The following is a 57,070-nucleotide window of genomic DNA, read 5'->3' on the forward strand; positions in this document are numbered from 1 at the left end:
ATCCATGCGGCTCACGCCCCCTCAACCGGACCCACCCCGCCTTCGACAGATTTCCTCGATCTGTCGGGAATACTCTTGGGATCTGACCCCGGAATTTCTTTCGATATCTGACAGATGTGTCGACCAAGGTCGACACCTACCAACAGCCGCGCGAAATTTGTCTGAAGCGGGGTGGTGTGGGTTGGCAGGACCGTTGGCGCCATGGATGGCGCCATCGAGCCCCCATGGATGGGTTCACGGCGTGTCCTGCCAGCCCACATCGCCCCGCCATCCCAAGGATGCTCGCTGTTGCTGTTGCTGTTGCTGTTGCCTTGGCTTGAAGCCTCTGCGGGTGCAGGGCGCAGCCCTGCCGACCAACCTACCTTCGCGGCAGGTAAGTAACCAGGGAAAGATCGTGCCGGCTCTCCGGCACCAGCGCCACGTACTGCAGGTCCAGCAGCCCGCGCGTGGGGTGGTTGAGCTTCTTCGCCCCTTCGTCGAACCGCCGCACATCGTGCTCCGGCCACCATTGGCGGAACTCTTCGCTGTGCGCGGCGATGTCCTCCACCAGCGCCAGGAACGGCGCCTTGTCCGGCGCCTGCGCCATCGCCGCACGGAAACCCGCCAGCAGGCCGCGGGTCATTTCTTCCCAGTTGAGAATCAGCGTGCGGTACGGCGGGTACAGGAACATCAGCCGCAGCGTATTGCGCTCATGCGGCGCCAGCCGGCTGTAGTCCACGAACAGCTCGGCGATGGCCGGGTTCCAGGCCAGGATGTCGAAGCGGGTGTTGCGCACGTAGGCCGGGATCGGCTGCATCGCCTCCACCAGCTGGCGCAGGCCGTCGGTCACGCTCTCGTCCGGCGATTCCAGAGGCACGCCGTAGCCGGACAGCGCGAATGCATAGGCGCGTTCGTCGTCGCTCATGCGCAACACCTGCGCCAGGCGCTCCAGCACCTCGGGCGAGGCGCGCACTTCGCGGCCCTGCTCGATCCAGGTGTACCAGCTGACGCTGACTCCGATCGCCAACGCCACTTCCTCGCGCTTCAGGCCCGGGGTGCGCCGGCGCCCGCCCGGCAGGCCGAGCGTGGCGGGGTCGACACGGGCGCGGCAGGCCTTGAGGAAGCCGCCGAGTTCCTTGCGTTCACTTTCGCTGCGCATCATCGCTACCGCCGTACCCGTTCTAGCGTCGAGCCATGCTCGACGCATCTGCTACTGCGCCAACAGCAGCCGAGCATGGGCTCGGCTCTACCGGAAGCGTGACCAGCCGCCCTCGGCGTTGCGCACGAGGGTGACGATATCCGCGCAGGCGCCTCGATCAGGCATCGACGCGCTTGGAGCCCACGGCCAGGCCGGCCTTCAGGCTGGCCTCGACGAATTCGTCGAGGTCGCCGTCGAGCACCTTCTGCGTATCCGAACGTTCGATGCCGGTGCGCAGGTCCTTGATACGGCTCTGGTCGAGCACGTAGTTGCGGATCTGGCTGCCCCAGCCGATATCGGACTTGGTGGCTTCCACCGCGTCCTTCTCGGCGTTGCGCTTCTGGATCTCCAGCTCGTACAGCTTGGCGGCCAGCATCTTCATCGCGTTGTCGCGGTTCTGGTGCTGGCTGCGGCCGGTCTGGCAGGCCACGACGATGTTGGTCGGGATGTGGGTGATTCGCACCGCCGACTCGGTCTTGTTCACGTGCTGGCCACCGGCGCCGGACGAACGGTACACGTCGGTGCGCAGGTCGGCCGGGTTGATGGTGATGTCGATGTTGTCATCGATCTCCGGCGACACGAACACCGAGGTGAAGCTGGTGTGGCGGCGGTTGTCCGAGTCGAACGGCGACTTGCGCACCAGGCGGTGCACGCCGGTCTCGGTCTTCAGCCAGCCGTAGGCATAGTCGCCTTCCACGCGCAGCGTGGCCGACTTGATACCGGCGACGTCGCCACCGGAGACTTCCATCAGCTCGGTCTTCCAGCCGCGCGATTCACACCAGCGCAGGTACATGCGCAGCAGGATCTCGGCCCAGTCCTGGGCTTCGGTGCCACCAGCACCGGCCTGGATGTCGACGAACGCGGCGGCATTGTCCATCTCGCCGGAGAACATGCGCTGGAATTCCAGCTTCTCGACGTGCGACTGGTGCTTGTCCAGGTCGGCGACCACGGCCAGCGCGGTGTCCTCGTCCTGCTCGGACTCGGCCAGCTCGAGCAGTTCGGTGGCGTCGTTCAGGCCATCCAGCACCGATGCGATGCCGCCCACGGTCTTTTCCAGGCTGGAACGCTCGCGGCCCAGGTTCTGGGCATACTCGGCGTTGTTCCAGACGTCGGGGCTTTCCAGCTCCCGCGTTACTTCTTCAAGACGCTCTTTCTTGGCGTCGTAGTCAAAGATACCCCCGAAGCGACAGCACGCGATCGGTCAGATCGGTGATGCGCTGGCGGACAGGATTCAGTTCGATCATGTCGGCGGTTATGCATTCAAAAGATGACTGGTAATGATACCGCAGGCGGGCGACTCCCGGCATGAGCCCCCCCGCCCGCCCGCGCCTCGGTAGAGTCGACTGTCAGTCGACTATCGCGCGCAGCGCGGGCTTCACCAGAACCTGAACGAACAGCAGTCGACTGACAGTCGGCGCTACCCTCCGCCCAGCGCCTGCCGCAGCAGCGGCAGCTGCCGCCGGCTGCAGGGCACCTTCGCCCCGTCGGCCATGTGCAGCAGGGCCTCGCCCCCGTCCAGCGGCTCGATCGAGCGCAGCTGGTCACGGTGGATCAGCCAGCTGCGGTGCGGGCGCAGGAACACTGCCGGATCGAGCCGCTGCTCCAGCACCGCCATGGTGATCCGCAACGGGTAATCGTGGCCGCGCACCCGCAGGTTCACGTAATTGCCCGCCGCCTGCGCGTATTCCACGTCGGCCGTGGCAACCAGGAACTCCTTGCCCAGCTTGCGCACCAGGAAGTGCTGGGGGCGCTCGACCGGCTCCACTGGCGGGCCAACGTCGGGCTCGGCCAGCAGGCTCGCCTCACCCTGCCTGCGCCGGCCGAACCAGCTGGCAAAGTGCTCCAGTGCCACGAACATCGCAAACGTGCGCACATCCTTCAGGTATTCGTAGGCAAAACGCTCCAGCCAGCCGGCATCGTCCTGGTAGCGGTGGCCCAGCGACGCATAGGCCAGGTGCCGCAGCAGCATCATCCCCACCACATGCAACAGCGACCAGCCAACGCTTGCCAGCAGGTACAGCGGCAACCGCCGCTTCCAGGTATCGGCATGCAGCGGCCAGCGCTCGCAGCCCCACCACAGCAGCGGCAAGGTCAACAGGATCAGACCGAGGCTGCTGAACTCCCAGATCATCGGCTCCCACAAGCCGAGATCGGCGCCGCGGCGACTGGCATCCATCACTTCCACCAGCGCATTGGTCACTGCCGAGGCCGACAGGATCGCCGCCCATACCAGCAGGCGGGTTGAAGTACGCCAGCGCGATGGTCGGCCCTGGGTCATTGCTGCATCCATGTCGTTGCGGTGCTCCAGCCTGCCTCAAGGGACCAAGGGTAGCGGCTCCATTGGTCCCGCCACCCCCGCCATTGGTCACTGCGCGGGTTCCGGCGGCCCCTCGGCAGTGGCTGCACGGGCCGGGCGGCGTCACGTTGGCTCGACCTTCCGGCACACCACCACCATGACCCGACGCCACGACATCGACGCCCTGCGCGTGTTCGCCTTCGCCCTGCTGATCCTCTACCACACCGGCATGGCCTATGTGGACGACTGGGGTTTCCACCTCAAGAGCGTGCATACCGCCGAATGGCTGCAGTGGCCGATGCTGTTCGTCAACCGCTGGCGGATGTCGCTGCTGTTCCTGATCTCGGGTATCGCCGTCGCGCTGATGCGGCCGGAAGGCAGGCTGCTGCGCTTTGCCGGCCTGCGCACGTGGCGGCTGCTGCTGCCGCTGCTGTTCGGCATGTTCGTGATCGTGCCGATCCAGCCCTACTGCGAAGGGGTGGCCAACGGCCACGTGGCACCCGGCTTCGGCCACTTCCTGCTGCGCTATTGGCAGGTGCGGCCGTGGCCGGAAGGGAGTTTCGCCGGCTGGCAGTACGGCATCACCTGGAACCACTTGTGGTACCTGGCCTATCTGTGGAATTACACGCTGGCCCTGGCCCTGTTGATGCCATTGCTGGGAAGGCCGGTGGTGCGCCGCGCGGTGGCGTTCTGCGCTGCATCGCCGATGCTGCTGATCGGCCTGCCGTCCGCCCTGCTGCTGGCCTGGGTAATCTGGCTGGAGCCGATCTATCCGTCCACCAATGCCCTGCTTGGCGACTGGTACCAGCACGCCAAATACGCAACGGTGTTCCTGGCAGGCTACCTGCTCGGTCGCGAGCCGGTGTTCTGGCAGCGTGTGGTCGCCCTGCGCCGCACCACGCTATGGCTGGCGCTGGCCGCGATCGCCTGGTATCTGGGGTTGCGCATCCTCGGCCAGGTACTGCCGGCTGACTCCTCGCTGCGGCAATGGCCCGAACCGTTCTGGGATTTGCAGGGCCGCACCAGCCAGTCGCTGTACGTCTGGACCGCGCTGCTGACCATCCTGGGCTGGGGCAAGGTCGTCCTCGATCGCCCGTTCCGCTGGCTGCCGTACTGCACCGAGGCGATCTATCCGTGGTACATGCTGCACCAGAGCCTGATCATCGCCCTGCTGTTCTGGCTCAAGCCGCTTCAGTTGGGACCGTGGATGGAACCGGCCCTGCTGCTCGGCGGTACCGTCGGCGGCTGCCTGCTGATCCATGAACTGCTGATCCGTCGCGTGCGTTGGCTGCAGCCCCTGTTCGGCCTGAAAGCCGATCCGCTATCGTCACCGACGGTACACGCCGCGACGGCGCAATGAGATCGCACGCGCCGCGGTAGTGTAGAGCCGAGCCCACGCTCGGCTGCCTCTGCCATGAGCCGAGCATGGGCCCGGCTCTACATCAAGGCAGTCGAGCCAGCTCGACTCTACACGGGTGTCCGAGCGTTCAACGCACCTCGAACTCGCCCACCAGCACAGTCTCGGCACGGTCCTTCAGCCGCATCGTCACCATCTGGTCCTTCTGCTTGGCCGTGCCCCAGTGGGTGGTCAGGCGCAGCATCAGGGTCGTGGCGCCGGTCACCAACTGCTGGCGGCTGCCGAAGTAATTCGCTTCCACCTTGTATTTGCCCGGCTTGGCGTTACGCAGCGAGAACTGCTCTGGACCATAACCGCCGGTGAAGTCCTGCGACATCTGCCCGCCCTGGTAGGTCAGGCGGTTGCCGTAATACGCGCGCTCGCCGTTCGGGTCGGTCACCCACAGGTCCATGTCACTGTTGTCGGCATCCCACGACAGCACCACGCGCAGGTCCAGCGGCATCGCCTGCAGCAGGCGCGGGTCGATGCCGGTGGTATCCAGCCGGGGCGTGCTGCGGGCCACCAGGTTGGTCAGCTCATCCAGTGCGATCAGGGCGATGCCATCGAAGCGGCTGTCCCACGGCCGCACCACCACCTGGTACAGCGGCGCAAGCGCCTGCTGCGGCTTGCCGGCCGCCGCCAGCGCCAGGCCAAGATCGCGGAAGCTCTGCGGCTCTTCCTGGCCCATCATCAGCACCTGCTCGAACACCGGCACCGCCAATGCGGGGGCATCAGCCTGCATCAGGCGGTAGCCGAGCACGCGCAGCAGGTGGCGATTGTCCAGGTCCATCTCTGCCAGATTCGACAACACGCGCAGCGCCAGGTCGCGTTGGCCCTGCTCCAGCAGCAAGTCGGCCACATCGAGGAAGAATGCGCTGCTGTCGGCGTGGGCATCGCGCTCGGCCAGATAGCGGTCATACAACTGCGACGGCGGCCCCTCGCGCAGGCGCTTGGCGATGGCCGAGTCCGGCTGCCAGGCCGCCAACTGGATGCCGAGCTCGCCCTCGTTGGCGGCAGCGGGCGCAGCGACACGGCCACCAGTGACCGTGATTGAATCGAGGGCCATGTTCGATGCAGGTGCTGAGCGACGCGCACGCGCGCTGCTGGCTTCCATGCGCTGCCCGGCGGCGGCCATCGGTGCCGGGGCGGGTGGTGCCGCCGGGGCCGGCGCGGCGAGCATCGCCACCGGCGCTGATTCCATCGCGTGGTCCGCGGACGCCACTTCCAGTGCCCCGCCCTTTGCCTGCGGCGGCATTCCCTTCGGCCAGCTGCGGTTCCACCACTGCTGGCGCTCCTTCCAGCGTGCCGCCACCTCATCCAGGCGCTGGCGATCAGCAGCGGCGCGATCTCTTACCTGCACTGCGAACCTGGCGTCGTACTCGGCGCGCAGCGTGCCCGAAGGGCGGATCGCATAGCGCAGGTAGTCCTCCAGTGTCTCCAGCACGATCAGCGAGGTATCCGGCCCCACCAGGCCAAACTGTTGAGACAGGCGCTGCATCGCCTCGCGGTTGCCACGGCGATCGGCGGCCAGCTGCTGCAGGCGCGCCTGCGCCCACAAGCCCGCCAGCAGTTCTCCGTCGGTGCTCTTCTGCGTGGCGGGCAGCGCCTGCCATTCGCCGCCACCCACGCGCACCCGCATCGGCACACCGTCGGCCGCCAGTCGTGCATGCAGCCACAACCAGCCCTGGGCTTCACTGCGACGATCGATCACCACGTCCTGCACGCCGCGCCCTGCATCGACCTGCACATCCAGCGGCAACGACAGCATCTCACGGGCGGCCAATTCGACATCCTTCCCCAGCGCGACGAAGCGACCACCATGCGCTTCGCTCCAGCCACGCAGTCGCACGGCATCGGTGCGCGCACCGGCGCTGCTGACCGCAAACAGGCGTTGGTCCGGCGCCATCGCCGGCAGCTGTTCCGGCCCATAGGTCAGCAGGCCATCGCTGACCAGCAGGTATTCCTTCACGCCCGGCTGCGGCTGCCACTGCGCCAGCGCGCTGGCACCGTCCGGGCGTACGGCCTGCAATGCCGCACGCAGCTCACTCCAGTTACCGGCACGGATGCGGAAGCGCCTTACCGGCTCGGCGCGATCGCGCAGCACGGTCAAGGCCACGGTGCCGTCGCCCATCGCGGCGAAGTAGTGATCCAGCAGTGCGAACTCACGCGTGCGATCGCGCTGCCCCGCCGAACCGGAGCCGTCCCACAGCAGGCCGATCTCGCTGGGCAGCGTGCGGGGCCTGCTGCTGGCCGCCACCGGCAGTTGCGCCAGCAGGTAATGGCCATCCTCCCAGGGCGCCACCTGCACCTGCGCCTGGCGGGCTGCCGGCAGGCTCCACTGCAGCTGCTTCGGCAACTGCGCGCCCTTGCCCTGCCACTGCATCTGGCCCGCGCTGATGCGGAATGGCGCGGTACCTGCAGTGGTCGCGCCGGGCGCCTGCAGCTTCAGTTCAACCGAGGCTGCACCGGCGGCGAACTGCAGCGGCAGCGTCCACTGCCAGCCTTGGCCGGTGAAGGCCAACGGCTCGCGAATCACCAGCTGCACGCGTCGGCTGCCACCAGCCGGCAGCGGGTAGATGCGCAGCCGGAACTGGTTGCCGGCGGTCTGTTCCAGCAGGCCCGGGTCGACGCCGCGGCGGGCGATTTCCTCGAACACCTGGCGGCCGCGGTCCTTCGGCACCGGCACCGCGTCACGCATCTCGCCGTTGATATCCAGCGCGAAGCCGCTGATCTGCTGGCCATCGGCCAGCGGGAACTGCAGCTCGCCCTCCAGCACGCGCCGGTTCGGGTTGTGGAATTCCAGGGTGATCCGGGTCTGGGCGATGCCGGCCTGGACCTCGCCCTCGATGCGGGCACGCTCCAGCTGCACCGGTCGTTCGGCAGCGGGCGCGATCAGCAGAGGCGTGCCGGCCTGCGGCCGGGAGATCGGCGGCGACTGCGCGCCAGCGGGCCAGGCCGCAAGGGCCAGCAACAACACAGTGCAGCAACGGGCGAAGACCATGACCGGACTCCAGTGGGATCGTGAACCGTTGAACGCACGAGCTACCGGAACGGGGTTGGCGGGACCCCAAAAAGGGGACGGAGGGGATTAAGTCGCAATTGGCAAACAAGGCAGAAACGGCTTAATCCCCTCCGTCCCCTTTTTCTAGGCGGGCAGGCAGTGCTCCACGATCAGCTGGATGGCGCTGCCGCCGCGATAGTCGTCGCAGGCGAGACGGTAGGCGAGATGCACGTGGCGACCCGGCGCGTTGCCGTGCCAGCCGCCGAAGTGGATCGCGTTGATCGTGCCGGGCACGCCCGGCTGACGCAGTTCCAGCTTCAGGTGGCGCTCCTTCAGCACGCGCCAGTTGGCCACTTCGAAGTGGCCGTCGAACAGCGGCTCGGGGAAACCCTGGCCCCATGGGCCTGCCAGACGCAGCGCATCAGCGTGGCGATGGTCCAGTTCGTCCGCGGCCAGTTCGCCGTCGCTGAGGACCTGCTGCTGCAGTGCCGCCGGGTCGAGCATTTCCAGTACCACGGCGACGAAGGCGGCCTTGAAGTCATCGACGTGATCCAGCCGCAGGCTCAGTCCAGCCGCCATGGCATGGCCACCGAAACGTTCGATCAAGCCCGGATGACGCGCGTCGACCAGCGCCAGTGCGTCACGGATGTGCAGGCCGGGAATCGAGCGGGCTGAGCCACGCAGGGTGTCGGCGCCGGGTTCGGCCGGGGCGAAGGCGATCACCGGGCGATGCAGGCGATCCTTCATCTTCGACGCGACCAGGCCGACCACGCCCGGATGCCAGTCCGCATCGAACAGGCAGGCCGCCACCGGGCGCTGGCCGGCCATGTCCAGCACCACGCGGGTCAATGCCTGCTCGGCGTCGTCGGTCATCGACTGCTGCACGGCGCGCCGTTCCGAATTGATCTGCTCCAGCGTCTGCGCGATCTCGCGCGCCTGGCGCGGGTCTTCGGTCAGCAGCAGCGCAATGCCCAGCGCCATGTCTTCCAGCCGGCCCGCCGCGTTCAGGCGTGGGCCGAGTGCGAAGCCGATATCGGTGGCGGTCAGTCGCGTGGCGTCACGGCCGCTGGCTTCGATCAGCGCACGCAGGCCGACACAGCCCTGCCCTGCGCGCAGACGGCGCAGGCCCGCACTGACCAGTGCCCGATTGTTCGGATCCAGCGCCACCAGGTCGGCGACGGTGCCGACCGCCACCAGGTCCAGCAGCGTAGTCAGGTCCGGCCCCTTGCCATCGGCAAAAACGCCGGCCTCGCGCATCTGCCGGCGCAGCGCCATCAGCACATAGAAGATCACGCCGACACCGGCCAACGACTTGCTGGGGAAAGCGTCGCCGTCGAGATTGGGATCGACGATGACATCGGCCGGCGGCAGCTGCGGACCGGGAAGATGATGGTCAGTGACCAGCACCTGCCAGCCACGCGCCTTGGCCGCGATGACACCGGCGTGGCAGGCAATGCCGTGGTCGACCGTGACCAGCAGGTCCGGCTGCAGCTCGGCCAGCTCCTCAACCAATGACGGCGACAGGCCGTAGCCGTGCACCATGCGGTTCGGCACTGCGTGGAAGACATGCTGCGCGCCCAGCATGCGCAGGCCGCGCACGCCGACCGCACAGGCAGTGGCGCCATCGCAATCGAAATCGCCAACCACCAGGATGCGCCTGTCGTTGGCGATGGCCTCAACCAACAGGCCCACCGCATCGTCGATGCCGGTCAGCAGCTCAGGCGCGTGCAGATTGCCCAGCTTCGGCTGCGCCAACTCCGGTGTACCTGCGCCACGGCTGGCATAGAGCCGCGCCAACAGCGGCAGCGTGCCGTCCGGCCAATTGCCGGGTATTACCGCATCGCGGCGGCGGATCGTCGGCGTATCAGAGGCGGGCTGCACAGCATCGGCGGCAAGGGACATCGGCATCGCCGGGTTACGGAAGACCCGGGCATGATACCCCGCCCGCCTGGTCCGGCTCTTCCCCGGCTTGGCGCAGAGGTGGCGATCGCCCATGCTTGTCCGCTTCTGAAACAGAATTCGCCATGCATCGCCCGCTGTCCGCACTGATTCTCGGCCTGTTGCTGCCACTCGCCTCCCACGCTGGAAACACGCCGGTCACACCCGGTATCGAGTTCGCGCACCACGACTGGTTCCTGGCCTGCGACAACACCGGCACCTGCCGTGCCGCGGGTTATGGCCCGGAAAACGCAGGCAGCCTGCTGGGCCTGATGCTGGAACGTGCAGGCGGCCCCGGTACGGCAGTGAAGGCGCGGCTGCGGGTGGGCGAGGATGGCGAAAGCGCAATGCCTGAAGGCGCGCTGCGCCTGCAGGTGAACGGCCGTGATCTGGGCCCGGTGCAGGACACCGGTGCCGACGAGGCCGTGACGCTGCGGCAGGCGCAGGTTGAAGCACTGCTTGCCGCCCTGCCCGGCCAGGCCCGCATCGAGGTCATCGACAGCAACGGCACGCGCTGGCCGATTTCCGACCGTGGGGCTGCCGCCGTACTGCTGAAGATGGACGAGGCGCAGGGGCGGATCGGAACACCCGGCGCCCTGGTGCGGCGTGGCACGCGTGCCGAAACGACTGTGCCGGCTGCGCGTGCCAAGCCGGTGATCGTGAGCGCGGCGCTGGCGGCGCCACGTTCCGGTGACCGCGAACTGGGAAGCAGCGAAGCGCTGCGCGACGCCCTGATCGCCACGCTCGGCGACAGTGACGACTGTCCGCGCCTGATCGAGTACACGGGCACCCCGGAAATGGTGATCGAGCGGCTGGACGAGCACCACGTACTGGTGCAGGCGCTGTGCCAGATGGGCGCGTACAACTACAGCAATGGCTTCTGGATCGCGCGCGACCGGCCCCCGTTTGCCCCGCAGACGGTCACGATGGAAGCAGAGGGCTTCTCGCGCGTCGAACGCACGCTCTACGCGCGCTACAAGGGCCGCGGCATCGGCGACTGCGTTTCCGGCTCGGACTGGGTATGGGATGGCCAGAGATTCCGGCCCAGCAGTGCGTTCAGTACCGGCCTGTGCCGTGGCATGCCGGGCGGGCACTGGATGCTGCCAACCCTGCTCAGTGAGGTGCGTTGAATGCATGCATCTTCACTGTCATGCACGCCGCTGCTGCTTGCGTCGCTGACGATGGCCTCGGTTGCCCCGGCTGCCGAACCGGCTGGCACGTCGTTGGTGGAGGGCGACGGCGTGATGGCCTGCGACAACACCCGCACCTGCCGGCTGGCAGCCTACGGCCCACTGGCGCCGTTGATGCTGAGCGCGCTGATCGAACGCAGCGGCGGGCCGCGCACGGCGGTCACCGCCCGGCTGTCCATGGCCGCGGGCGGAGAGGACGCGCCTGCGACCCCTGCGGCGGTGGCCCCCGAAGGAACGTTGCGACTGCACGTGGACGGAAAGGACCTCGGTGCCATCGGCCACAGCGAAGCGCTCGACTCTGGCCTGGAGCTGCCCACTCGCTACGTGACCGCCATGATCAAAGCACTGCTGGCGGGTAAGCGCGTCGAGATGAGCGATGCCTCGGGCCACGCGTGGCCGCTGTCCGATCGCGGTATCCGTACGCTGCTGCTGAAGATGGACGAAGCCCAAGGTCGGCTGGATACGCCCGGCGCACTGGTGCGCAAGGGCTCACAGCCGGAGTCGAAGGTCCCGGCTGCGGTTGCCGCGCCGCCCCTGAAGACACCGCCGCTTCTGGTCGAAGCACAGGAAGACGATGCGCAGCTGGCCGAACGGGCGGATCTGCTGCAGCAGCTGCAACCGGTAGCCGCCGCGGGAAACGCGTGCGACCGGATGTCGTCACGCCAACTCCGCATCGAACGGGTGGATGCCAGCCATGTCCTGGCCCTGTTGAACTGCGCAACCGACCGCAACATCGTGCCGGCGGGCACCTGGTTGATCCGCGACCGTCCACCGTTTTCGCCCACGCTGATCGCCCCGAGCACGCTGTTTCCGCTCTACCCGCACGCCGTATTCCTGGAAGAAGGCGTTGTGACCGACACCGATGCCTGCGGCACGAACCGGCATTGGGCGTGGGACGGCTCGCGCCTGGTCCTGAGCGCGACGTATCTGGGTAATGACTGCTCCACCCGGAGCCGCGGGCACTGGGCGTTGCCGACCTACGTTACGGACGTCCAGTAGTGATGAAGCCGAGCGTGGGCTCGGCTCTACAGGGAAATCACTCGTGAAGCTGGCGCGGCTTCTTCCAGAACTGCCAGCGCTGGCCGCGGTCCAGCTGGAACTGCAGGCCGTCCTCGAAATCCAGCACCAGCCGCTGCAGCTCGCCGCGCTTCAGCGCGGCCAACAGCGGACGGATCGCATCATTGCCGAGCTGCTGCAGGGAGCGCAGCTGGCGCAGGTCGACCAGTGCATCCACCGCCTGCTCGCCATCCACGGCTACGCCAGCCGCCAGAGCCAGGCCCTGCAGCAAGGCATCGCGGCTGCGCACCTGTGCGTGCGGCGTGCTGACCGACACCGGCATCACGCCACCGCCCCAGAACCACAGCGAATTGATCGGCTGCTGTCCCTGCGAGGCGCGCTGCTGGTTCCAGGAATGGTTGTGCAGCAGCACCTGCGCCTCGGTCATCAGCGCCCGCCAACGACGGCCGCCCTCGCCTTCCGGCAGGTGCGAGAACAGGTCATCGCCGAGAACCTCGTCCGGACTGTCGAAGTCCGGCAGGGCCAGGTCGATCGGCAGGCGCAGGTACCAGCGCGAAGGATCGGGTGCATCGAGCACGAACCCGGCATCGGCGAACAGCGGCTGCAGCACCGGCAACAGGGCCAGGCAGTCCGCCAACGTCGGCCGCAGCGTTTCGCCGTAGGCCATCATCCTTGCGCCGTGCATGTCCGGCACCATGCAGGCCGGATCGGCACGCAGCCAGCTGGCGCCGGCGGCATCGCCGACGTCGCGCTGGCGGGTCAACGCGGCCACCGGCCAGTGCGGCGCGGCAACCGTGAAATGGCGCGTCAGCTGTGCGCGTTCGCCCGCTGCAACCTGCACCGTCGTGGCGCGGCCCAGGGCACGCGCCACGTCATCAGGCAGCGCAGCCGCGGCAAAGCGGCTGCGTGCCGGCAACAGCAGGGTCGCCGTCGCCACGTGGTCAGTCCACGTAGCTGACGCTGACGATCTCGTACTCGCGCTGGCCGGCCGGTGCGTCGATCACGATCGAATCGCCTTCCAGCTTGCCGATCATCGCGCGCGCCACCGGCGAGGAAATCGCGATCAGGCCCAGCTTGATGTCCGCTTCCAGGTCACCGACGATCTGGTACTTCTTCTCTTCGTCGGTTTCCACGTCGGCCAGCGTCACGCTGGCGCCGAACACTACCTTGGAGCCGGCGTTGAGCTTGCTCACGTCGATGATCTCGGCGTGCGACAGCTCGCCTTCCAGCTGCTTGATGCGGCCTTCGATGAAGCCCTGCTCCTCGCGCGCGGCGTGGTACTCGGCGTTCTCCTTCAGGTCGCCGTGCTCACGCGCTTCGGCGATCGCGGCGATCACCTTCGGGCGCTTGACCGACTTCAGGTGATCCAGTTCATCGCGCAGACGCTGCGCGCCCTTCATCGTGATGGGGGCTCTCATGCATTCAACTCCTTGTGCAGCTCCTGCAGCGACCAGACGGGGCCGGTGCCGCGGAATTCCAGTGAATCCACCAGCGCCTTGGCGCCGGCAATGGTGGTCGAGTAGGTGACGCGATGCTGCAGCGCCTCGCGACGGATCGAGAACGAGTCGTTGATCGCCGAACGACCTTCGGTCGTGTTGACGATGTAGACGATCTCGCCGTTCTTGATCGAATCGACGATGTGCGGACGGCCTTCGACCACCTTGTTGATGATCTCGCAGTCCATGCCGTGCTGCTGCAGCCACGCGGCGGTGCCACGGGTGGCGACCAGGCTGTAGCCTCGCGCCAGCAGCGCCTTGGCCACCGGCAGCACGCGCTTCTTGTCCGGATCGCGCACCGAGACGAAGGCCTTGCCGACCGGCGGGGCCTTGATGCCACCGGCTTCCTGCGCACGCGCAAAGGCGGCGTTGAAGGTGCGGCCCACGCCCATCACCTCACCGGTGGAGCGCATCTCCGGCCCGAGGATCGGATCGACGCCCTGGAACTTGGCAAACGGGAAGATCGCTTCCTTCACCGAGTAGTAGTCGGGCACGATTTCCTTGGTCGCGCCCTGCTCGGCCAGGCTCTTGCCAGCCATGCAGCGGGCGGCGATCTTGGCCAGCGGCATGCCGGTGGCCTTGGACACGAACGGAACGGTGCGCGAGGCACGCGGGTTCACTTCCAGCAGGTAGATGGTGTCGGCACCTTCGTCACTGGTCTGGATCGCGAACTGGGTGTTCATCAGGCCGACCACGTTCAGGGCCTTGGCCAGCTCCACCACCTGGCGGCGCAGTTCGGCCTGGGTCTCAGCCGACAGCGAGTACGGCGGCAGCGAGCAGGAGGAATCGCCCGAGTGCACGCCGGCTTCTTCGATGTGCTCCATCACGCCACCGATCAGGACGTTGCCCTCCTTGTCGGCGATGATGTCGACGTCGCACTCGACGGCGTTGTCGAGGAAGCGGTCCAGCAGCACCGGCGAGTCGTTGGACACCTTCACCGCGTCGCGCACGTAGCGGGCCAGGTCGGCTTCGCCGTAGACGATTTCCATCGCACGGCCGCCCAGCACGTAGCTCGGGCGAACCACCAGCGGGTAGCCGATCTCGCGGGCCAGCAGCAGGGCTTCCTGGTCGTTGCGGGCGATGCGGTTCGGCGGTTGCTTCAGGCCGAGCTTGTCGACCAGCTGCTGGAAGCGCTCGCGGTCTTCGGCCAGGTCGATCGAGTCCGGGCTGGTGCCGATCACCGGCACGCCGTTGGCCTCCAGCGCGCGCGCCAGCTTCAGCGGGGTCTGGCCGCCGTACTGCACGATCACGCCCTTCGGCTGTTCCAGTTCGACGATTTCCAGCACGTCTTCCAGGGTCAGCGGCTCGAAGTACAGGCGGTCGGAGGTGTCGTAGTCGGTCGACACGGTTTCCGGGTTGCAGTTGACCATGATGGTTTCATAGCCATCCTCGCGCAGCGCCAGTGCCGCGTGCACGCAGCAGTAGTCGAACTCGATGCCCTGGCCGATGCGGTTCGGGCCACCACCCAGGATCATGATCTTGTCGCGGTTGCTCGGTGCAGCCTCGCACTCGTCCTCGTAGGTCGAGTACAGGTAGGCGGTACCGGTGGAGAATTCACCGGCACAGGAGTCCACGCGCTTGTAGACCGGACGCACCTTGTGCGCACGGCGCAGCGCGCGGATGGCGGCTTCGTTGGTGCCGGTCAGCTGTGCCAGGCGCGCGTCGGAGAAGCCAGCGCGCTTCAGCTTGCGCAGGCGTGCGGCGTCCAGCGCGTCGATGCCACCGGCAGCGACTTCGCCTTCTGCAGCGATGATTTCCTCGATCTGGTCCAGGAACCAGTGATCGATGAACGACAGTGCGTAGATCTCTTCCACGCTCATGCCGGCGCGGAACGCATCGGCGACGAAGAACAGGCGCTCCGGGCCCGGCGCCTTCAGCTCGCGACGCAGGGTCTGCAGGTCTTCTTCGTTGGCCAGGTCCAGGCCGGTCGGGTCGAAGCCGACCTTGCCGGTTTCCAGGCCACGCAGGGCCTTCTGCACCGACTCCTGGAAAGTGCGGCCCATCGCCATCACCTCGCCCACCGACTTCATCTGGGTGGTCAGGCGGGCATCGGCGGCCGGGAACTTCTCGAAGGCGAAGCGCGGGATCTTGGTGACGACGTAATCGATGGACGGCTCGAACGAGGCCGGGGTCAGGCCACCGGTGATCTCGTTCTTCAGTTCGTCCAGGGTGTAGCCCACGGCCAGCTTGGCGGCGACCTTGGCGATCGGGAAGCCGGTGGCCTTGGAGGCCAGCGCCGAGGAACGCGACACGCGCGGGTTCATCTCGATGACGACCACGCGGCCGGTCTTCGGGTTGATGCCGAACTGCACGTTCGAGCCACCGGTATCGACGCCGATCTTGCGCAGCACGGCGATGGAGGCATCGCGCAGGCGCTGGTATTCCTTGTCGGTCAGGGTCTGCGCCGGGGCCACGGTGATCGAGTCACCGGTGTGCACGCCCATCGGGTCCAGGTTTTCGATCGAGCAGACGATGATGCAGTTGTCCGCGGTATCGCGGACCACTTCCATCTCGAATTCCTTCCAGCCCAGCACCGACTCTTCCACCAGCACTTCGGTGGTCGGCGACAGTTCCAGGCCGCGGCTGACGATGTCGACCAGCTCTTCGCGGTTGTAGGCAATGCCGCCACCGCTGCCGCCCAGGGTGAAGCTGGGGCGGATGATGGTCGGGTAGCCGACGCGGGTCTGGATCTCCAGCGCTTCGTCCAGGGTGTGGGCGACGGCGGCGGTCGGGCATTCCAGGCCGATCTCACCCATGGCGACGCGGAACAGCTCGCGGTCTTCGGCCATGCGGATCGCTTCGCGCTTGGCGCCGATCAGTTCGACGTTGTACTTCTCCAGCACGCCATGGTCGGCCAGGTCCAGCGCGCAGTTCAGCGCGGTCTGGCCACCCATGGTCGGCAGCAGCGCATCGGGCTTTTCCTTGGCGATGATCTTCTCGACCGTCTGCCAGTTGATCGGCTCGATGTAGACGGCGTCGGCCATCTCCGGGTCGGTCATGATCGTGGCCGGGTTGCTGTTGACCAGCACCACGCGGTAACCCTCGTCACGCAGGGCCTTGCAGGCCTGGGCGCCGGAGTAGTCGAACTCGCAGGCCTGGCCGATGACGATCGGGCCAGCACCGATGATGAGGATGGTCTTGAGGTCAGTGCGCTTGGGCATTTTCTTCTCTAAGTCAGTACAGCGTGACAAGGGGGGTGATCGCACGCTGTCGATCAGGAATCTTGATCCGCAGCGCCGCGCCAGAGGCAGCAGCGTTGCGGCGGTTTACGGTCCATCGCGACGCCACCGGGGGGCCGGCGGCGTACTGATCACGCCTTGGCCTGCTCCATCAGCACCACGAAGCGGTCGAACAGCGGACCGACATCGGTCGGGCCCGGCGACGCTTCCGGGTGGCCCTGGAACGAGAACGCCGGCACGTCGGTGCGGGCCACGCCCTGGTTGGTGCCATCGAACAGCGAACGGTGAGTCACGCGCAGGGTCGGCGGCAGGGTCGCTTCATCGATCGCGAAGCCGTGGTTCTGCGAGGTGATCATCACCCGGCCGCTGTCCAGGTCCTGCACCGGGTGGTTGGCACCGTGGTGGCCGTGGCCCATCTTCATGGTCTGCGCGCCCGAGGCCAGGCCCAGCAGCTGGTGGCCCAGGCAGATGCCGAAGGTCGGGATCTTCACGTCGATGAAGGTCTTGATCGCTTCGATGGCGTAGTCGCACGGTTCCGGGTCACCCGGGCCGTTGGACAGGAACACCCCATCCGGCTTCAGCGCCAGCACTTCGGCGGCCGGAGTCTGCGCCGGCACCACGGTCACTTCGCAACCACGCTCGGCCAGCATGCGCAGGATGTTGGTCTTCACGCCGAAGTCGTAGGCGACGACCTTGAACCGGGCCGGCACGCTGACGAAGGCATTGGCATCCAGGTCCAGCTGGCCCTCGGTCCAGGTGTAGGTCTTCTCGGTAGTGACGACCTTGGCCAGATCCATGCCCTTCAGCCCCGGGAACTTGCGGGCGGCTTCCAGTGCCTTTTCCACGTCGATGTCACCGGCCATCAGCGCACCGTTCTGCGCGCCCTTCTCGCGCAGGATGCGGGTCAGCTTGCGGGTGTCGATGCCGGCGATGGCGACCACGCCACGCTGGATCAGCCAATCCTGCAGCGACACCTGGCTGCGCCAGTTGCTGGGACGACGGGGAACGTCGCGCACGATCAGACCGGCCGACCACACCTTGGACGCTTCATTGTCCTGGTCGGTCATGCCGGTGTTACCGATATGCGGATAGGTCAGCGTGACCATCTGCCGGGCGTAGGACGGGTCGGTCAGCACTTCCTGGTAGCCGGTCATGGCGGTGTTGAACACCACCTCACCGACGGACAGGCCGGGCGCGCCTACGGATTCGCCCTCGAATACGGTGCCGTCTTCGAGGACGAGGATTGCGGCTTGGGTCACGGGAATCTCACTTTGGCTACCGAGGGGGCTGCCGAAGTCACGCCTGCGCTTCACGGAAATCCGGTTGCAAAAAAGCGCGGACGTACGGTCTGGGACCGGTCCGGCTTTCGTGATTCGGCGAGTGCGAATTGTAGCGCTGCCGGGCCGCTCGCGCCAGCGGTTATCGCACTTGATGAACGGGCGATTGCGCATTCATTTCAATCCGGCGGCGTATGCGGGGTCCGCCACCCGGTAGTGCCGGCCGCTGGCCGGCAATTCCCTTGCCGTCGGGCTTCATGAGGTTGCCGGCCAGCGGCGGGCACTACCGACTTACTGCAGCAGGTCCCTTACCCGATAGCTGCCCGGGGCCCGGCCCTGCAGCTGGCGGGCGGCGAACAGGGCGCCGCGGGCGAAGATGTCGCGGTTGGTGGCCCGATGCACCAGTTCAATGCGCTCGCCCAGCCCGGTGAACTGCACCAGGTGCTCGCCGACGATGTCACCGGCACGCAGGCTGGCGTAATGCGGTTCCGCCCCGCCCCGCTGCGCGGCCGCACCCAGGGTCAGTGCGGTACCCGACGGCGCGTCCTTCTTCTGGGTGTGGTGAGACTCGACGATGTCGCAGCCCCAGCCTGGCAGCGCCTGCGCCGCGCGCTCGACCAGTTCGTCCAGCACCGCCACGCCCAGACTGAAGTTCGAGGCCCAGACCAGCGGGATCTTCGCCGCCGCAGCCTCCAGCGCCTGGCGCTGCGTGCTGGAGATGCCGGTGGTCCCCGACACAAGTCCTGCCCCCCGCTCCACGCACAACGCCAGCAGCGGGTCGAAGCCCTCCGGCAGGCTGAAGTCGATCGCCACATCGAACACCGGCGCGCCGGGCAGCTCGCTGGCACCGAAGAACGGCACGCCGTCGACCACGCGCTGCGCCGGCGCACGGCCGGTCACTGCGGCCACGATCTGCAGGGTTTCGGGATGTTCGGCGGCCAACCGCAGCAGGGCCTGGCCCATGCGCCCGGAGGCACCGTGAATGAGCAATCGCAGGGGAGTCTGGTTCATGCCTGCAGGCTAGCGGCAGCACGCCCGCTCCGGCAAGCGCCATCGCTGCTACGCTGCATGCCCTTTCATGCAATGGATGGCAGCTCCCTCATGCAGATCAGCGAACAGCTGGTGCTGGTCACCGGCGCCGGCCGCGGCCTTGGCCAGCACATCGCCCGCGCGTTCGCTGCGCAGGGTGCGCGCGTCATCGTCAACTATCACCGAAGCGAAGGCGCCGCACGGGCGCTGGCCACCGAGCTGGGCGGACAGGCAATCGCACTGCCGGCCGACGTCACTGATCGCAGCCAGGTCGATGCGATGCTGCAGCATGCCCTGGCCCACTTCGGCCAGGGCGTCACCACGGTGGTCAACAACGCACTCGCTGCGTTCTCGTTCAATGGTGATGCCCGCGACGGCGCCGCCACTATCGGCTGGCCGGCCTTCCAGGCGCAGTTCGAGGGCAGCGTGCGCGGCGCGCTGAACACCGTGCAGGCCGCCCTGCCCGGCATGCAGGCCCGCCGCTTCGGCCGCGTGATCAACATCGGCACCAACCTGTTCCAGAACCCGGTGGTGCCCTACCACGACTACACCGCGGCCAAAGCCGCCCTGTTGGCACTGACCCGCACGCTGGCCGGTGACCTCGGCCCGCATGGCATCACCGTGAACATGCTGTCCGGCGGCCTGCTGCGTACCACCGATGCCAGTGCTGCCACGCCGGAAGCGGTGTTCGACTACATCGCCGCCAACACCCCGCTGCGCAGCGTCACCACCCCGGCCGAGTTCGCCGATACCGCACTGTTCTTCGCCAGCCCCTGGTCGCGCGCGGTGACCGGCCAGAATCTGGTGGTCGATGGCGGACTGGTGCGGGACTGAGCCGATGCGCATCTCCGAAGTCAGCCGCCTGACCGGCGCCAGTGCCAAGGCCATCCGCCTGTACGAAGCACGCGGCCTGCTGCCGCCGGTGCCGCGCCTGAACCGATATCGCGACTACAGCGAACAGGACGTGGCCTGGGTGCAGCTGATCCGCCAGGCGCTGGGGCTGGGTATCACGCTTGCGTCGATCTCACGCCTGCAGGGCCGCGACGGGCGGCTCGACTGGCCAGCGGTGCTGGCCTTGCTGGAGCAGCAGCGCGGCCGCGTTGCCAGCGAACGGGCACGACTTGCGCAGGTCGAGCGCGATCTGCAGCAGGTCAGCGACGAACTTCAGCGGTGGCTGCACTCCGGCAGCGGCGACTGCGTACTGGAACCCGGCGGCTGCACCACCGGGGTTTGACTCTGCCCCAGGGGCAGACCGCAGTCTCGCGCACTTTCCATTGCCCGAGGTTGCGCGTGTCCCGTTCCATCCTGATCCTGCTCGGCCATCCTGACCGTGACAGCCTGTGCGGCGCCCTCGCCCAGCGCTATGCCACGGCCGCCGAGAACGCCGGCCACCGGGTGCGCCTGATCGCACTGGGAGATCTCGAATTCGACCCGGTGCTGCGCCACGGCTACCGCCAGATCCAGCCGCTGGAGGCCGATCTGCAGGACGCCGCCGAGGCGATTCAAGCCTGCGATCACCTGGTCCTGGTCTATCCCACCTGGTGGGGCGCGATGCCGGCGCTGCTGAAGGGCTTTTTCGATCGCGTGCTGTTGCCGGGGTACGCCTTCCGCTACCGGCGCGATTCGGTGTGGTGGGACCGCCTGCTGGCCGGGCGCAGCGCGCGGGTGATCACCACGCTGGACACGCCGCCCTGGTACTACCGCTGGATCTACCGCGACCCGGGCATCACCCAGATCCGCGCCACCATCCTGGAGTTCTGCGGCATCCGCCCGGTGCGGGTCAGCCGCGTGGGCGCGGTGCGCAGCAGCATCCCGGCGCAGCGCAGCAAGTGGCTGGCGCTGGCAGCGGAGCTGGGAGCGCGGGCCGGCTAGATCCAGGCCACGGGCAAGGCGTGCGAACCAAGGTTCGCACCCACCTGGGGCGCTCGTTGCGCGTGTCGCATTTGCCAATTGACCTGAAATCACTGCGCCTCAAGGCTGTGGACCCTTCGTCCGGCCCAGGCAGAACGCATGAAATCCGCGACAGTCTTCAGCAGATGTGCCAGGAAAACAGGCTTTGCCGGAACAACGACCACACGCTACCGGTTGCTGGACGGCGCTTCGCTTGTCGTAAATCACCAGGCCGCCAGTCACGGCAGGGGCTTCTATGTAAATGCCGGGCTCTACTTTGCGGAGCTGCTTGAGTACCCGCTTGAACCGTGCGACCTCGAGAAGGCCTTCAGGTACCGCACCAGCATTCCCACCCCCCATGTGGACTGGCGGATCGAAGAGACGCCAGGGCTGCGCCGGGTCTTCACCCAGCAGCACCTTCATGACCTGCTCGAAGCTGGCGATCGCAACGCGATGAAGCGCCTGCTGCTCAATGCCCTTGCCGACGTGGCGGGCTTCGCGGCAATCCATGGAAACCGCGCCTCGGTACGGCGAATGCAGCAGGAGGGACGCTTTCGCGCGATCATCCGCAAAGAGGTCTGAACCCCGGGATTGTGCGAACCAAGGTTCGCACCCACCAGGCGGCCGCGGTCGAGCATGGCTCGACGCTACTTCTTCGTCGGCCCGCAGCTGTCGCAACCGCCACAGGCGCCACCACCCCCGCTCGCCGGCGGCGCGACCTTCCGCCCCAGCGCCTGCAGCCAGGCAGCGCGGCCCGGCTTGAGCAGCGCCAGCGCCAATACCCCACGCAGCTTGCGCACGGTGCCGGGAAACTGCTTCTTCAGCACCACCCAGGCACTGACCAGCACGGCCACCGCGATGATCAGGTACTGGATCAGCAGGCCGGTATCCATCAGCCGCCTCCCAGCGCCTTGGTCACCTGGTAGGTGATCAGCGCCGCCACGTAGGCTGCGGCAAACAGGTAGAACGCAGCAAAGCCCATCTGCTTCCACGAGTTGGTCTCGCGCTTGATGGTGGCCAGCGTCGAGATGCACATCGGGGCGTAGATGTACCAGACCAGCAGCGAAAGAGCGGTCGCCAGCGACCAGCCATCGCTGATCAACGGGGTCAGCGCCTGGCTGGCCGCATCGTCATCGGCGGCCGACAGTGCATACACGGTGGCCAGCGAAGACACCGCCACCTCGCGCGCGGCCAGGCCCGGGATCAACGCGATGCAGATCTGCCAGTTGAAGCCCAGCGGCGCGAAGAACACCGCCATCGCATGGCCGATCTGGCCGGCGTAACTGTAATCAATGGCTGGCATCGTGGCGTCGGCCGGTGCCGCCGGGAACGACAGCAGCACCCACAACAGGATGGTCAGCGCCAGGATGATGCCACCGACGCGCTTGAGGAAGATCATGCCGCGCTCGTACAGCCCCACCGCCAGGTCGCGCACGTGCGGCAACCGGTACGACGGCAGCTCCAGCATCAGCGGATGCTCGCTCTTGTCGCGGCGCCACTTCTTCATGATCCACGACATCGCCAGCGCGCTGAGGATGCCCGCCGCGTACAGGCCGAACAGCACCAGGCCCTGCTGGTTGAACACGCCCCACACCGTCTTCTGCGGGATGAACGCACCGATCAGCAGCGCGTACACCGGCAGGCGTGCGGAACAGGTCATCAGCGGCGCCACCAGGATCGTGGCCAGGCGGTCACGCGGATCCTGGATGCTGCGCGTGGACATGATGCCCGGCACCGCGCAGGCGAAGCTGGACAGCAGCGGGATGAACGAGCGGCCGGACAGGCCGGCGGCCGCCATCATGCGGTCGAGCAGGAACGCCGCACGCGGCAGATAGCCGGACTCCTCCAGCACCAGGATGAAGAAGAACAGGATCAGGATCTGCGGCAGGAACACCACCACGCCACCCACACCGGCGATGATGCCGTCGGTCAGCAGGCTGGCCAGCGGGCCTTCCGGCAGCACGCTGCCAACGAAGGTGCCCAGCCAGGCAAAGCCGGCCTCGATGCCATCCATCAACGGCGTCGCCCAGGCGTACACCGCCTGGAAGATCAGGAACATCACCACCGCCAGGCTGACCAGGCCGAACACCGGATGCAGCAGCCAGCGGTCCAGCGCGTCGTCGATCTTCGCGGTCCGCGCCGGCATGCGCACGGCCACCGACAGGATCTCGCGCACCTTGGCGTGGTAGTCGATGCCACCTTCCGGGCCCGGCACCGGCGCATCCAGGTGCGGCACCATCGCATCGAGGCGTTCGACCAGGGCCTTGGCGCCCTGCTTGCGCACCGCCACGGTTTCCACTACCGGGACGCCCAGCTCGCGCTCCAGCGCGGCCACATCCACCTGGATGCCACGGCGCTGGGCCGCATCAACCATGTTCAGCGCCACCACCATCGGCTTGCCCAGCTCGCGCAGTTCCAGCGCGAAACGCAGGTGCAGGCGCAGGTTGGTGGCGTCGATCACGCACAGCAGCACGTCCGGCGCGGCTTCGCCCGGGTAGAAGCCCCGGCACAGGTCACGGGTGATCGCCTCGTCCAGACTGGCCGGATGCAGGCTGTAGGCGCCCGGCAGGTCGAGCACCGCGAACTCGCGGCCGGACGGCGCACGCAGGCGGCCTTCCTTGCGCTCGACGGTGACGCCGGTGTAGTTGGCAACCTTCTGCCGGCTGCCGGTCAGCTGGTTGAACAGTGCGGTCTTGCCGCTGTTGGGGTTACCGACCAGCGCAACGCGCAGCGGGGCGGTAGTGGCAGTAGCAGTCATGCGCGTCGTACCTGGCTGGCGGCGTCGACGACGACCCGCTTGGCTTCACTGATCCGCAGCGCGAAACGGGTGAACCCGACCTGCACCAGCAGCGGCTCGCCCCCCACCGGACCCTTGGCCACCAGGCGTACTTCCTCGCCACTCACGAAGCCCAGCTCGCGCAGGCGACGGGCAATGGCATCGTTGGCATGCAGGTCCTGCACGGACTCGACCACGGCCGAGGTGTGCAGCGGCAGTTCGGACAGCGTCATCTAGCGTGTTCTCTGCTGGATGTAAATGGTTCTCGATTCTAACATTCCCGCGTCGCGTCATGGCCCATGACCAATGGCCCGCTATGATCCATACAGGTATGGAGTGACCCTGGAATCCCATGAACGATGCTTTGCAGATCGAGCGCAGCGGCGCCGTCCTCACCCTCTGGCTGAACCGGCCGGAGCTGCACAACGCCTTTGACGCCGGGCTGATCGCCCGGCTGACCGCCGCACTGGAGGCCGCCGGCCACGATGATTCGGTGCGCGCGGTGGTAGTGGCCGGCCACGGCGCCTCCTTCTCGGCCGGCGCCGACATGCAGTGGATGCGCGGCATGGCTGCGGCCAGCGAGGCCGACAACCGCGAGGACTCGCTGGCGCTGGCACGGCTGATGCGCACCCTGGACGAGCTGCCCAAGCCGACCCTGGCCCGGGTCCATGGTGCGGCCTTCGGCGGCGGCGTCGGCCTGGTCGCCTGCTGCGACATCGCCATCGCCAGCACCTCGGCCCGCTTCGGCCTGACCGAAAGCCGCCTGGGCCTGCTGCCGGCGGTGATCTCGCCCTATGTGATCGAGGCCATCGGCCCGCGCCAGGCCCGCCGCTGGTTCGCCACCGGCGAGCATTTCGACGCCGACACCGCGCTGCGCATCGGCCTGGTCCACCAGCTGGTCGAGCCCGAACGCCTGGACGAGGCACTGCAACGCCAGCTGGCCCTGCTCGACAAGGCCGGCCCGATCGCCTCGTCCAGCGCCAAGCAACTGGTGCGGCAGGTCCGCGACAGCCATGACCGCGACACGCTGGATCGCGATAATGCCGCCCTGATCGCGCGCCTGCGGGTGTCCGCCGAGGGCCAGGAAGGCCTGGGCGCCTTCCTTGACAAGCGCGCCCCCCATTGGGTCACGGAAGCCTGAACATGCTCGATCATCTTGGTTTGACCAGCGCCGACCTGGCGCGCAGCAAGACCTTCTTCCTGCAGGCGCTGGCGCCGCTGCAGATCGGCGTGGTGATGGAAGTGACCGCCGAACAGACCGGCACCCACGACCACATCGGCTTCGGTAGCGATGGCAAGCCATTCTTCTGGCTCGGCAATGGCGGCACCGCCAGCCACGGCGTGCACGTGGCCTTCGCCTGCACCAGCCGCGACCAGGTGGACGCCTTCCATGCCGCCGCCCTCGCCGCCGGCGGCCGTGACAACGGCGCGCCGGGCCTGCGCCCGTGGTACCACCCCCACTACTACGCCGCCTTCGTGCTCGATCCGGACGGCAACAACATCGAGGCGGTCTGCCACCTCCCCGCCGCCGGGGTGGCCGCATGAGCGACTACGTCCGCATCGTCGAGGTCGGCCCGCGTGACGGCCTGCAGAACGAAAAGCAGTCGGTCTCCACCGCCGACAAGATCGAATTGATCAACCGCCTGTCGGCTACCGGCCTGCGCAGCATCGAGGCGACCAGTTTCGTCAGCCCGAAGTGGATCCCGCAGCTGGCCGACGCCGCCGAGGTCTATTCCGGCATCCAGCGCCGGCCCGGCATCCATTACCCGGTACTGGTGCCGAACGAACAGGGCTACGACCGCGCCCGTGCGGTGGGCGTGGAGGAAGTAGCGGTGTTCACCGCCGCGTCCGAGGCGTTCAACCGCACCAACACCAATGCCGGCATCGACGAGTCGCTGGCCCGCTTTGAACCGATCCTGCGCCGCGCCGCCGCCGATGGCGTGCGCGTGCGCGGCTACGTCTCGACCGTGCTCGGCTGCCCCTACCAGGGCGAAGTGCCGCTGGCCGACGTGGTGCGTGTTGCACGCGCCCTGCACCAGATGGGCTGTTACGAAATCTCGCTGGGCGACACCATCGGTGTCGGCACCCCGCGCAAGGCGCGCGCGATGCTGCTGGCGGTGGCGGCCGAGATTCCGATGGCGGCGTTGGCCGTGCACTTCCACGACACTTACGGCCAGGCCATCGCCAACATCGCCACCTGCCTGGAGGAAGGCGTGCGCGTGGTCGACAGCGCGGTGTCCGGTGCCGGTGGCTGCCCATATGCCAAGGGCGCCAGCGGCAACGTCGCCAGCGAAGACGTGGTCTACCTGCTGCAGGGCCTGGGGCTGGACAGCGGCGTGGACCTGCCGGCACTGGCCGAGACCGGCCGCTGGCTGGCCGGCCTGCTCGGACGCGCCACCGCAAGCCGTACCGGGCAGGCGCTGGCCGCGGCCGGTTGACCACCGCACTGCGCCGCCCCGCAAAGGCGGCGCAGTGCACAACGGCGGCGGTCGCGGCTTCCGTTAGAATCGGCGGTTCTCGAACCTGCAGGACCGTTCAATGCAGCTGTCTTCCGTACGTGCCGTGATCACTGGCGGCGTCTCCGGCCTCGGCCTGGCCGTGGCCCAGCACCTCGTCGCCCAGGGCGGCAAGGTGGCCCTGTTCGACCTCAACGACGACAAGGGTGCAGCCGCCGTTGCCGCGCTGGGTGCCGACAAGGCCCGCTATTTCAACGTCAACGTCAGCGATGAGGCGGCCGTGGCTGCGGCCATCGACCAGGCCCACGACTTCCTCGGCGGCCTGAACGTGGCGATGAACTGCGCCGGCATCCTCGGCGCCGGCCGCGTGCTCGGCAAGGAAGGCCCGATGCCGCTGGCCGGCTTCCAGGGCACGGTGATGGTCAACCTGGTCGGCAGCTTCAACGTCGCCAAGGCTGCGGCCAACCGCATGCAGCACAACGAAGCCGGCACCGACGGCGAGCGCGGCGTGATCATCAACACCGCCAGCATCGCCGCCTATGAAGGCCAGATCGGCCAGGCCGCGTATGCCGCCAGCAAGGGCGGCGTGGTGTCGATGACGCTGCCGATGGCACGCGAACTGTCGCGCTTCGGCATCCGCGTCAATACCATCGCTCCGGGCGTGTTCTGGACGCCGATGGTCGACGGCATGCCCGAAGCCGTGCAGCAGTCGCTGGCCGCCTCGATTCCGTTCCCGTCGCGCCTGGGCAAGCCGGAAGACTTCGCCAGCCTGGTCGGCTTCATCCTCGGTAACACCTACCTCAACGGCGAGACCATCCGCCTGGACGGCGCTACCCGCCTCGCTCCGAAGTGATTCCCCACGGGCGCCGGGACGGCGCCCTCCCCCAACGACCTAGATCACCATGAAAGCCAACGACATCAAGAAGGGCAACGTCGTCGAGTACAACAACGGCGTGTACCAGATCCGCGACATCGAGCGCAGCTCGCCGCAGGGTCGCGGCGGCAACGTCCGCTTCCGCTTCATCATGTACAGCGTGCCGGGCGGCAACAAGCTCGACGCCAGCTTCGATGCCGACGACAACCTGGTCGAGGTCGAACTGCTGCGCCGCCAGTCCACCTATTCGTACAAGGACGGCGACGCGTTCGTGTTCCTCGATGACGAGGACTACACCCCCTACACCCTGGACGCAGACGTGATCGGCGACGATGCCGGCTACATCACCGACGGCCTGACCGGCATCTACGTGCAGGTGATCGACGAGCAGCCGGTGGCGATCCAGCTGCCGGCCTCGGTGGTGCTGGAAGTGATCGAGACGCCGCCGGAACTGAAGGGCGGCACCGCCACCAAGCGCCCGAAGCCGGCCAAGCTCAACACCGGCATCGAAATCATGGTGCCGGAGTACATCGTCAACGGCGAGCGCGTGCTGGTGAACACCGCCACCGGCGAATTCGCGGGCCGTGCCGACTAAGCGCCTCGCGCTGATCGGCTGGCTGTCCCTGCTTGCGGCGTGTTCGCCGCGGGCAGGGCATCGGATGTAGCGATCGTGTAGAGCCGAGCGTCGGCTCGGCTCTACAGAAGGCTTACGGCTGCTTCGCGCCGAAGTTGCCGCAGCCGTGGTACTGGCGGGTGCCGATGGTCAGATTCACCTTGGCCTCGAACGCCTCGCCACTCATGTCATCCTGGCAGGTGGTGCGCTGGAAGCTGAGCTTGACGTCGGTGCCATCGGACGCCTTGCCACTCCAACCGTCAGCACCTTCGGTGGGCGCGGCGACGTCGAAGCGACGCTCGCCATAGTCAACTTCCACCTGCAGGCCCGGCGCGTCGCCATCGACAACCGCCAGCCAGCCGGGCTCATTGCCGGTGGCACGGAACGCGGCCTTGCCGGCACTGCCATCGCCTTCGGTGGGTTCGACAGCGTGGCACTCGCGATCGGCCTCACCCTTCAGGCTCAACAGGCCGTCATCGCTGCCCTTGGTCCAGAAGCTGTTGCCCTGGCCATCGCCATACTTGGCGCCGGATGCCGCGCGTTCGGAAGTCATGGCGAAGGTACGCTCGCCGATCACCACCGTGGCTGCATCCTCGCCATTGAAGGTCGCGCGCACGCTCAGATCACCACACTGGTAGGCGGTCTCGCTGCCACCTTCGGTGCCGGCCCTCGGCGGCGGCGTGGCACGCGGGGCATCGTTGCCACCCGCGGCGGGCGGCTGGGCTGGCTGGCACGCGGCGAGCACCAAGCCGAGGGAGGCTGCCAACAGACTGGGAACTACACGCATGGCTCGACTCCTTGTCGACACTACTGAGACCATCGACCCTACCACCTGCCGGTGAGTGGGGCCTGAAAGGGGCCTGACCGCACTCACGCGGCCAGCACCGCCATCGACAGCAGCTGTGCGCCACCGTCGCCGGAACTGCAGGTCCATACCCGCAGCAGGCGCAGCTTCACCACGCGCTCCTCGCCCTGCTGCAACACTGACAGCCGCACATCGCTGGACAGCAGTGCCAGGCGGCCACACAGAAGGGTTTCCACCGCCTGCAGCTGCAGGCTTCGTACCTGCAGGCCGCCGGCCAGCCAATCGCCCAGCCAGGGCAGATCGAGCATGCGGCCGCCGTGGCCATCCATCATGAACAACGCCGGCGATACCAGCGCGGTCAGCGCATCGTGATCATTTTCCAGCAGGGCCGCGCACAGGCGCTGCTCCAGCACCATCAACTGTTGCTCGTGCAGATCTTCAACGATGTTCCGTTCCATCCACGGTTCCTCCCGGCATCGGCCGGCGCCTGCGCAGGCGTTGCGCGATCCACTGCCGCGCACCCTGCACCACTACATAGAAGACCGGCACGAAGAACACCGCCAGCACGGTCGCACTGACCATGCCGCCGAACACACCGGTTCCAATCGCCTGCTGGGTTTCCTTCGACGCGCCCTGCGCCAGCATCAGCGGCACCACGCCCAGCGCGAACGCCAGCGAGGTCATCACGATCGGCCGCAGGCGCAGCCGCGCGGCCTCCAGCGCTGCTTCAACCAGGCCGCGACCCTGCTGCTGCAGCTGGCGCGCGAACTCGACGATGAGGATCGCGTTCTTCGCCGACAGCCCGATCACGGTGATCATGCCGACCTTGAAGAACACGTCGTTGGGCATGCCCCGCAACAACACCGCAGCAACCGCACCGAGCAGACCCAGCGGGACCACCAGCATCACCGCCAGCGGGATCGACCAGCTCTCGTACAGCGCCGCCAGCACCAGGAACACCACCAGCATCGACAGCAGCAACAGCCACGGTGCCTGCGCGCCCGATTCGCGTTCCTGCAGCGACTGGCTGGTCCACTGCAGGGCAAAGCCAGATGGCAGCTTCCCGGCCAACCGCTCCATCTCCGCCATGGCCTGACCGGTCGACACGCCGGTGGCTGGCGCGCCGGACAGGTTCAGCGCCGGGAAGCCGAGATAACGCTGCAGCTGCAGTGGCGCCTCGGTCCAGTGCGGGGTAACCAGCTCGGACAGCGCCACCATGCCGCCTTCGCTGTTGCGCACGTACAGCTTCAGCACGTCCTCCAGCTCCATCCGGTGGGGTGCGTCGGCCTGCAGGATCACCTGCTGCAGCCGGCCCTTGTTGGGAAAGTCGTTGACGTACTGCGAGCCCATCGCTGCCGACAGCGTGCTGCTGATGTCAGCGAAGCCCACGCCCATTGCCTCAGCCTTGGCGCGGTCGATGTCCAGCCGCACGCTGGTGCCTGCCGGCAGGCCATCGGCGTGCACCTCGGACAGCAGCGGGCTGGCCTCGGCCAGCCTCAGCAGCTGCTGCAGGGCCGCGCGCAGTTCGGCCTGGCTCTGCCCGGTACGCGCCTGCAGCGCCAGCGAGAAACCGGAAGAACGCCCCAGGCTGTCGATGGCCGGCGGCATCACGCTCATCACCTCGCCTTCGGCAACCGTGGCCATCGCCTTCTGCGCGGCCTCCACCTCACCGGCCGCAGTAGCACCTGCGCGCTCGCCCCAGTCCTTCAGCATGGTGTAGGTCAGCGCCGCACTCGGGCCGGAACCGGAGAAGCTGTAGCCGAGGATCGCCTGGTTGGAACCGATGCCCGGGCGCGAGGCCACATGTCGCTCGTACGCTTCCACCACCGCCAGCGTGCGTTCGGCGGTGGCTTCGGCCGGGAGCTGGATCGAGGTCATGAAGTAGCCCTGGTCCTCTTCCGGCAGGAAGGCGCCCGGCAGCCAGTGCAGGCCCAGCAGCAGCGCCGCCACCAGCGCGGCGAACACGCCCATGACCCGCCCGCTCCGCTGCAGCACCGACGCCACACCACGCTGGTAACGCCCGGTCATCCGCTCGAAGCCACGGTTGAAGGCGCCGAACAGCCCGCCACGACCATGATGGCCATGGGTGTTCGGGCGCAGCAGGGTCGCGCACAGCGCCGGGGTGAGGCTCAATGCCAGCAGCGCCGAGAACAGGATCGACACCGCCATCGCCACGGTGAACTGGCGGTAGATCGCGCCCACCGAGCCGCTGGCCAAGGCCATCGGGATGAACACCGCGGTCAGCACCAGGGTGATGCCGATCACTGCGCCGGTCAGCTCACGCATCGCCTTGATGGTCGCCTCCCGCGGTGGCAGCCCTTCTTCGGCCATGATCCGTTCCACGCCTTCGACCACCACGATCGCGTCGTCGACGATGATGCCGATTGCCAGCACCATGCCGAACATGGTCAGCACGTTGATCGAGAAGCCCAGCGCCAGCATCACCGCGAAGGTGCCCAGCAGCGCGATCGGTGCGACCAGCGCCGGAATCAGCGTGTAGCGCCAGTTCTGCAGGAACAGGTACATCACCGCGAACACCAGCAGCATCGCTTCCAGCAAGGTCTGCACCACCTTCTGGATCGAGATCCTGACGAACGGCGCGGTGTCGAACGGAATGCTCGATTCCACGCCGCGCGGCAGCAGCGGCGCCAACTCGGCCATGCGCTCACGCACCGCCGACGCGGTACGCACCGCATTCGCGCCCGGGCGCAGCTGCACGCCGGCGGCGGTGGCCGGATGGCCATCCTCACGGGTGCCCCAGGCATAGCTCTGCGCGCCCAGCTCGACGCGGGCGACGTCGCCCAGCAGCACCCGCGAGCCGTCGGCCCCGGCGCGCAGCACGATGGCGGCGAACTGTTCCGGCGTGGACAGCTGGCCATCGGCGCTCAAGGGCACGGTGATGCGTTGGCCCGGCACACCTGGCGAATCGCCGATGCGCCCTGGTGAGATCTCCAGGTTCTGCTGCTCGATGGCAGCCGCCACGTCACCCATGGTCAGCCCGTAGCCGGTCAACCGGGTCGGGTCCAGCCACACGCGCATCGCCTGCTCGGCACCGAACAGCTGCACGCGGCCGACGCCATCGATGCGGCGCAGCTCCTCGATGATGTTGCGCGCCATGAAGTCGCCCAGTGCGGCCTCGCTGACGCTGGCGTCCGGCGAACGCAGGCCGACCAGCATCAGGAAACCCGAATCGGCGGCCTCCACAAACAGGCCGTTCTGGCGCACGCTGCGCGGCAGGCGCGGCTCGATCGCCTTGATCCGGTTCTGCACGTCCACCTGCGCCAGCTCCGGGTTGGTACCCGGCTTGAAGGTCGCAGTAATCGAGGCTTCGCCGGAGGTGTCCACCGACGACTCGAAGTACAGCAGGTGCTTGACGCTGGACAGCTCGCGCTCGATCAGGCCGACCACCGCGTCATTCAGCGTCTGCGGGCTGGCGCCCGGGTAGCTGGCGTAGATGCTGACGCTGGGCGGCGCAACCGCCGGATAGCGCTCCACCGCCAGCCGCGGGATCGCCAGCACGCCGGCCAGAATGATGAAGATCGCCAGCACCCAGGCGAACACCGGGCGATCGATGAAGAAACGTGCCATGTTGGATTTTCCTGGAGGGACCGGCCCGGCAAAGGCTCAGCCCTTGCTGCCGGCCTGCACTGCACCGGCGCTGGCGACCGGCATCTGCCAGTCGCGCGCATCGACCACCACGCCTTCCTGCAGGCGTTCCTGGCCCTCGACCACCACCTTCTCACCCGCCTTCAGGCCCGTACGCACCAGCCACTGGCGATCAACGCTGCCATCGACCTCCAGCGTGCGGATCACCGCCTTGCCATCGCCACCGATCACCCAGGCATAGGCCTGGCCACCGGCGCTGCGCAGCACGGCCTGCTGCGGCACGGTCAGTGCACTGGCCGGCGCGCCACGCGGCACCTTCGCGCGCACGTACATGCCGGGCAGCAGCTGGCGCTGCGGGTTGTCGACCAGGATGCGCAGGATCACATCACCGGTACGCGCATCGACGTTGATGCCGGAGAACAGCATCTGGCCTCGCTCGGACAACGGCTTGCCGGCCGCACCGATGATCGTCACCGGCAGCTCGCCGCCGCCGGCAGCACTGCGCTGCAGCGACTCCAGCTGCGCGGCCGGCCGGCGCACATCGACGTAGACCTGGTCGATCTGCTGCACGACCGCCATCGGCTCGGTATCGGCCACGCCGACCAGTGCGCCTTCGGTCACCAGCGCCTGGTCGATGCGGCCGGCAATCGGTGCACTGACCGTGGCATAGCGCAGGTCGAGCTGTCGGCGGGCCAGGATCGCGCGCGCCTCGTTCACTGCCGCACGGGCCTGTTCGTACTCGGCACTGGCATCGTCGCGATGCTGCTGGCTGACGGCCTGTGCGGCGGCCAGTGCATCCAGGCGCTGCGACTGCACGCGGCTGCGGCCCAAGGCTGCCTCACTGCGCTGCAGCGCGGCCAGTGCCGAATCAACATCGGCCCGGAAGGCCGCCGGGTCGATCTGGAACAGGGCCTGGCCGGCACTCACTTCCGCACCCTGGTCAAACAGGCGGCGCTGCACGATGCCTCCCACCTGGGCACGGATCTGTGCGGTGCGCACGGCGGCCACGCGGCCGGGCAGTTCGTCGTCGCGCTGCACCACCTGCGGGCCGACGGTGATCACGCTGACGCGTGGCGTGGCTTCGGGGGTGGCCTCGGGGGCGGAGCAGGCCGTCATGGCCAGGGCGAGGGTCGCGATCAGCGCGGCCGGAGTCCTGAAGGTTCTCATTGCTGTGCACAATGCCGCGCAAGCGGCTGATAGGTTCTGAAGCGTGGAGTGTGCGTGGCGATGATGGGGTTTCGATGGAGGAACTGTGGAGATACGATGGAGGCAAGCACCTTAAGGCCCCGCCCCTGCATGCATGCCGCCCCTGCCCTCGCCGCCCTCGTCCTGATCGTCGAGGATGAGGCCGAGATCGCCGATATTCTCACCGCCTATCTGGAACGCGAAGGACTGCGTACGCTGCGCGCCGCCGACGGCCACAGCGCCCTGGACCTGCACCGCAGCGCCCGCCCCGACCTGGTCCTGCTGGATGTGCAGCTGCCGCGCCTGGATGGCTGGAGCGTGCTGACCCAGCTGCGCCAGCGCGGTGAAACACCGGTGATCATGCTGACCGCACTGGACCAGGACCTGGACAAACTGACCGCGCTGCGCATGGGCGCCGACGACTACGTGGTCAAACCGTTCAATCCAGCGGAGGTGGCAGCACGCGTGCGCGCCGTGCTGCGGCGTACGTTGCGCGCATCACGCGTGGACGCACCGACCGCGCTGCGGGCGGGCCCGCTGCTGATCGACTCGGCTACCCATGCCGTGCATGTGGAGGGCGAAGGCTACAGCCACGAAGTGCTGCTCACGCTCACCGAGTTCAAGCTGCTGCACTGCATGGCGCTGGCGCCGACGCGCATCTTCAGCCGCAGCGAACTGATGCACGAATGCCTGCCGGAAAGCGAAGCGCTGGAACGCACCGTCGACAGCCACGTCAGCAAGTTGCGCCGCAAGCTGGACGAAGTAGGCATGGTCAATGTTCCGGCCAGCGTGCGCGGTGTCGGCTACCGGCTGATGGCCGACCGCTGATGGCCCGCCTGCGCCGCTCCGGGCTCAGCCGCCACATCATCGTTTCGATGTCGCTGATGGTGATCGGCGTCATCGTGATGATGATCCTGTCGTCGTGGCTGCTGTACGCGGTGCTGGTCGAGTTCTTCCCCGGCAGTGCCGAAGAGCCGGAAAGCTGGCTGCCGACCGGGCCGGAGCTGGCGTGGATGGTCGGGGTGATCCTGACCGGCCTGGCCTTGGCCATCGCCGCCTCGTTCCGCCTTGCACATCGCATCCTGTCGCCCTTGAATTCACTGGTGGACAGCGTGCGTGCACTCGCCGGCGGCGACCTCGGTGCGCGCGCCAGCGTCGAGGAAAACTCACCGGGCGAAGTGGCAACCCTGGTCGAGGATTTCAATGCGATGGCGCGGCGCCTGCAGCACATGGAGAGCGAGCGCGCGATGTGGCATGCGGCCATCGCCCATGAACTGCGTACTCCAGTGACCATCCTGCGCGGGCGCCTGCAGGGGCTGGCCGAGGGCGTGTTCCAGCCGGACGAATCCCAGTTCCGCAGCCTGCTGGCGCAGGTCGAGGGCCTGTCGCGCCTGATCGAGGATCTGCGCGTGTTGAGCCTGTCCGACAACGCGCGGTTGGATGTACGCCGGGCCCGCACCGATGTAGTTGCCGAGGTGCATTCGGTGATGACGCTGGTCGACCCGCAGTTCCGCGCCGCCGGCTTCGTGCTGGAACTGGAGACCAGCCGCGAGGAACACAACGCGCACTGCGACCCGACCCGCCTGCGCCAGGCCCTGCTGGCGCTGCTGGAGAACGCGCGGCGCTATGCCAGCCCCGGCAAGGTGCGGATCGCCGTGCACGACACACCCGGCCACGTACAGGTGTCGATCGAGGACGAAGGTCCGGGCATCGACCCGGAACTGCACGCGGATATCTTCACCCCGTTCATGCGCGCCGATGGTTCGCGCTCGCGCCAAGGCGGTGGCAGCGGGCTCGGCCTGGCGGTGGTCAAGGCCATCGCCGATGCGCACGGCGGTCGCGTCTACTGCATCCCCGGCAGCACCGGCGGCAGCCGCTTCGTCATCGAACTGCCGCGCCAGTAGCCGGACTGGCTGCCTGCGTGCGCAGGTGTGCACCCAGTGCGGCCAGATTGGCATCGATCGCATCCATTTCGTTGCGCTGCTTCACCGGCAGCTGCTGCCGCAGCTGCACGCGCAGCGCCTGCCACGCCGGGACCGCCTGCGCACTGGCCGTGGCCACGGTTTCAGACAACAGCGACCGCTCGTCGGCCAGCGGCAGCCCATAGCCCCCCTCCTGCAGCAGCGTCCCCGGGCGCAGCCACTGCCCGCTCTGCTCCAGCAACCCACGCAGGCTGCGGGTCTCAGTGCTGTCCGGTGCGCCCAGCAGCTGCCGCTTGAGCACATCGCGCGCACGCAGATCGGCGCGCCGCTGCGCGGCCTGTTCCAGCAGCAACAGGCCGGCGCTGGCGCGCAGGTCGCCCTTCAGCAGCCACGGTGCCCGTTGCTCTGCAGGCAGCTTCAACCAGCCGCGCACATCGCGTGCGGGCAATGCCAGCTGGGCTGCGGCCACGCCGAACAACTGCTGGTAGTGGTCGCGTGCCGAGGCGAAGTAATACCCCTGTGCCTGCGCTGCGCTGCGGTCGGCCAGCACCTGCTGGTCGAGCGCGTCCAGCCGCACCAGTCGCCGCTTCAGGCCGCGCGGGCTCAGCTGGGCCAACCCGGCCTCGCCCAGCCGCGGCACCCCCGCCTGCAGCAGCTTTGCGGTTTCCACCGCGCAGTTGTTGCTGACGAAGTAATAGCGCCCGTCATAGCTCCAGTGCACTTGTGCAGTGCGCTCGAGCAGGCTGGCGATCTCGTCGCGTTGCAGCCGCAACGGCAGTGACTGCAACCCGCGCAGTTCTACCTTGGTGTATTCGTCCACCACCTGCTGCAGCGGCAGCACGAACAGGCGCGACGGGTAGCCGCCGGTCAGGCCGCGCCAGTTGGAAATCTGCACGTCGCCGACGAACGCGCGGAACGACAGCACTCGGTGATACTCAAGGTCCAGGCGACAGTCCGGCCCTGGTGCGCGGCCCGGCCGGCAGATCACCAGCCGCAGCATGCTGTGCCCCCAGCGACTCATCGGCTGCGCACTGCCTTCGGCGAACAGGTAGTCCACGGCGTAGACGCGCGCCGGGTCGAGTTGCAGCAGCGATGCTGCGCCTTCTTCCGATTCGGCCTGGAGCAAGGGCAGCGTCGTAGCGCACTGCGGCTGTGGCAGCGACGGCGGTGCTCCGAAATGGGCCTGGTACCACTGCGCCAGCGCCGGGCGCCGGCAGGCAAACTCGCCATCGAGCACGAAATGCTCGGCGTTCACCGCCAGGTACTCGGCCGGGTCCTTCAGCTCATAGGCATCCGGGCTGCGGTCATGGAAGTCATTGCCGCCGCGACCGAGATGCCAGGGCTTGCGCTGCCATCCGGCCAGGTCGCGCCAGCGCGCACTGCGCGACCAGTTCGCCCCCGTACGGTCGGCAACATGGGTCAGTTCGTGCACCAGCGCACTGCGGCGTGCCCGGCGCGCACCGGGCACGTCATCATCCAGAAGATCGCGGCGCAACGTGATGCGACCGGCGAAGGCGCGGCCATGCACATCAGCCGGCAGGTCATCACTCCAGTGCACCTGAACCCGTGCCGGCAACGCGCGCCGCAGGCCCTCAGGAAGCAGTGACTGCACGTCGGCCAGGGTCTGACTGGCGAGCTGCTGCTGCGCCGGATCGAGACCGGCGGGATCGAGCTGCAGGCGATCAGCCGCATGGGCGGAAGGGATGAGCAGCCACGCCAATGCGGCGATCCACCCGCAGCGCCCGCTGCGCCTCTGTGGAGCCGAGCCATGCTCGGCTGCTGTTGGGATCCGCATGCGCCGGGCATCCAGCCGAGCATGGCTCGGCTCTACAGAAAGCGATGACGCCGAGGTCATGCAGCCCGGATCAACGTGCGAGCAGCGCGCGAGCCAGTTCCAGATCGCTCTGCTGCTGTGCGGCAGCGCTTTGCTCACGCAGGTGGACCAGCGCGGCCTGCAGGCGGGCGCCACGGATCTGGCCGTCGCTGGCAACGAACGCAGCGGCATCGTCGCGTGCAGCCAGCACCACCTTGTCATCACCCGAGCTGCTGCCCGAGGAACCGGAGGAAGCACCCGTGGCCGAACCGGCCGACGTGCCGGCGAAGCTGGAAGCGAAGCCGGCCAGCGGCAGGGACAGCAGGGCGAGCAGCAGAAGCGGACGGGTCATCGGTTCTAAGCCGGTTGTGAGGATCCGTGGAGCGTAACGGGTGCGTGAAGGTTTTGCCCGGCTCAAACGTCGAACAGCTTGCCGGGATTCAGCCGCGCTTGGGGATCGAACGCGCGTTTGACCGCCTTCATCAGGGCAATCTCGGCCGGGCCACGGGTGCTGTCCAGGTAGCCCTTCTTGACCAGGCCGATGCCGTGCTCGGCCGAGATGCTGCCGCCGAAGCGCGCCAGCACCTGCGCCAGCAGCTTGGTCACCTGCTCGCACTGCGACACGAAATCGGCGTCGCTGGTGTCATCGGGCTTGAGCACGTTGATGTGCAGGTTGCCGTCGCCGATATGGCCGAACCAGACCACGTCGAAGTGCGGATAGGCCTGCCCGATCAGTGCCTGGGTCTCGGCCAGGAACGCCGGCATCGCGGAGATCCGCACCGAGACGTCATTCTTGTAGGGCTTGTAGCGCGCCAGCGATTCGGTGATGCCTTCGCGCAGGCGCCACAACTGGGCCGCCTGGGCATCGCTGGCACTGATCACGCCATCGCTGACCCAGCCGTTGCCCATGCAGTCTTCAAAGGCGGCCATCGCCGCCGCTTCCTGCGCTTCGTCGTTGGCGGCGAACTCGGTGACCACGTAATACGGATGCACCTCGTCGAACGGCGCCTGCGCACCGTGCGCCAGCACATGTTCCAGCGCGCGGTCGGTGAAGAACTCGAAGGCCTGCAGCTGCAGGCGCGCGCGGAACGCAGCAAACACCTGCATCAGCACTTCGAAACTGGGCAGTGCCAGCAGCATCACGTTGCTGGCCGGCGGCGGATCGGTCAGCTTCACCGTGGCTTCGACGATCACGCCCAGCGTGCCCTCCGAGCCGATCAGCAGCTGGCGGAAGTCATAGCCGCTGGAATTCTTGATCAGGCCCTTGTTGAGCTCCAGCAGCTCGCCGCTGGCGGTGACCACCTTCAGCCCGGCGATCCATTCGCGGGTATTGCCGTAGCGGATCACACGGATGCCACCGGCATTGGTGGCGATGTTGCCGCCGATCGTGCACGACCCGCGCGCGGCGAAATCCACCGGGTAGATCAGGCCGTGGTCCAGCGCAGCGTTGTGCACGGCTTCCAGCGGCATGCCGGCCTGCACCACCAACGTGCGATCGACCGCATCGTAGGCCAGTGCCTTGTTCATCCGTTCCAAGCTGAGCACCAGCTCGCCGTTGGCAGCCACCGCGCCACCGGAAAGGCCGGTACGGCCGCCGGATGGCACTACGGCCACGCCCTCGCCGGCACTCCAGCGCATCACCGCCTGCACCTCCTCGACCGTGGCCGGCAGTGCGATCGCCAGCGGCGCCGGCGTCCAGCGCCGGGTCCAGTCGCGCCCGTAATGCTCCAGGTCGGCCGGGTCGGTCTTCAGCTTCAGGCCGGGACAGGCCTGCTGCAGCGAGGCAATGCGGGAATCGGTCATGACGGTCCAGCGCGGTGCGTGAAGAACGGGCAAGCGTGCCAGCGGCACGCGTCAGCGTCCAGCCCCCGCAGCCGTACAGATAGCTACGGATGCAACCAATTGCGCACTGCACCATGGCCGCTGCGATCTGGCATAGTGGTCAGCCCCTGTCCCACTGGCCGTGTCGCCCCATGTCGCCGAAGAAGACCTCGTTCCCGAAGCAGGATATCCGCGTGCTGTTGCTGGAGGGGGTCAGCCAGACCGCCGTGGAGGTGTTCAGCGCCGCCGGCTACAGCCAGATCGAAGCGCACACCAAGGCACTGCCCGAGGACGAACTGAAGGCGCGCATCGCCGAGGCGCACATCGTCGGCATCCGTTCGCGCACCCAGCTCAGCGCCGAGGTGCTGGCCGAGGCCAAGCGCCTGATCGCGGTGGGCTGCTTCTGCATCGGCACCAACCAGGTCGATCTGGACGCGGCCGAGCTGGCCGGCATCCCGGTGTTCAACGCGCCCTACTCCAATACCCGCAGCGTGGCCGAGCTGGTCATCGCCGAAGCGATCATGCTGACCCGTGGCATTCCGCAGAAAAATGCCGAATGCCATCGCGGCGGCTGGTCGAAGTCGGCCAGCGGCAGCCATGAAGTGCGCGGCAAGACCCTGGGCATCATCGGTTACGGCCACATCGGCACCCAGGTCGGCGTGCTGGCCGAATCGCTGGGCATGCAGGTGATCTTCCACGACGTGGAAACCAAGCTGGCGCTGGGCAATGCCCGTGCAGCGGCCAGCCTGGACGACCTGCTGGCGCGGGCCGACATCGTCACCCTGCACGTGCCGGAGACCCCGTCCACGCAGTGGATGATCGGCAGCACCGAGCTGGCGAAGATGCGCAAGGGCGCGCACCTGATCAACGCCGCGCGCGGCACCGTGGTCGACATCGATGCACTGGACGCGGCCCTGGCCAGCGGCCACGTCGGTGGCGCCGCGCTGGACGTGTTCCCGGTCGAGCCGAAGGGCAACGGCGATATCTTCGAATCGCCGCTGACCCGCCACGACAACGTGATCCTGACCCCGCACGTGGGCGGCAGCACGCTGGAAGCGCAGGACAACATCGGCATCGAAGTGGCGGCCAAGCTGGTGCGCTACAGCGACAACGGCAGCACCCTGTCGGCAGTCAACTTCCCGGAAGTGACCCTGCCCGAGCACGCAGACAGCCTGCGCCTGCTGCACATCCACCAGAACGTGCCGGGCGTGCTGTCCAAGGTCAACGAGATCTTCTCGCGCCACAACGTCAACATCGACGGCCAGTTCCTGCGCACCGACCCGAAGGTGGGCTACGTGGTGATCGACATCACCGCCAGCGAGGCCCAGGCCGCCGCCGTGCGCGACGAGCTGGCCGCGATTGCGGGCACGCTGCGCACGCGCATTCTGTATTGACGCGGATCCCGCCGATCCCGCCATGCACTTGTAGAGCCGAGCATCGGCTCGGCTCCACAGGTCGCTAGCGCGCCAACCACCGGCGCGCCATGCGCTGCATCGATTCATCCGATTCCGGATCGGCGGCGACCTCGGTCACCGGCCGCCAGGCCAAGTCAAGTGACTCCTCGCTGAGCACGAAGGCCTCACCACCCAGCGCCCGGATCACGAAACGCACGTCGTAGTGCCAGTGCCCCGGTACGTCCTTGCGCTCCGGAATCCAATGCTTGTCCAGATCGAAGATGGCCGGGTCTTCCAGCACCAGGCCGGTCAGGCCAGACTCTTCCTCGGCTTCCTTCAGCGCCACCCGGGCCAGGTCGCGGTCGCCGTCGGCGTGACCGCCCAGCTGCAGCCAGCGCTGCAGCTTGCGGTGGTGGGTCAGCAGCAGGCGCTGACCGTCGGCGCTGACCAGCCAGCAGCTGGCGGTGAAGTGGCCAGCCAGCCGTTCACGACGGAACGGATCTTCCGGATCGTCCAGCAATGTGCCGAATTCGGCAGCCAGTGCGTCGTGGGCGGGCTCGCGGCGGGCGTAGTCCCGCAGCAGGCCGCGCAGGCGATCGTCAAGCACGGCAAGGGTTTCGGCGGCGTGGCTCATGAATGGGCGGCGTTTGGAAAAATACTGCTCATTATCGCCGTTCATTGTTGCGATTGCGCTTGTGCGTTGGCTTCAGCTTTGGCTAAGGTACAGCGGGCCGTTCGCGCGGCCTTCACCATTCCAGGGTTGCCGGCAACGTATCGGCGGCCCACCCAATCCGATCACTAGGAAGTACTGCATGCTGAAAGCTCTGTTGAGGGTCAAGCCGGTCCAGCCGGCCGGGCACGTCGATGCCGGCGAACCCATCGAAGGCAGCCTGGACGGCGAAGCCACGTTGAAACGGACCCTCACGGCTAAACACCTCATCCTGCTTGGCGTGGGTGCGGTGATCGGCGCTGGTATCTTCGTGCTGACCGGCCAGGCCGCAGCCAACCACGCGGGCCCGGCAGTGATGCTGTCGTTCGTCATCGCTGGTTTCGCCTGCGCCCTGGCGGGCCTGTGCTACGCCGAGTTCGCAGCGATGATGCCGGTCTCCGGCAGTGCCTACTCCTACTCCTACGCCACTCTCGGCGAAGGCATGGCCTGGTTCATCGGCTGGTGCCTGGTGCTGGAATACCTGTTCGCCTCGGCCTCGGTCGCGGTGGGCTGGTCGGCGTACCTGATCAGCTTCATCACCACCACGCTGCACATGCCTTTCCCGGATGCACTCAGCGCAGCTCCCATTGCCTGGACCGGCAGCGAGTTCATCGCCTCCGGCAAGCTGTTCAACCTGCCGGCGGTGCTGATCGTGGCGGCGGTGTCCGGCCTGCTGTACGTGGGCGTGACCCAGTCGGCCTTCGTCAACGCGATCATCGTGGCGATCAAGGTCACCGTGATCTGCCTGTTCATCGGCATCGGCGCGGCCCACATCGACCCGGCCAACTGGCAGCCGTTCATTCCGGAAAACACCGGCGTGCCGGGTGAATTCGGCTGGAGCGGCGTGTTCCGCGCGGCCACCATCGTGTTCTTCGCCTACATCGGCTTCGATGCGGTCTCCACCGCCGCCGGCGAAACCAAGGACCCGCAGCGCAACATGCCGATTGGCCTGCTCGGTTCGCTGGCGGTGTGCACCATCGTCTACATCATCGTCTGTGCGGTGTTGACCGGCATGATGCCGTACCACCTGCTGGGCACCGACAAGCCGGTGGCCACCGCGCTGGAGCCCTACCCGACCCTGTCCTGGCTGAAGACCCTGGTCGAGATCGGCGCCATCGCCGGCCTGTCCTCGGTGGTGCTGGTGATGATGATGGGCCAGACCCGCATCGCCTACACCATCTCCCGCGACGGCCTGCTGCCGAAGTTCTTCGGCAAGGTCCACGCCCGATTCCGCACCCCGTACGTCGCCACCATCGTGGTCGGCGTGATCGCCGCCGCGCTGGCCGGCCTGGTGCCGCTGAACGTGCTGGGCGAACTGGTCTCGATGGGCACCCTGCTGGCGTTCGCCACGGTCTGCATCGGCGTGCTGGTGCTGCGCTATTCCAAGCCGGAGATCCATCGCCCGTTCCGTGTGCCGGCAGTATGGATCATCTGCCCGCTGGGCGCGGCCACCTGCCTGTTCCTGTTCTGGCAGGCGTTCGTGGTCCACTGGCATCTGTTCGTGGGCTGGACGCTGCTCGGCCTGTTGATCTACCTGGGCTACGGCATCCGCAACAGCAAGCTGGCCAAGTCGCCCTGATCCGCCTACGGGCCGGCCTCGCGCCGGCCCGTCCGTTTTCCCCGCGCGCCGCCCGTGGCGCGCTTCGACAAGACCACCACACATGTTCAAGCAACTGTGGGCCACCAAGCACCCGCATGCCGCCCATGAAGACGCCAACGGCCTCAGCCTGCGCCGCCACCTCGGCCCCTGGGGCCTGACCGCCCTGGGTATCGGCGCGGTGATCGGCGGCGGCATCTTCGTCATCACCGGCCAAGCCGCCGCCAACCACGCCGGCCCGGCGATCATGCTGTCCTTCGTGCTGGCCGCCATCTGCTGCGCTTTCTGCGCGCTGGCCTACGCCGAATTTGCCTCGATGGTGCCGGTCTCCGGCAGCGCCTACACCTACACCTACGCCACCTTCGGTGAGCTCTCGGCCTGGTTCATCGGCTGGATGCTGGTGCTCGAATACGGCGTCTCCGCCTCGGCGGTGGCGGTCAGCTGGACCGGCTACTTCCTCAGCCTGCTCAGCCAGTTCGACATCCATCTACCGGCCGCGCTGGTCAGTGCCCCGCTCGACGCACAGCTGCGCCCGACCGGCGCGATCGCCAACCTGCCTGCTGCGGCCCTGGTGCTGCTGCTGACCTGGCTGTGCTACGTCGGCATCAGCAAGTCTTCGGCGATGAACATGGCGATGGTCGTGCTCAAGACCGGCCTGATCGTGCTGGTCATCGTGGTCGGCTGGAAGTACGTGGACACCAGCAACTGGACCCCGTTCATCCCGGCCAACGAAGGCCCTGGCAAGTACGGCATGGAAGGTGTGCTGCGTGGCGCGGCGATGGTGTTCTTCGCCTACATCGGTTTCGAGGCGGTGTCGGTGGCCGCGCAGGAATCGAAGAATCCGCAGCGCGACATGCCGTTCGGCATGATGCTGTCGCTGGTGATCTGCACCGTGCTGTACATCGCGATGGCCGCGGTGATGACCGGCCTGGTGCCGTTCCAGCTGCTGGGCACCGATGAGCCGGTGGTGACTGCCGTGGCGGCGCACCCGCAGCTGGGCTGGCTGCGCTGGGTGGTCGAGGTCGGCGCGCTGGTCGGCCTGTCCTCGGTGGTGCTGGTGATGATCATCGGCCAGCCGCGCATCTTCATGATCATGGGTCGCGACGGCCTGCTGCCGCCGGTGTTCACCAAGATTCATCCGAAGTACCGCACCCCGCACATCAACACCGTGATCACCGGCATCGGCATCGCCTTGCTGGCGGCGCTGTTCCCGCTGGACATCCTCGGCGAGCTGACCTCGATGGGCACGCTGATCGCATTCGCGGCGGTGTGCGCCGGCGTGCTGATCCTGCGCCGCACCCAGCCCGACCTGCCGCGGCCGTTCCGCATGCCGATGGCGTGGCTGATCTGCAGCCTGGGCGTGCTGAGCTGCCTGGCGCTGTTGTCGGCGATGACGATGCACAACTGGATGCTGATGGGTGTATGGACGTTCGTCGGCTTCGTGATCTATTTCTGCTACGGGTTCCGGCACAGCCGCCTGCGCGCGAAATAAAGGGATTGCAGGGCCTGCGGCCCTGCACCCGCCGGAGCCGGAGCAACTTCCAGAGCAACAGCTGGGTTGAGGGTTTGGCGGGGAGACATGGGTTAGCGGGGGACGCCGTGAATCCATCCCTGGAGGCTTGGCCGCGGCATCCATGCCGCGGACACCCCCGCGAACCCATGCCTCCCCGCCCCTGACACTTTCCCGGCACGTCCGGTAGATCCACGCCATGCGTGGATGATGGTCATTCCCAGCGACCAAGGCGCCCGACGATGATCATCTGCGGCCAAACCAGATGGTCTTCTGTATCCAGCCTGCGCCGCCCATGCAGCCCATGAAGTGCTCGTGATTCTCCTTGGCGTTGACGTCCACGGTGTAGCGCTCGGTCTTTGGCATCAGCATCTTCTTGTATTTGCCATCCACGTCGCATGTCTCGCCTTCCTTGCAGACCGTCAGCACCTCGATCTCCTCGGTGCGCTCGACAACGTCCATCTTCTCCGGCCACTTCTCGTTGGCCTCTGCCCTGCAGCGCCAACGCGACTCATCCAGCGGATCGGCATGGTCGCTGAAGCGTGCCCATTCGGTCGCACAACCGCCGGTCAACAGCGCAAGCCCCGCAGCCACGGCCATTCGCATACACGTACCCATCTCCATCATCCTTTCCCTGCCATGTCGCGGTGCTAACGCGCCGCTTCCGGTTCCGGTTGCCACAACCAGCGCTCCTGTTACGACCGGTTCCCAGTTCCACATGCTGCAGGTGCGTGCGCCACGGTAGCGGCCCTGGTTCACGTCCAGGACGCCGCTCTCGATTTCCGGCCGCTGCACGCGCTCATACTTTCCATCCACGTCGTACGTGTTCTTGTCCTGCTCCCTGCTCGTCTCCAGCCTCAACGCCTAAACGGTTCGCAGAGCCACGTCATTCTCCGCTGGCCACTGTTGCCTCGAGTCCGTTGAGCAGCAACCTGTCGAGCAGCCGTCGTCCGCTGCGCCGGCCCCGCCTAGCGGCGATTGAACCAGATGAGCTGCTGCTGCCAGCCGGCACCGGCCATGCAGGCATTGAACTCGCTGCTGCGGTCGGACGCATTGACGTCCACGATGTAACTCTCCTCTTTCGGCATGGGTACCATGTTGTACTTGCCGTCAATGGCGCAGACTTCATCAAGCCTGCAGGGCACCCGCTGGTCCTCGTAGACCGTGCGCGTGGCCACTTCGTTCCGCACCGGCCAGTGCTCGCCGGCCTGGGCCCGGCAGCCCGCGTGGGTGGCACCGAACGGCGGCGCCGCTGCATCCATCCTCACCCATTCCATCGCGCAGCCACTGCTGGCCAGCACGACACTGATCACCCCCAGAAACACCATCGCGCGCGTGATCATCGTAGTTCTCCTGTCCTTGATGCTCGCCCGGAACTCCTGCGGCACTCCGATGGTGTTTGCCGACAGCAAGACTGTCCACGACCGGAATCGCTTCCAGCGCGAACGCTAACCTCCCCATTCAGCCAGCGCTTGGCCTGCCTCGATCCAAACCCAACCCGGCCCCTTCCAGCGCACTGTGCGGCCTCGCGCGTGCAGCAGACCAACAGCTTTCGAGCAGGCCCAGCTACGGGCCGGATCACGTAAAATGGCGGCCATGGACACCCCCACCTTCCCGTACGACACCGCGCGCCTGAGCGAACTGGCCCAGCTGCTGATCGACAACGTCCGCGAACTGGCCCACGCCGGCTGGACCCCGGCCACAAGCAGCAACTTCTCCCACCGCCTGGACGACCGCCATGCGGCGATCACCGTCTCGGGCAAGGACAAGGGCCGCCTGATCGAGGACGACATCATGGTGGTGGACTTCGACGGCCAGGCCGTCGGCCGCCCGCTGCGCCCGTCCGCCGAAACCCTGCTGCACACCCAGCTGTACCGCCGCTTCCCCGAAGTGGGTTGCGTGCTGCACACCCATTCGCCGGTGCAGACCATCGCCTCGCGGCTGTATGCGCCGCAGGGCCACATCCGCCTGGAAGGCTATGAACTGCTGAAGGCCTTTGCCGGCAACAGCACCCATGAGATGGCCATCGACGTGCCGGTGTTCGCCAACACCCAGGACATGAACGTGCTCTCGGCGCAGGTCGATGACCTGCTCGATCGCCAGCCGCTCTGGGGCTACCTGATCGACGGCCACGGCCTGTACGCCTGGGGCCGTGACATGGCCGAAGCACGCCGCCACCTGGAAGCGTTCGAGTTCCTGTTCCACTGCGAACTGGAACTGCGCAAGCTGCGCGGCTGAACCCGCGCGCATGCGCAGATGCCGATCCGGAATCTGCGCCTCGCCCCCACCCTGCTACCCTGTCTTCCCCCCGAGACGTTCAAGCTGCCGCCATGAGCCGACTGCGCATCTACGACGACACCCGCCCCGAATCGCCGCTGCTGGACACCCAGGACGGCGCGGTCATCGCTGCCGAACTGCAGAAGATCGGTGTCACCTTCGAACGCTGGCAGGCCACCGCACCGGTTGCGCCGGGCGCCAGCCAGGATGAAGTGTTCGCGGCGTACCGCGCTGACATCGACCGCTTGGTGGCGGAGCGCGGCTTCAAGAGCGTGGACGTGGCCTCGATCGCCCCGGACAACCCCAACCGCGCCGAGCTGCGCAAGAAGTTCCTCGACGAGCACTTCCACAAGGAAGACGAGGTGCGCTTCTTCGTCGCAGGCTCCGGCCTGTTCACCCTGCACGTGGGCGACAAGGTCTATGAGATCGAGTGCGTGAAGGACGATCTGATCGCGGTGCCCGATGGCACTACCCACTGGTTCGACATGGGCGATGAGCCCAGCTTCGTGGCGATCCGCTTCTTCACCGAGCCGGACGGCTGGGTCGGCCATTTCACTGGCACCGACATCGCGCAGAAATTCCCCCGCTACGTACCTACCCAGGCGTCCTGATCCATGCAGCCCCGCGTCATCCTGACCGACATCGAAGGCACCACCAGCAGCATCTCGTTCGTCAAGAACGTGCTGTTCCCCTATGCCCGCAAGGCCTTGCCGGCGTTCGTCGCCGAACATGGCCAGCAGCCGGAGGTCCGCCGTTGGCTGGACGCGGTGGCTGCCGAGATCGGCGGCGCCTGCCAGGACACCCTGGTGGCCGAGACGCTGCAGGGCTGGATCGACCAGGACCGCAAGCACACCGCACTGAAGGCACTGCAGGGCCTGATCTGGGACGAAGGCTACCGTCGCGGCGATTACACCGCGCACTTCTACCCGGAAGTGGCGCCGGTGCTGAAGGGCTGGCACGCTGCCGGCCTGCCGCTGTACGTGTACTCCTCCGGCTCGGTGCCGGCGCAGAAGCTGTTCTTCGGTTTCAGCGATGCCGGTGACCTCAGCCCGCTGGTGTCGGGCTGGTTCGATACCGAGATCGGCGGCAAGCGAGAGGCCGACAGCTACCGCCGCATCGTGCAGGCGATCGGCGTGCCGGCCGGCGAGATCCTGTTCCTGTCCGATGTGGTGGAGGAATTGGACGCCGCCCGCGAAGCCGGCCTGCAGACCCGCCTGATCGATCGCCTGGATGATTACCCGATGCCGCGCATCGGCCAGGCCGCCAACGGCCATGAGCGGGTCGAGAATTTCCAGCAGATCCAGTTGTAAAGCGACGGGTAGATGCCAACCTTGGTTGGCATGTTCCGGGTGTGCCAACCAAGGTTGGCACCCACCAATGCGGGATGCGCCGCCCTCAACGATCGTTGAGGGTCTTCAGCTTCATTGCTTCGCGCAGGGTCGTAAGGTCCACCGGGCCACGCACCGCGATATCGCGGGTTTCGCCGGGCAACAGGTCCAGCAGGTTCTCTTCGACCTGCACATCCAGCGCACCGAAATCGATCCACGTCGCGCGCACGTAGGCCGCGCTTTCCAGCCGCAGTCGATAGTGGTCGCCTTCGATGGACAAGGTGGCCTTGAGCTTCTGCCGCGGCAGCACCTGGTCCTTGGCCTCGACGAAACCGACCACCTGGCTCGCACTGACCTTGCCATCCTGCAGCAGCTCGAATACCGCCACGGTGCGCTTCGGATCGGCACCGGCCAGCAGCTCGGCATCGCCGAAATCACCGATCGAGATGACGCCCGCCGCCGGCAACGTCACCGCGTCCTCGCGACGGCGCAGCACCTTGCCGTCCACATCCATCACCCGCAGCCGCCAACGTGCATCCAGCGCGGCACCGTCGTTGAGCAACCGCACCCGTGTGCTGCCCTCGTCGCGCAGCACGGCCACCGTCACCGGCGCAAAGAAGCGCCGGGCCGCGAAGTGCAACGCCTTCCAGCGACCGAAGTAGTCCACGCTGGACCACGAGGCCCCCGGCCAGACGTCGTTGAGCTGCCAGTACAGCGAACCCATCGTGTACGGCCGCGAGGCACGATGATGCAGCGCCGCCAGCGCGATGCCATCGGCCTGCATCACCTGGCTGAGGTAGACGAAGTCCTCGAAGTCCTTCGGCGTGCCGTAACCCAGTTCGATGTAATGCAGCAGGCGACTGTTGCCCTCGCCCGCCATGAATTTCTGGTGCGCGCGGATCACCGGGCTGTCGATGCGCTGCTCGGCACGGGTGGCGATCTGGTCCACCGTCGCTACCGACGGCCACGCCTGCAGCCCGTACTCGGACATGAAGCGCGGCGTCTCGCGCAGGTAGGCCTGCACCGGCAGTGCCGGATTGCCCCAGACCTGCCAGTAATGCTTGTCGCCGCGGGTGGAGTCGTTGGCTTTCTCGTCCAGATCGTTGCTGGGCGAACTGGACCAGTACGGCACGCCCAGCCCCTCCTCGCCCACCACCTGGCGCAGGTCGTTGCCGAACAGGTCGACATAGCCCTGCCACACCTTCGCTGCAAACGCCGGGTCGGCCGCCTTCAGGTCGCGGCCGTGGCCCCAGTCCTTCCAGGCGGTTTCTTCCTCGTTGTTGCCACACCACAGCACGATGCTGGGGTGATGGCGCAGGCGGCGCACGTTGTCGCGCGCCTCGGCCGTCACGCTGGCACGGAAAGCTGGATCGTAACCCGGCTGCATGCCGCCGCCAAACATGAAGTCCTGCCAGACCAGCAGGCCCAGTTCGTCGGCGATGTCGAAGAACGCATCGTCCTCGTAGTAGCCACCGCCCCAGTTGCGCAGCATGTTCATGTTGGCGTCGCGTGCGGCGGTCAGCACCTGGCGCAGGCGTGCGGCATCGACGCGTGCGGGGAACGCATCGAACGGAATGACGTTGGCGCCCTTGGCGAAGATCTCCACACCGTTGATGACGAAGGCGAAGCCCTGTCCACCCTTGCCGTCTTCCTCACGGCGCAGCTCAACCGTGCGCAGGCCGATGCGCTGCTCGCGCACCCGCGTTGCATCGGCGCCATCATCCAGGCGGGCCTGCACGGTGTAGCGGTCCTGTGCACCGTGGCCGACCGGCCACCAGCGCTGCGGCTTGACCAGTTCGACTGGTACTTCGACAGCGTTCTGGCCGCGCTTCAACAGCACCGTGCGCTGCACCTGGGCCACGCTGCGGCCTTGCGGATCGCGCACATCGACATTGACCACCGCAGAACCGGCAGCGTTGCCCTGCTCCACCTGCAGCAACACCGCCAGCTTCGCCTGTTCCGCGCTTAATGCATCGGTGCGCACGGCAAGATCGGTCAGGCGGTGCGTATCCCAGGCCTGCAGGTCGACCCCGCGCCAGACGCCGGCGGTGACATAGCGCGGGCCCCAGTCCCAACCGAAGTGGTAGGCCGGTTTGCGCGCGAAGTTGCCGACCATCGCGTCTTTGGGCTCATCCCCATAGGGCGAAGGATAGTTGCCGGCAATCTTGTGCGGCATCGCCTGCACGCCCGGCAGCAGGGTGCGGATGGGCGATCGGAACACGATCTGCAGTTCGTTGTCGTTCGCGCGCAGACGCCCTTCCACGCGCGCACGCCACGTGCGGTGCGCGTTGTCTGCACGCAGCAGCGGCTTGCCGTTGAGGCTGACCTCGGCATAGGTATCCAGCCCGTCAAAGCGAAGCTCGGCATTGGGCTTGGCCAGCGTCGCCGCATCCACGTCGAAGCGGGCCCGGTATTCCCAGGCCGCCAGGCCGATCCATTGCAGCTCGGCCTCAGGCGCACCGACGTATGGATCGCGGATCAGTGCATGCGCCAGCAGGTCGGTGTGCACGCTGCCCGGCACCTTCGCCGCACGCCATTGCTGCAGGCCCGGATGGGCAGCACCCTGGGAATCGCCAGGCAGCATGCGGAACTGCCATTGCGCCTGCAAAGGCGCCGCCGTTGCCGGGAAAGCGGACGCTGCAATCAGCAGCAGGAGCAGACGGACAACGAGGGAAAGACGGTGCACGCGGAGCTCCTGTTTTTCCGCCGGGCGTCGCCCGGCGCTACCGATTTCGGATTGCCAGGCATGGCCTGGCACTGCTGCATTCGAACGATCTTCAGCGCACCACGTTCAACACTTCGTAGCACGCGCCCATGGTGTGGTAATCCACCTTTCCGGCCGGGCTCTTCTCGTCGCTGTACTTGCGGTTGTCGGCATCGAGGATGCGGAACCAGGCACCGTACTGGTGGTCGACGAAGTGTTCCCACGAATACGCCCAGATGCGTTCGTACCACTGCCAGTAGCGGTCATCGCCGGTGCGCTTGGCCATCAGTGCGGCGGTGGCCAGCGTTTCGGCCTGCACCCAGAAGTACTTGTCGTCGTCGCAGACGAAGCTGTCGCCACCGATCGGCGCGCCATCCATGCCCGGCTGCCGGCGCGATTCCGGCGCGAAACCGTAGTACAAGCCGCCCCGGGCGTCGTCCCAGCTGCGCGCCACGGCCACATCGAACAAGTGCTGCGCGGTCGGCACCAGCCAGTCCGCCTGCACGTGGCGATCGAGGATCAGCAACAGCTTGGCCCATTCGGTCTGATGGCCCGGCTGGAAGCCCCACGGGCGGAACAGGTGCTTGGGGTCGTCCAGGTTGTAGTCCCAGTCGATTTCCCAGTTGGAATCATAATGCTCCCAGACCAGGCCACCGGCCTTGGCGGCCTGGCGGCGGGTCATGTTGTCAGCCAGCTGCAACGCGCGCTCGACATAGCGCTGCTCGCCACTGGCCTCGAACGCCGCCAGCATCGCCTCGCACATGTGCATGTTGGCGTTCTGGCCGCGGTAGCCGGTGAAGTTCCACTGGCCATCGGCCTCGTCCTTGTACAGGCCGTACTGTGGCTCCCAGAAGCGCGCTTCCAGCAGCTGCCAGGTCTCGTCCATCCACACACGCGCCTGTTCGATACCGGCCTTCAGCGCGCAACTGTAGGCCAGCAGCACGAACGCCACGCCGTAGCAGTGGTTCATGTCGTCCTCGACCTTGCCATCGCGCAGGGTCCAGGCATAGCCGCCGGTGGCCGGGTTGCGGTGCACCTCGCGCAGGTAGCGCACGCCGTGCTCGACGGCCTCGCGGTATTCGGCATTGCCGAACTCGCGGTAGGCCATCGCGTAGTTGAAGACGAAACGGGTGCTGCTCACCAGGTGGCGGTGGCTGGCATCGTAGATGCTGCCGTCATCACGGAAGTAGTGGAAGAAGCCACCGTCCGGATCGATGCAGCGCGGGTGGTAGAACGCCATCGTGTCGGCGATATGCGCGCGCAGGAACGCGGGCGAACGGAAATCGGGCGAGGCGCTCATGCGGTAATGTCCTGGGCCTGCAGCAGCTGCTGCACTTCATCGAGCGAGGGCATCGCGGCGAACGCGCCCTTGCGGGTAACAGCCAGCGCTCCCACGGCGGCGCCGAAGCGCAGCGTGGCGGTGATCGCCTCCGGGTCCTGGCAGAACGCGGCGAAACCAGCGCCCGCCCCACCGCGCTCCAGCAGGCCGACCAGCACGCCACCGACGAAGGCATCGCCAGCAGCCGTGGTGTCGACCGTGGCCACGCGGAAACTGGTGACCGTGCCGTGGTTGTCGCGGGTGTACCAATGCAGCGTAGCCGCACCGTCGGTAACGATGACCCAGCGCGCCTGCGCGGCCAGCAGGCGCCGCAGCACCGTCGCCTCGCCATCAGCGCCCAGCGGCGCGGCCAGGTAGTCCAGCTCCTCGCGCGCCAGCTTCACCAGATCGGCGCGTTCCAGCGCCTGCCACAGGCGCGGCGTCGGGTCCTCGTTGGCCGGCCACAGCGCGGGACGCAGGTTGAGGTCCAGGCTGACCACCGCACCGGCCACACGGGCACGATCCATGCCGGCAAAGGTCGCCTCGGCGATGGCCGGCTCGGTCAGGCTGTTGGAGCAGACGTGGAAGCACTGCGCGCTGTCGAGGCAGGCGGCCTGGAAATCGCTGTCACGGAACAGCAGGTCTGCCGCTGGCGGGCGGTAGAAGCTGAAGCTGCGCTCGCCACTGGCGTCGAGCGCGACGAAGGCCAGCGCGGTCTTCGCCGCATCGGTACGCACGATGTAATCCGTGCCCACGCCGTGCTCGACCAGGCTGTCGGCCAGGAAGTCACCGAACATGTCACGGCCGAGCATGCCGACGAACTGGGTCTTGGCGCCCAGTCGCGCTGCCGCCACGGCAACGTTGGCCGGCGCCCCGCCGGCGTACTGCAGGAACGCGCGCGGCGTATCGGCCGAGGCCGGCGGCTGCGCTAGTAGATCGATCAAAATTTCGCCGAAGCAAACGATGGAACCCATTCCGGACTCAGCCTCCCTGCGTGCGGACAGCCGGCGGGCGCGAGCCCACAAGACCGTAGAAAATGATGTAGACGTAGCAGATCACCGGCAGCACGAAGCTCAGGTGCAGGCCGATGCGGTCGGCCAGCATGCCCTGCAGCAGCGGGATGATCGCGCCGCCGACGATGGCCATGATCAAGAGGCTGGAGGCCTTGTTGGTCAACGGTCCCAGGCGTTCGATGGCCAGCGAGAAGATGGTCGGGAACATGATGGAGTTGAACAGACCGGTCGCCACGATGCCGTACAGCGCGACTTTGCCGCCCGACGTCAGGGTGACGACCAGCAGCACCACGTTGGCAGCGGCGAAACCGGCCAGCAGGCGGCGCGGCGAGAATTTGGCCAGCAGCCACGCGCCGGCGAAACGGCCGACCATGGCGCAGCCCCAGTAGGCCGACACGTAGTTCGTGGCCTGCTGTTCGGTCATGCCGCCGATCTCCGGCAGCGCCAGGTAGTTCACCATCAGGCTGCCGATGGACACTTCGGCGCCGACGTAGAAGAAGATGGCCAGCACGCCGAACAGCACGTGCGGGTGCTTGAGGGCATCCAGCAGCGTGTGGTGGCCGCTGTCGGCCTGCTCGGTCGACTCAGTCAGGCTGGGCAGGCGGAACAGGTAGACGAACACCGCCAGCAGCACCAGCGCGATGGCCAGGCCCACGTACGGGCCCTGCACCGACTGCGCCTCGGCGGCACGGTAGGCCATCTGCTCGGCCACCGGCATCGCGTCGATCTCATCGCCGCTCTTCACTGCGGTGCTGAGGATCAGGAAGCCACCAAACAGCGGTGCCAGCGTGGTGCCCAGCGAATTGAGCGCCTGCGCCAGGGTCAGACGGCTCGATGCGGTCTGTTCCGGGCCAAGCAGCGCGACGTAAGGATTGGCAGCGACCTGCAGCACGGTGATGCCGCTGGCCAGCACGAACAGCGATGCAAGGAAGGCTTCGTAGGTGCGCAGCGCGGCCGACGGCCAGAAGCCCAGCGCGCCCACGCCTGCGATCAGCAGGCCCGCGATGATGCCCTTCTTGTAGCCCAGACGGGCCACCAGCCGACCGGCCGGCACCGACATCAGGAAGTACGCGCCGAAGAAGGTGAACTGCACCAGCATCGCGCGGGTGTAGTTCAGCTCGAACACCGCCTTCAGATGCGGGATCAGCACGTCGTTGAGGCTTGTCAGGAAGCCCCACATGAAGAAGATGGTGGTGGCGACCGCCAGAGCAGCACGGGCATTCATGACCGGTGCCTGGCTGCTGGAGGAACCCGGTGGACGGGGCGTTGCGGAGATCGGCATGCGGTACGCGCCTCGTTGCGCGGAAGGTCGTTGTTGCGTGGAAGGGGTGTATGGAAGGAATCAGTTCGGCCGTGCTGCACTGCTTTCGCGGATGCGCAGCTGCACCGGTGCGACCGTGCGCCGTGGCGGCGCGTCCGGTTCGTCCAGTCGTTGCAGCAGCAGCGCCGCAGCTTGGCGGCCACGCTCGCGCGGGTCGGCGGTGAGCGTGGTCAACGGCGGCACCGCCACCGCAGCTTCGGAAATATCGTCGAAACCGGTAACGGCAAAATCGCCGCCCGGACGGATGCCACGCGAATTCAGGCCCAGCATCAGGCCCAGCGCGACGGTGTCGTTGTAGCAGACCGCCGCACTCGGGCGATGGCCGTCGGCAAACAACTCATCGGTGCGCGCGGCGGCTTCCAGACGGTTCGGTGCAGATTCGATCATCCAGCCCGGCGGCAGCGACAGACCGGCCTCGGCCAGCGCCTGCTGGAAACCGGCACGGCGCTGGTGGCACGAACTCGATGCGGCGTGGCCGCCGAAGAAAGCAATCTGGCGATGGCCGCGCTCGATCAGGTGGCGCGTGGCGAGATAGGCGCCGTGCTGGTTGTCGAGGGTGAGGAAATCCCAGTCAGCCCCTTCAAGCTCGCGGTTGAACAGCAGCACGTTGGCATTGGCGCCCAACGCCTGCCGCAACTGCGCGGTATCGCTGCCCTCGGCCGGTGACAGGATCAGGCCGGCCGGGGTGTGCTCCATCAGCGTGGACAACACCGCCTGCTGGCGCTCCGGCGATTCACCGGTACTGCCCAGCAGGGTCACGTAACCGCGTCCACCCAGCGCCTCGTCCACACCGGAGGCGAATTCGGCGAAGAACGGGTTGGACAGATCGTTGATCACCAGCGCGATGCTTGATGACGTGCGCCGGCGCAGGTTGGCCGCCGCGCGGTTGTAGACATAACGCTGGCGGCGCAGTTCGGCCTCGACCTTGGCGCGGGTATCGACGTTGACCAGTGGGCTGCCGCGCAGCACCAGCGACACGGTTGCCCGTGACACGCCGATGGCACGCGCGATGTCGGTCACCGTCACCGCCTTGCCGGCGCGCTTGCTGGGACTGCTGCCGTTGTCGTTCATCGTCTTCCCGGACTCCGCTGGATGCTCAAGCCTAATGGATCAGGGCCCTGTCGTGCCGTGGCGTTCGCTGGGTCACCGCGAACGGCACAGTCCGTCTCAGCGCAGCTGGCTGCCCGGTGCCGCGCACCAGGACACCGGCAGGTCCTTCACCGCCGTGCCCCAGCCCTGCTCCGGCGCCTTCGCGTCGAGCGCGAACTGCAGCCGCGGGCCCTGCTGCAGCCGGTTCCAGTCCAGCCACACCGGTGCATGCGCCTGGCCATCGACCTGCACGCCCTGCACGTACTGCAGGCGGCGGCCATCGGCACCCGGCGCATCGATGCGCAGCGTGCGGCCATTGCCCATGTCCACTTCCACCTTGCTGAAGCGCGGGGTGTGCAGCAGGAACTGGCCGCTGCCCGGCACCGCCGGGTACACGCCGATGGCACTGAACAGGTACCAGGCAGACATCGTGCCGAGGTCATCGTTGCCGGTCACGCCGTTGGGCGCATTGGTGAACAGCTGCTGCGCGGCACGCACCACGGCCGCGGTCTTCCACGGCTGGCCGATCAGCGTGTACAGCCACGGCGAGTGCAGGTCCGGCTCGTTGTTCGGGTTGTAGCGGAACTGGTTGTAGTAGCTGTACGGCCCCACCACCCACTCCTTGCGGGCGGCATTGAGCGGGTCGGCCTGCAGCGCGTCCATCGCGAAGAAGGCATCGAGGCGGCGGCCGGCCTGTTCGCGGCCGTCCATGGCTTCGACCAGGCCCGGCACGTCCTGCTGCGCGAGCCACTGGTACTGCCACGCCGTGCCTTCATGGAAACCGTGATGCGAGCGCGGGCTGTAGTGGCCATCGGCCGGCGTGTACCACTGGCCATCTTCGGTGCGCGGGCGCGGGAAACCGGTGAAGCCGGTCTCGGCGTCGCGCACCTGAGGGTCCCACACCTTGCGCCAGTTGCGGCCGCGCTCACGCAGCGTCGCCGCGTCCTGCGCGTGGCCGAGGCCATCGGCCATCTGCGAGAGCGCGCAATCCGCCAGCGCGTATTCCAGCGTCGCCGAACCGCCGTGATGCGGATCGACGTCCATGCCCTTGGACGGGAACGCGCGGTCGTAGACCACGTAGCCCTTGTCCAGATAGGTCGGGTTGCCGGAGCGGCCAGCCATGCGCGAGTTCAGCGGCGGCGTGCCGAACGCGTTGCGGCGCAGCGCATCCCAGGCCTGCGATTCACGGCCCTTGAGCGCGCCGAAGCGCCACAGATCGACCATGAACGGCGTAACCGGATCGCCGGTCATGATGTTGGTCTCGAAATTGGCATAGCCCCAGCGCGGCAGCCAACCGCCCTGCTCGTCGATCGCCAGCAGGGTACGGCCGATGTCACGCGCCACGTCCGGGCGGGTCAGTGCCAGCCACTGGTTCTGCGCGCGGTAGGTATCCCACAGCGAGAAGTACTCGTAGTAGGTCCAGCCATCGGCACGATGGATGCCATCGTCATAGCCACGGTAGCGGCCGTCAGCGTCGTTGCCGGTCATCGGCTGCAGCAGCGCGTGGTAGACCGCGCTGTAGAACACGGCGCGGTCGTCGGCGTTGCCGCCCTGCACACGCACCCGGCCCAGCTGCTCACGCCACGACTGCTGCGACAACGCACGCATGCGGTCGAAACCGAGCAGCGCTCCAGCCTGCATGCCATCTGCGCGCAGATTGATGCGCGCGCCTTCGGCATCCACGTGCGAGATTGCGCTGACCGCCGTCACCGACTGGCCCTTGGCCAGGTCGAAGCTGAGCCAGGCACCGTTCGGCTTCTGCTCGCCTTCCATGCTGTGTCGCGCGCCGGGCAGGCCACCGCCCTCGCCCCAGGTGCCATGCGCCTTGAACGGACGGTCGAACTCGATGCGGAACCAGGTGGTGTACTGGTGCCCGCCACAGAAACTCTTGGTGACCAGCTTGCCTTCGACCACGCGGTCGCCGACCACGTCGACCACACTGCCGATCACCGAGTGGCGTTCGTTGGCCTGGCCGACGTTGACCAGCACGTGGCCATCGCCCTGGCGCTGGCTGAAGGTGTAGCGCTCGGCGGCGGCGCGCGTACGCGCGGTG

At 67.2% G+C, this 57,070-nt stretch carries 49 protein-coding genes (1 of these 49 cut by a window edge); 20 read left to right on the plus strand and 29 right to left on the minus strand.

Going from position 1 to position 57,070, the window contains the following annotated elements; genetic code table 11:
* Window positions 1–358: 358 nt before the first annotated feature.
* From R1H25_RS14470 to R1H25_RS14480, 3 genes are all read right to left on the minus strand, one after another.
* Window positions 359–1,141, minus strand: a complete 783-nt coding sequence (locus R1H25_RS14470) for a helix-turn-helix transcriptional regulator (RefSeq protein ID WP_049447098.1) — start codon at window positions 1,139–1,141, stop codon at window positions 359–361.
* Between the two features lie 154 nt (window positions 1,142–1,295).
* Window positions 1,296–2,421 (minus strand): peptide chain release factor 2 gene (prfB, locus tag R1H25_RS14475; RefSeq protein ID WP_317223923.1). Its coding sequence is split into 2 segments (ribosomal slippage): window positions 1,296–2,345 and window positions 2,347–2,421, totalling 1,125 coding nucleotides; the frame shifts between segments, so codons are not numbered across the junction.
* A gap of 173 nt (window positions 2,422–2,594) precedes the next feature.
* A complete protein-coding gene (locus R1H25_RS14480; RefSeq protein WP_317223924.1) occupies window positions 2,595–3,455 on the minus strand; it encodes a LytTR family DNA-binding domain-containing protein in 861 nt (286 codons plus the stop codon).
* 175 nt (window positions 3,456–3,630) lie between these two features.
* Here R1H25_RS14480 and R1H25_RS14485 point away from each other — a divergent pair, with 175 nt between their 5' ends.
* On the plus strand, window positions 3,631–4,833 hold the full coding sequence (locus tag R1H25_RS14485) for an acyltransferase family protein (RefSeq protein WP_317223925.1): 1,203 nt from the start codon (window positions 3,631–3,633) through the stop codon (window positions 4,831–4,833).
* A 127-nt stretch (window positions 4,834–4,960) separates the two neighbouring features.
* Here R1H25_RS14485 and R1H25_RS14490 read toward each other — a convergent pair whose 3' ends face one another.
* Both R1H25_RS14490 and recJ read right to left on the minus strand, forming a co-directional pair.
* Entirely contained in the window at window positions 4,961–7,870 is a 2,910-nt protein-coding gene (locus R1H25_RS14490; RefSeq protein ID WP_317223926.1) for a VIT domain-containing protein, read from the minus strand.
* Window positions 7,871–8,014: 144 nt separating this feature from the next.
* Window positions 8,015–9,772 (minus strand): single-stranded-DNA-specific exonuclease RecJ, encoded by a 1,758-nt coding sequence (gene recJ / locus R1H25_RS14495; RefSeq protein ID WP_317223927.1) that lies wholly within the window; start codon window positions 9,770–9,772, stop codon window positions 8,015–8,017.
* Between the two features lie 122 nt (window positions 9,773–9,894).
* Between recJ and R1H25_RS14500 the strand changes: the two genes are divergently transcribed.
* Both R1H25_RS14500 and R1H25_RS14505 read left to right on the plus strand, forming a co-directional pair.
* The gene (locus R1H25_RS14500; RefSeq protein ID WP_317223928.1) at window positions 9,895–10,938 is read left to right on the plus strand and encodes a DUF1176 domain-containing protein; all 1,044 of its coding nucleotides are present in this window, start codon (window positions 9,895–9,897) and stop codon (window positions 10,936–10,938) included.
* A 51-nt stretch (window positions 10,939–10,989) separates the two neighbouring features.
* The gene (locus R1H25_RS14505) at window positions 10,990–11,997 is read left to right on the plus strand and encodes a DUF1176 domain-containing protein (protein ID WP_317223929.1); all 1,008 of its coding nucleotides are present in this window, start codon (window positions 10,990–10,992) and stop codon (window positions 11,995–11,997) included.
* A 37-nt stretch (window positions 11,998–12,034) separates the two neighbouring features.
* On the opposite strand, the gene R1H25_RS14510 is transcribed toward R1H25_RS14505, so the two are convergent.
* The 5 genes from R1H25_RS14510 to R1H25_RS14530 all read right to left on the minus strand — a co-directional run bounded on the left by R1H25_RS14510 (window position 12,035) and on the right by R1H25_RS14530 (window position 18,930).
* Window positions 12,035–12,952 carry a phosphoglycerate mutase gene (locus tag R1H25_RS14510; protein WP_317223930.1) on the minus strand — a complete coding sequence of 306 codons (918 nt, stop codon included), beginning with the start codon at window positions 12,950–12,952 and terminating at the stop codon, window positions 12,035–12,037.
* Between the two features lie 4 nt (window positions 12,953–12,956).
* The gene (gene greA, locus R1H25_RS14515) at window positions 12,957–13,421 is read right to left on the minus strand and encodes a transcription elongation factor GreA (protein WP_170272484.1); all 465 of its coding nucleotides are present in this window, start codon (window positions 13,419–13,421) and stop codon (window positions 12,957–12,959) included.
* 8 nt (window positions 13,422–13,429) lie between these two features.
* The gene (carB, locus tag R1H25_RS14520) at window positions 13,430–16,672 is read right to left on the minus strand and encodes a carbamoyl-phosphate synthase large subunit (protein ID WP_049447115.1); all 3,243 of its coding nucleotides are present in this window, start codon (window positions 16,670–16,672) and stop codon (window positions 13,430–13,432) included.
* 149 nt (window positions 16,673–16,821) lie between these two features.
* Entirely contained in the window at window positions 16,822–17,949 is a 1,128-nt protein-coding gene (carA, locus tag R1H25_RS14525; RefSeq protein WP_014646993.1) for a glutamine-hydrolyzing carbamoyl-phosphate synthase small subunit, read from the minus strand.
* Window positions 17,950–18,258: 309 nt separating this feature from the next.
* Entirely contained in the window at window positions 18,259–18,930 is a 672-nt protein-coding gene (locus tag R1H25_RS14530) for a 4-hydroxy-tetrahydrodipicolinate reductase (RefSeq protein WP_049447116.1), read from the minus strand.
* Between the two features lie 120 nt (window positions 18,931–19,050).
* Between R1H25_RS14530 and R1H25_RS14535 the strand changes: the two genes are divergently transcribed.
* The 4 genes from R1H25_RS14535 (at window position 19,051) to R1H25_RS14550 (ending at window position 21,468) form a co-directional block, all read left to right on the plus strand.
* Complete coding sequence (locus R1H25_RS14535; RefSeq protein ID WP_317223947.1) at window positions 19,051–19,830, plus strand: 3-oxoacyl-ACP reductase; 780 nt, start codon at window positions 19,051–19,053, stop codon at window positions 19,828–19,830.
* A 4-nt stretch (window positions 19,831–19,834) separates the two neighbouring features.
* Window positions 19,835–20,230, plus strand: coding sequence for a MerR family transcriptional regulator (locus tag R1H25_RS14540; protein WP_049447120.1), 396 nt, complete (start codon window positions 19,835–19,837; stop codon window positions 20,228–20,230).
* A gap of 56 nt (window positions 20,231–20,286) precedes the next feature.
* On the plus strand, window positions 20,287–20,868 hold the full coding sequence (locus R1H25_RS14545) for an NAD(P)H-dependent oxidoreductase (protein WP_317223931.1): 582 nt from the start codon (window positions 20,287–20,289) through the stop codon (window positions 20,866–20,868).
* Between the two features lie 138 nt (window positions 20,869–21,006).
* Window positions 21,007–21,468 (plus strand): DUF4304 domain-containing protein, encoded by a 462-nt coding sequence (locus R1H25_RS14550; RefSeq protein ID WP_317223932.1) that lies wholly within the window; start codon window positions 21,007–21,009, stop codon window positions 21,466–21,468.
* A gap of 65 nt (window positions 21,469–21,533) precedes the next feature.
* Here R1H25_RS14550 and R1H25_RS14555 read toward each other — a convergent pair whose 3' ends face one another.
* The 3 genes from R1H25_RS14555 to R1H25_RS14565 are packed head-to-tail and all read right to left on the minus strand — an operon-like array spanning window position 21,534 to window position 23,895.
* Entirely contained in the window at window positions 21,534–21,779 is a 246-nt protein-coding gene (locus R1H25_RS14555; RefSeq protein ID WP_317223933.1) for a DUF6587 family protein, read from the minus strand.
* A complete protein-coding gene (locus R1H25_RS14560; RefSeq protein ID WP_049447125.1) occupies window positions 21,779–23,644 on the minus strand; it encodes a ferrous iron transporter B in 1,866 nt (621 codons plus the stop codon). The genes R1H25_RS14555 and R1H25_RS14560 overlap by 1 nt, the downstream gene beginning before the upstream one ends.
* Window positions 23,641–23,895: a FeoA family protein gene (locus R1H25_RS14565; protein ID WP_099590157.1), complete on the minus strand. Its 255-nt coding sequence runs from the start codon at window positions 23,893–23,895 to the stop codon at window positions 23,641–23,643. Before R1H25_RS14565 ends, R1H25_RS14560 begins: the two co-directional genes overlap by 4 nt.
* A gap of 119 nt (window positions 23,896–24,014) precedes the next feature.
* On the opposite strand from R1H25_RS14565, the gene R1H25_RS14570 reads away from it, so the two are divergent.
* From R1H25_RS14570 to yeiP, 5 genes are all read left to right on the plus strand, one after another.
* Window positions 24,015–24,803: an enoyl-CoA hydratase/isomerase family protein gene (locus tag R1H25_RS14570; protein WP_049447128.1), complete on the plus strand. Its 789-nt coding sequence runs from the start codon at window positions 24,015–24,017 to the stop codon at window positions 24,801–24,803.
* Window positions 24,804–24,805: 2 nt separating this feature from the next.
* On the plus strand, window positions 24,806–25,207 hold the full coding sequence (locus R1H25_RS14575) for a VOC family protein (RefSeq protein WP_317223934.1): 402 nt from the start codon (window positions 24,806–24,808) through the stop codon (window positions 25,205–25,207).
* Complete coding sequence (locus R1H25_RS14580) at window positions 25,204–26,100, plus strand: hydroxymethylglutaryl-CoA lyase (protein ID WP_317223935.1); 897 nt, start codon at window positions 25,204–25,206, stop codon at window positions 26,098–26,100. The genes R1H25_RS14575 and R1H25_RS14580 overlap by 4 nt, the downstream gene beginning before the upstream one ends.
* A gap of 100 nt (window positions 26,101–26,200) precedes the next feature.
* The gene (locus tag R1H25_RS14585; protein ID WP_107232443.1) at window positions 26,201–26,971 is read left to right on the plus strand and encodes an SDR family oxidoreductase; all 771 of its coding nucleotides are present in this window, start codon (window positions 26,201–26,203) and stop codon (window positions 26,969–26,971) included.
* A 49-nt stretch (window positions 26,972–27,020) separates the two neighbouring features.
* Entirely contained in the window at window positions 27,021–27,587 is a 567-nt protein-coding gene (yeiP, locus tag R1H25_RS14590) for an elongation factor P-like protein YeiP (protein WP_005409468.1), read from the plus strand.
* Between the two features lie 112 nt (window positions 27,588–27,699).
* Here the strand turns inward: yeiP and R1H25_RS14595 are convergent, their stop codons facing one another.
* From R1H25_RS14595 to R1H25_RS14610, 4 genes are all read right to left on the minus strand, one after another.
* Window positions 27,700–28,392 carry an MliC family protein gene (locus R1H25_RS14595; protein WP_317223936.1) on the minus strand — a complete coding sequence of 231 codons (693 nt, stop codon included), beginning with the start codon at window positions 28,390–28,392 and terminating at the stop codon, window positions 27,700–27,702.
* An 83-nt stretch (window positions 28,393–28,475) separates the two neighbouring features.
* Window positions 28,476–28,868, minus strand: coding sequence for a nuclear transport factor 2 family protein (locus R1H25_RS14600; RefSeq protein ID WP_049447137.1), 393 nt, complete (start codon window positions 28,866–28,868; stop codon window positions 28,476–28,478).
* Window positions 28,849–31,998: a multidrug efflux RND transporter permease subunit gene (locus R1H25_RS14605; protein ID WP_317223937.1), complete on the minus strand. Its 3,150-nt coding sequence runs from the start codon at window positions 31,996–31,998 to the stop codon at window positions 28,849–28,851. Before R1H25_RS14605 ends, R1H25_RS14600 begins: the two co-directional genes overlap by 20 nt.
* 36 nt (window positions 31,999–32,034) lie before the next feature.
* The gene (locus tag R1H25_RS14610) at window positions 32,035–33,183 is read right to left on the minus strand and encodes an efflux RND transporter periplasmic adaptor subunit (RefSeq protein WP_317223938.1); all 1,149 of its coding nucleotides are present in this window, start codon (window positions 33,181–33,183) and stop codon (window positions 32,035–32,037) included.
* Window positions 33,184–33,312: 129 nt separating this feature from the next.
* Between R1H25_RS14610 and R1H25_RS14615 the strand changes: the two genes are divergently transcribed.
* The gene (locus R1H25_RS14615; RefSeq protein ID WP_020424480.1) at window positions 33,313–34,029 is read left to right on the plus strand and encodes a response regulator; all 717 of its coding nucleotides are present in this window, start codon (window positions 33,313–33,315) and stop codon (window positions 34,027–34,029) included.
* The gene (locus R1H25_RS14620; protein ID WP_049447141.1) at window positions 34,029–35,105 is read left to right on the plus strand and encodes an ATP-binding protein; all 1,077 of its coding nucleotides are present in this window, start codon (window positions 34,029–34,031) and stop codon (window positions 35,103–35,105) included. Before R1H25_RS14615 ends, R1H25_RS14620 begins: the two co-directional genes overlap by 1 nt.
* Here the strand turns inward: R1H25_RS14620 and R1H25_RS14625 are convergent.
* From R1H25_RS14625 to R1H25_RS14635, 3 genes are all read right to left on the minus strand, one after another.
* Complete coding sequence (locus R1H25_RS14625; RefSeq protein ID WP_373695566.1) at window positions 35,083–36,918, minus strand: DUF4105 domain-containing protein; 1,836 nt, start codon at window positions 36,916–36,918, stop codon at window positions 35,083–35,085. The two genes, R1H25_RS14620 and R1H25_RS14625, sit on opposite strands and share 23 nt — an antisense overlap.
* A 70-nt stretch (window positions 36,919–36,988) precedes the next feature.
* Complete coding sequence (locus tag R1H25_RS14630; RefSeq protein ID WP_049447145.1) at window positions 36,989–37,288, minus strand: DUF2388 domain-containing protein; 300 nt, start codon at window positions 37,286–37,288, stop codon at window positions 36,989–36,991.
* A gap of 62 nt (window positions 37,289–37,350) precedes the next feature.
* Window positions 37,351–38,739, minus strand: coding sequence for an FAD-binding oxidoreductase (locus R1H25_RS14635; protein WP_317223940.1), 1,389 nt, complete (start codon window positions 38,737–38,739; stop codon window positions 37,351–37,353).
* Between the two features lie 170 nt (window positions 38,740–38,909).
* On the opposite strand from R1H25_RS14635, the gene serA reads away from it, so the two are divergent.
* Window positions 38,910–40,151 (plus strand): phosphoglycerate dehydrogenase, encoded by a 1,242-nt coding sequence (serA, locus tag R1H25_RS14640; protein ID WP_317223941.1) that lies wholly within the window; start codon window positions 38,910–38,912, stop codon window positions 40,149–40,151.
* A 64-nt stretch (window positions 40,152–40,215) separates the two neighbouring features.
* Here serA and R1H25_RS14645 read toward each other — a convergent pair whose 3' ends face one another.
* Complete coding sequence (locus tag R1H25_RS14645) at window positions 40,216–40,830, minus strand: NUDIX hydrolase (protein ID WP_080392927.1); 615 nt, start codon at window positions 40,828–40,830, stop codon at window positions 40,216–40,218.
* A 133-nt stretch (window positions 40,831–40,963) separates the two neighbouring features.
* On the opposite strand from R1H25_RS14645, the gene R1H25_RS14650 reads away from it, so the two are divergent.
* Entirely contained in the window at window positions 40,964–42,439 is a 1,476-nt protein-coding gene (locus tag R1H25_RS14650) for an amino acid permease (protein ID WP_049447152.1), read from the plus strand.
* Between the two features lie 82 nt (window positions 42,440–42,521).
* Entirely contained in the window at window positions 42,522–43,949 is a 1,428-nt protein-coding gene (locus R1H25_RS14655; RefSeq protein ID WP_088479926.1) for an amino acid permease, read from the plus strand.
* A gap of 264 nt (window positions 43,950–44,213) precedes the next feature.
* Here the strand turns inward: R1H25_RS14655 and R1H25_RS14660 are convergent, their stop codons facing one another.
* The gene (locus tag R1H25_RS14660) at window positions 44,214–44,783 is read right to left on the minus strand and encodes a hypothetical protein (RefSeq protein ID WP_317223942.1); all 570 of its coding nucleotides are present in this window, start codon (window positions 44,781–44,783) and stop codon (window positions 44,214–44,216) included.
* A gap of 152 nt (window positions 44,784–44,935) precedes the next feature.
* Window positions 44,936–45,310, minus strand: coding sequence for a hypothetical protein (locus R1H25_RS14665; protein ID WP_049447157.1), 375 nt, complete (start codon window positions 45,308–45,310; stop codon window positions 44,936–44,938).
* A 253-nt stretch (window positions 45,311–45,563) separates the two neighbouring features.
* Here R1H25_RS14665 and R1H25_RS14670 point away from each other — a divergent pair, with 253 nt between their 5' ends.
* The 3 genes from R1H25_RS14670 (at window position 45,564) to mtnC (ending at window position 47,554) form a co-directional block, all read left to right on the plus strand.
* Window positions 45,564–46,205: a methylthioribulose 1-phosphate dehydratase gene (locus R1H25_RS14670; protein ID WP_088479935.1), complete on the plus strand. Its 642-nt coding sequence runs from the start codon at window positions 45,564–45,566 to the stop codon at window positions 46,203–46,205.
* 92 nt (window positions 46,206–46,297) lie between these two features.
* Window positions 46,298–46,855, plus strand: coding sequence for an acireductone dioxygenase (locus R1H25_RS14675; RefSeq protein WP_094001930.1), 558 nt, complete (start codon window positions 46,298–46,300; stop codon window positions 46,853–46,855).
* A gap of 3 nt (window positions 46,856–46,858) precedes the next feature.
* On the plus strand, window positions 46,859–47,554 hold the full coding sequence (gene mtnC, locus R1H25_RS14680; RefSeq protein ID WP_317223943.1) for an acireductone synthase: 696 nt from the start codon (window positions 46,859–46,861) through the stop codon (window positions 47,552–47,554).
* An 85-nt stretch (window positions 47,555–47,639) separates the two neighbouring features.
* On the opposite strand, the gene R1H25_RS14685 is transcribed toward mtnC, so the two are convergent.
* From R1H25_RS14685 to R1H25_RS14710, 6 genes are all read right to left on the minus strand, one after another.
* Window positions 47,640–50,258: a glycoside hydrolase family 2 protein gene (locus R1H25_RS14685; protein WP_317223944.1), complete on the minus strand. Its 2,619-nt coding sequence runs from the start codon at window positions 50,256–50,258 to the stop codon at window positions 47,640–47,642.
* Between the two features lie 91 nt (window positions 50,259–50,349).
* On the minus strand, window positions 50,350–51,576 hold the full coding sequence (locus tag R1H25_RS14690; RefSeq protein WP_317223945.1) for an AGE family epimerase/isomerase: 1,227 nt from the start codon (window positions 51,574–51,576) through the stop codon (window positions 50,350–50,352).
* Window positions 51,573–52,568 carry a carbohydrate kinase gene (locus R1H25_RS14695; protein WP_317223946.1) on the minus strand — a complete coding sequence of 332 codons (996 nt, stop codon included), beginning with the start codon at window positions 52,566–52,568 and terminating at the stop codon, window positions 51,573–51,575. Before R1H25_RS14695 ends, R1H25_RS14690 begins: the two co-directional genes overlap by 4 nt.
* A 7-nt stretch (window positions 52,569–52,575) precedes the next feature.
* Window positions 52,576–53,832: an L-fucose:H+ symporter permease gene (gene fucP / locus R1H25_RS14700; protein ID WP_226053507.1), complete on the minus strand. Its 1,257-nt coding sequence runs from the start codon at window positions 53,830–53,832 to the stop codon at window positions 52,576–52,578.
* A 117-nt stretch (window positions 53,833–53,949) separates the two neighbouring features.
* Window positions 53,950–54,999: a LacI family DNA-binding transcriptional regulator gene (locus R1H25_RS14705; RefSeq protein ID WP_049447170.1), complete on the minus strand. Its 1,050-nt coding sequence runs from the start codon at window positions 54,997–54,999 to the stop codon at window positions 53,950–53,952.
* Window positions 55,000–55,095: 96 nt separating this feature from the next.
* Window positions 55,096–57,070, minus strand: partial view of a GH92 family glycosyl hydrolase gene (locus R1H25_RS14710; RefSeq protein WP_373695567.1) — the 3' portion only. The gene runs 491 nt beyond the window's last position; the window shows 1,975 of its 2,466 coding nt (coding positions 492–2,466); its start codon lies off the right edge, out of view; its stop codon occupies window positions 55,096–55,098.

Source organism: Stenotrophomonas veracruzanensis (genome assembly GCF_032911525.1).
GTDB classification, from domain to species: domain Bacteria; phylum Pseudomonadota; class Gammaproteobacteria; order Xanthomonadales; family Xanthomonadaceae; genus Stenotrophomonas; species Stenotrophomonas africana.

What these genes read in the sequence shown, in the direction of transcription:
- fucP (WP_226053507.1), bottom strand. Translation starts at nt 53,832, where the DNA reads ATGAATGCCCGTGCTGCTCTGGCGGTCGCCACCACCATCTTCTTCATG.
- R1H25_RS14530 (WP_049447116.1), bottom strand. Translation starts at nt 18,930, where the DNA reads ATGGGCCAGGCCCTGCTGCGGTTGGCCGCCGAACATCCCGAAACCCTG.
- R1H25_RS14505 (WP_317223929.1), top strand. Translation starts at nt 10,990, where the DNA reads ATGGCCTCGGTTGCCCCGGCTGCCGAACCGGCTGGCACGTCGTTGGTG.
- R1H25_RS14485 (WP_317223925.1), top strand. Translation starts at nt 3,631, where the DNA reads ATGACCCGACGCCACGACATCGACGCCCTGCGCGTGTTCGCCTTCGCC.
- R1H25_RS14635 (WP_317223940.1), bottom strand. Translation starts at nt 38,739, where the DNA reads ATGACCGATTCCCGCATTGCCTCGCTGCAGCAGGCCTGTCCCGGCCTG.
- R1H25_RS14630 (WP_049447145.1), bottom strand. Translation starts at nt 37,288, where the DNA reads ATGACCCGTCCGCTTCTGCTGCTCGCCCTGCTGTCCCTGCCGCTGGCC.
- carB (WP_049447115.1), bottom strand. Translation starts at nt 16,672, where the DNA reads ATGCCCAAGCGCACTGACCTCAAGACCATCCTCATCATCGGTGCTGGC.
- R1H25_RS14565 (WP_099590157.1), bottom strand. Translation starts at nt 23,895, where the DNA reads ATGACGCTGTCCGAACTGCCGCTGCACACCTCGGCCGTGGTCGAGTCC.
- R1H25_RS14605 (WP_317223937.1), bottom strand. Translation starts at nt 31,998, where the DNA reads ATGGCACGTTTCTTCATCGATCGCCCGGTGTTCGCCTGGGTGCTGGCG.
- R1H25_RS14500 (WP_317223928.1), top strand. Translation starts at nt 9,895, where the DNA reads ATGCATCGCCCGCTGTCCGCACTGATTCTCGGCCTGTTGCTGCCACTC.
- R1H25_RS14600 (WP_049447137.1), bottom strand. Translation starts at nt 28,868, where the DNA reads ATGGAACGGAACATCGTTGAAGATCTGCACGAGCAACAGTTGATGGTG.
- R1H25_RS14695 (WP_317223946.1), bottom strand. Translation starts at nt 52,568, where the DNA reads ATGGGTTCCATCGTTTGCTTCGGCGAAATTTTGATCGATCTACTAGCG.
- R1H25_RS14555 (WP_317223933.1), bottom strand. Translation starts at nt 21,779, where the DNA reads ATGGATACCGGCCTGCTGATCCAGTACCTGATCATCGCGGTGGCCGTG.
- recJ (WP_317223927.1), bottom strand. Translation starts at nt 9,772, where the DNA reads ATGTCCCTTGCCGCCGATGCTGTGCAGCCCGCCTCTGATACGCCGACG.
- R1H25_RS14705 (WP_049447170.1), bottom strand. Translation starts at nt 54,999, where the DNA reads ATGAACGACAACGGCAGCAGTCCCAGCAAGCGCGCCGGCAAGGCGGTG.
- R1H25_RS14480 (WP_317223924.1), bottom strand. Translation starts at nt 3,455, where the DNA reads ATGACCCAGGGCCGACCATCGCGCTGGCGTACTTCAACCCGCCTGCTG.
- R1H25_RS14570 (WP_049447128.1), top strand. Translation starts at nt 24,015, where the DNA reads ATGAACGATGCTTTGCAGATCGAGCGCAGCGGCGCCGTCCTCACCCTC.
- R1H25_RS14535 (WP_317223947.1), top strand. Translation starts at nt 19,051, where the DNA reads ATGGATGGCAGCTCCCTCATGCAGATCAGCGAACAGCTGGTGCTGGTC.
- R1H25_RS14665 (WP_049447157.1), bottom strand. Translation starts at nt 45,310, where the DNA reads ATGATCACGCGCGCGATGGTGTTTCTGGGGGTGATCAGTGTCGTGCTG.
- R1H25_RS14470 (WP_049447098.1), bottom strand. Translation starts at nt 1,141, where the DNA reads ATGATGCGCAGCGAAAGTGAACGCAAGGAACTCGGCGGCTTCCTCAAG.
- R1H25_RS14645 (WP_080392927.1), bottom strand. Translation starts at nt 40,830, where the DNA reads ATGAACGGCGATAATGAGCAGTATTTTTCCAAACGCCGCCCATTCATG.
- R1H25_RS14690 (WP_317223945.1), bottom strand. Translation starts at nt 51,576, where the DNA reads ATGAGCGCCTCGCCCGATTTCCGTTCGCCCGCGTTCCTGCGCGCGCAT.
- R1H25_RS14625 (WP_373695566.1), bottom strand. Translation starts at nt 36,918, where the DNA reads ATGCGGATCCCAACAGCAGCCGAGCATGGCTCGGCTCCACAGAGGCGC.
- R1H25_RS14550 (WP_317223932.1), top strand. Translation starts at nt 21,007, where the DNA reads ATGAAATCCGCGACAGTCTTCAGCAGATGTGCCAGGAAAACAGGCTTT.
- serA (WP_317223941.1), top strand. Translation starts at nt 38,910, where the DNA reads ATGTCGCCGAAGAAGACCTCGTTCCCGAAGCAGGATATCCGCGTGCTG.
- R1H25_RS14655 (WP_088479926.1), top strand. Translation starts at nt 42,522, where the DNA reads ATGTTCAAGCAACTGTGGGCCACCAAGCACCCGCATGCCGCCCATGAA.
- R1H25_RS14610 (WP_317223938.1), bottom strand. Translation starts at nt 33,183, where the DNA reads ATGAGAACCTTCAGGACTCCGGCCGCGCTGATCGCGACCCTCGCCCTG.
- R1H25_RS14490 (WP_317223926.1), bottom strand. Translation starts at nt 7,870, where the DNA reads ATGGTCTTCGCCCGTTGCTGCACTGTGTTGTTGCTGGCCCTTGCGGCC.
- R1H25_RS14650 (WP_049447152.1), top strand. Translation starts at nt 40,964, where the DNA reads ATGCTGAAAGCTCTGTTGAGGGTCAAGCCGGTCCAGCCGGCCGGGCAC.
- R1H25_RS14615 (WP_020424480.1), top strand. Translation starts at nt 33,313, where the DNA reads ATGCATGCCGCCCCTGCCCTCGCCGCCCTCGTCCTGATCGTCGAGGAT.
- R1H25_RS14560 (WP_049447125.1), bottom strand. Translation starts at nt 23,644, where the DNA reads ATGACTGCTACTGCCACTACCGCCCCGCTGCGCGTTGCGCTGGTCGGT.
- yeiP (WP_005409468.1), top strand. Translation starts at nt 27,021, where the DNA reads ATGAAAGCCAACGACATCAAGAAGGGCAACGTCGTCGAGTACAACAAC.
- mtnC (WP_317223943.1), top strand. Translation starts at nt 46,859, where the DNA reads ATGCAGCCCCGCGTCATCCTGACCGACATCGAAGGCACCACCAGCAGC.
- R1H25_RS14620 (WP_049447141.1), top strand. Translation starts at nt 34,029, where the DNA reads ATGGCCCGCCTGCGCCGCTCCGGGCTCAGCCGCCACATCATCGTTTCG.
- R1H25_RS14540 (WP_049447120.1), top strand. Translation starts at nt 19,835, where the DNA reads ATGCGCATCTCCGAAGTCAGCCGCCTGACCGGCGCCAGTGCCAAGGCC.
- R1H25_RS14670 (WP_088479935.1), top strand. Translation starts at nt 45,564, where the DNA reads ATGGACACCCCCACCTTCCCGTACGACACCGCGCGCCTGAGCGAACTG.
- R1H25_RS14675 (WP_094001930.1), top strand. Translation starts at nt 46,298, where the DNA reads ATGAGCCGACTGCGCATCTACGACGACACCCGCCCCGAATCGCCGCTG.
- R1H25_RS14575 (WP_317223934.1), top strand. Translation starts at nt 24,806, where the DNA reads ATGCTCGATCATCTTGGTTTGACCAGCGCCGACCTGGCGCGCAGCAAG.
- R1H25_RS14580 (WP_317223935.1), top strand. Translation starts at nt 25,204, where the DNA reads ATGAGCGACTACGTCCGCATCGTCGAGGTCGGCCCGCGTGACGGCCTG.
- R1H25_RS14595 (WP_317223936.1), bottom strand. Translation starts at nt 28,392, where the DNA reads ATGCGTGTAGTTCCCAGTCTGTTGGCAGCCTCCCTCGGCTTGGTGCTC.
- R1H25_RS14585 (WP_107232443.1), top strand. Translation starts at nt 26,201, where the DNA reads ATGCAGCTGTCTTCCGTACGTGCCGTGATCACTGGCGGCGTCTCCGGC.